The following is a 57,175-nucleotide window of genomic DNA, read 5'->3' as shown; positions in this document are numbered from 1 at the left end:
CGTCATCCAGCTGATGCACTCGGGCCGGATCTCCCACCCCGACAACACCCCCCACGGGCGGCAGCCGGTGGCACCCTCGGCGATCAGGCCCAAGAGCCTCTTCTTCACCGCGGCCGGGCCCAGCGAGCTTCCGGTGCCCCGCGAACTGTCCATCGACGAAGTCACCGCGACGGTCCACGACTTCCGCCACGCCGCCGCATCCTCCATCGCCGCGGGCGCCGACGGCGTCGAGATCCACGGAGCCAACGGCTACCTGGTCCACCAGTTCCTCTCCACCAACGCCAACGAGCGCACCGACCGCTACGGCGGCTCCATCGAGAACCGCATCCGCTTCGCCGTGGAGGTCGTCACTGCCGTGGCCGACGAGATCGGCGCAGGCCGCACCGGCATCCGGATCTCTCCCGGCAACCCTCTCAACCTCGGCGACATCACGGAGAGCGACGCCCACGAGCTGTACCCGGCCCTCCTGCGAGCCCTCGCCCCGCTCAACCTCGCCTACCTCCACATCAGCCACGGCGCCGACGAGGAACTCCTGCACACCCTGCGGAAGTTGTGGCCGAGCACCCTCGTGCTCAACCGAGGCGGCGCCGACATCCCCACACGCGCCAAGGACATCGAGGACGGCCTGGCCGACGTCATAGCCGTCGGCATTCCTGCACTCGCCAACCCCGACCTGGTCGAGCGCATCCGAGCCGGCGCCCCCCTCAACACCCCCAAGCCCGAGGGATTTTACGGCGGCGGCGCAGCCGGTTACACGGACTACCCGACCTACACCGCCTCTTGACACCAGAGGCAGCCCGCTCGGACACGAGATGGATGCGGGCGCTTCGGTGGCCCGGATCACAAGCCGACAACACATCTGGAACGGACTTCTGATGCCTACTCACACTGATGTCCCCGTCTACCGCGCCGACCTGTACTCGCCCGCGGCCATCCGCGACACCCACACCCACTATGCGGCGCTGCGCGCTCTTGGTCCCGTGGTGTGGCTGAGCAAGCAGAAGGCCTACGCCCTGCCGCGCTACGCGGAGTGCAAGGCGGTCCTCCTGGACGACGAGACCTTCATCTCCGGCGAGGGCGTCGCCCTCAACCCCCTCACCAACCGCGGGGGACGAGGCACCCTCTTCAGCGACGGCGAGGAACACGCCCGCTACCGTGGCCAGGTCGCCCACCGGCTCACTCCCAGGGCTCTGCGCGCGATAACGGACACGGTGGAGGAGCAGGCCGCCGCTGTCGTCGAGGCCGCTGTCGCCGACCACCACGTCGACGGCGTCGAGCTTGCCACGGCCCTGCCCATGTCCGTCGTTCCCGACTACATCGGCTGGCCCAAGGAGGGCCGCGAGAACCTGCTGCGCTGGGCCGGTGCCGCCTTCGACGGCATGGGTCCGGTGAACCGCCAGTTCGTGCGGACCCTTCCCTTGGGTCTAGGCATGATGCGCTACGCCCGCCGTGTGGTCCGCGACCGGTCCGTACTGGAGGGGAGCATGGGCCACGACCTGCTGTGCGCGGCCGACGAGGGCAAGGTCATGCCCGCCGAGTGCGTCACGATGATGGTGGACTATCTGGCGCCGTCGCTGGACACCACGATCAGTGCCATCTCCAATGCCCTGCATCTGTTCGCCACCCATCCCGAGCAGTGGCGTCTGCTGAAGGCGGATCCGGGGCTCATCCCCAATGCGGTCAACGAGGTGGTGCGCTACGAGTCCCCGATCCGGGCCTTCTCGCGCAGTGTCGCCCGCGACACGGAACTGGCGGGCACCGCGTTGTCCAAGGGTTCCCGGGTGCTGGTGGTCTACGGTTCCGCCAACCGTGATCAGCTGGAGTGGGACGACCCGGACACCTTCGACGTGCGTCGAGACGCGGCCCGCCAGCTCGGCTTCGGCCAGGGTGCCCACGGCTGTGCCGGGCAGGGGCTGGCGCGCATGGAGACCTCTGCGATGCTTCGCGCCCTGGTCGCCCGCGTCGACCGCATCGAGCCGGCCGGGACGCCCGAATGGCTGGTGAACAACGTCGTCCACCGTTACGAGCGCCTGCCGCTGACGCTCATCCCCGCCTAGACGACCGCCGGTTGTCCGGTCAGAACCCCTCGTTGCCGAACCCCTCGTTGAAGGACAGTTCCATGCAGATCTCCGTCGATTACGCCCGCTGTGAAGGCCACGGCCTGTGCGCGGACCAAGCCCCCGATGTGTTCGGTCTGGACGACGATGCCGAACTCATCTACCGCTTCGACGGTGCCGAGGTGCCCGACGAGCACCGGTCGGCGGCCCGGGCGGCCGTGACCGTGTGTCCCGTGGCCGCACTGCGGGTGCTGCCGTGACAGCGCGTGCGGTGCTCATCGTCGGCGAGTCGCTCGCCGGGACGAGCGCCGCACGAGAGCTGCGGGCCCTGGGACACACCGGCCCGGTCACGATCATCGGCGCCGAACGGCATGGCGCCTACTCCCGCCCCCCGCTGTCCAAAAGTGTTCTCAAGGACGCCGACGCCGACGACACCATCGGCCAGGACCTCGACGGACTCGGCATCGACATCGTCCGTTCGCCGGCCATCGGGGCCGACACGAGCCGCCGTACCGTCACCACCGCGGACGGGCGTGTGTTCGGCTACGACGCGCTGATCATCGCCACCGGGGCGGAGGCCCGCCGGCTCGCCGGACCGGGCCGGCGAGGCGAACTCGTTCTGCGCACCCTGGATGATGCCCTGCTGCTGCGCGGCCGCCTGCACGCGGCTGCCTCCGCGATCGTCGTCGGAGCGGGCTTTCTGGGCATGGAGGTGGCCAGCGCGTGCGCCGCGCGTGGCATTCCGGTCACGGTCGTGGACGTGGAGCGGCCGCTGGAGCGGATCCTGGGCGGCTACCTGTCCGCCGCGATCACCGCACGCGCCGAGGCCTACGGCATCCGCTGCGTGCGGACCTCCGGCTTCGCCGCGCTGGCGGGCGACCCCGTGTCCGGCGTGAGTCTGCCCGATGGCACCGGGCTCACCGCGGACCTCGTGGTGACCTGCGCGGGGGAGACACCCTGCACCGGCTGGTTGGCGGGCACGGGCCTGGCCGACGACCTGGGTGTCGGCGTCGACGGTTTCTGCGCCACCGGCGTGCCGGGTGTGTTCGCCGCTGGTGACGTCACCTACCTGCGCGCCGACGGCAGTGGTCCTGACCGGCGTGCGCCGTTCTGGTCCAACGCCCTCGCCCAGGCCAAGGTCGCCGCAGCCTCCGCCCTCGGTCTTGCGCCCGCGGGAGCGCCGTACGACGACTACTTCTGGACCGAGGTCGCCGGCCTCGCCCTCAAAGTCGTCGGCCCGCTGCCGCTCACCGGCGAACCCACCACCCTCAAGGGCAGGTTGGAGGACGGGCGTGCCCTGCTCACCTGGAAACATCCCGACGGAACGTCGACCGTCGTCGCCTACGGCATACGCAAACCGATCAAGGCACTCCGAACCCTGGCCAACGCCGCTCAGACGCAATGAGTTCACCAAGCCTCACCGTGGAGACGTTCGGTTCGGCTGCAAAGGCCACCGCATCCGGGGATCGTTGCCCGGATGCGGTGGCCTCTTTTGGACCGGGGCCTACTCCTCCTTGTGGCTGAGCAGTATGTCGACGCTTTCCTGACTGCCGCTCAGTGTGATCGGGGTGGCAACCGGCGGGTAGCCACTGGCGAGCACGGTGTACTCCTGGCTGGAGAGGTCGGTGAAGGAGTAACTCCCGTCGATACTGGTCGTGCGAGTCCCGACGACGTTGCCGGCGGGGTCGATCAGGGTGACCCGGGCGTCGTCCAGGGCGCGCCCGTCCGGGGTGTGGACCGTGCCGTGCAGGGTCGCCGCGACGGACAGTCCGATGTCCAGGCGGGTCGCCTCGGCGGAGACCGTGGCGGGTACGGCGGCCGGGCGGTGACCGGGTGCGCTGACGCTGAGCGTGTAGTCGCCGGGCAGCAGCTCGGTAAGCCGGTAGTCGCCGTCGGTTCCGGCTGTGGTGGAGGCCGTCACGTCCCCATGCTGGTCGGTGGCCACCACCAGGGCTCCGGAGAGGGCCTCGCCGTCCCCACCGCGCACCGTGCCCGCCACGCCGCCCCTGCTGGGGAGCAGTACGAGGTCGTGGGAGACCGGTGCCCCGTTCAAGGTCAGGGTGACGACCTGGGGCTGGTGACCGGGCGCCGAGCCGATGAGAACCAGGCTGCCGTGCTCGGCGGTCTCCACCGTGTACGAGCCGTCCTCACGGGAGGTGGCGCGGGCCACCTGGCGGCCCGCCGTGTCCAGCAGGGTGATCGCGGTGCGTGGCACGGGTGTGCCTGCGCTGTCCCGCGCCTGTCCGTGGATGGCGGCCGCACCGCCCCCGCCCGTGTTGAGGGTCCCGGTGGCCGCAAGCGTGGCCTTGGTGGCGGTCCGCCCGACGGTATCTTCCTCAGGCGCGGTCCTGGTCCGGGAATCCTCCGCGGCCACGCTCGCGCTCTTCTTCTTACTGCGGAACATCAGCACTGTGACGATCAGGGCGACGGCGAAGAAGGCGGCCGACCACCAGTAGGCGACGGCATAGCTGTGCAGCGCCGCCTTCGCCTGGACCAACGGGTCGGTCGGGTGGTCCTTGGCGTAGTTGGTGGCGGCGCTGGCGGCCAGGGTGTTGAGCAGCGCGGTGCTGATCGCACCGCCCACCTGCTGCGTGGTGTTGACGGCCGCTGAGGCCACGCCCTGGTCTTCCTCCCGCACACCCAGGGTGGCGTAGTCCATCGCCGCGGGAATGATCAAACCGATACCCGCGCCCAGCAGCAGGATCGGCGGCAGCACGTGTGCCGCGTAGCTGCTGTGCAGATCCAGGCGGGTCAGCCAGGCAAGGCCGCCCGCGGCCAGCAGCGCGCCGAAGGGCACCACCACTTTGGGGCCGATCTTCGGAAGCAGCCAGTTGGTCGTCAGCTGCGACCCCACCATCAGCGCGCCCACCATCGGCAGGAAGGCCACGCCGTTCTTCACCGGCGAGTAGCCCAGTGTCGACTGCAGGTAGTAGGTGAGGAAGAGGAAGACGCCGAACATCCCGGCCGACGCGATGAACAGGGCCGACAGGGCGCCGGCGCGGTCGCGGTCGGCCAGGATGCGCAGCGGCAGCACGGGGTGCTTCGCCCGGGTCTGCCAGAGGAAGAACGCCAGCAGCAGGACGACACCTGCGGCGAGGAAGCCCCAGGTCATCCAGTTGTCCCAGTCGTGTGTCTCCGCGTTGGCGAAGCCGTAGACGATACCGAAGAGACCACCGGAGACCAGCACCACTCCGGGGATGTCCAGCTGAGGCCTTTCGGCGGGGACGGAGCGGTGGATGAAGAGAATCGCACCGATCAGCGCGGGAACCGCGATGACGTCGTTGACGAACAGCGTCCAGCGCCAGTTCAGGTACTCGGTGAGCAGGCCGCCGAGGACCAAGCCCAGGGCGGCGCCGGAGCCGGCGATGGCGCCGTATATGCCGAACGCCCTGGCACGTTCCTTGACGTCGGTGAACGTCGAGGTGAGCAGGGAGAGTGACGCCGGGGCGAGCAGGGCGGCGAACAGCCCCTGCACCGCGCGCGCGACCACCAGCATGGTGAAGCTGTTGGCCGCGCCGCCGACCGCCGAGGCGGCGGCGAAGCCGACCATTCCGATGATGAAGGTCGTCTTGCGGCCGAAGAGGTCGGCGAGCCGGCCGCCCAGCAGCAGGAGGCTGCCGAATGCCAGGGAGTAGGCGGTGACGATCCACTGCCGCCCGTTGTTGTCGAACGCCAGGGCTTTCTGGGCGGACGGCAGTGCGATGTTCACGATCGTGGAGTCGAGCACCACCATGAGCTGGGCGAGGCTGACCACGGCCAGCGCCCACCATCGGTGCTTCGCTTGCGCGGGGATCTGGTCTGACGGCCCGGTCTGGGCTGTGTCGACCGAGGTGGATGACAAGGTGGGGACCTCCCCCTCAGGGGTTCGGATGGCTCGGTTGTCTGTGTGCACCGATGGGACGACGATGTCCGAACGGCGCGTCGGAATACGGGAGTTGGCGGCGATCAAAGGCAGTGAGGGCCGCTCTCGGGTGCGGGGGAACGGAGTGCTCCGAGAGCGGTGGCCGTCGGGTCGCCGCTGTGGGGCGCCGTGGGGCGCCGTGACGCGGTAGGCGTACACCCGCCATCGAAACGAAACTACTTCGTTTCGATCGATCCTAGGTTTACTCCCAGCGAAATGCAACCGTTTCGATGCCGGGATCCAGTGGGCCGGGCCCGTGGTGACCGCGCGTGTACCGGAGCTCCGCCCGAGTGAGGGCAGGCCTTGGGCTGCCAGGGGGCGAGGATCCGCTGGCCGGCGGAGTCGCGAGCCCTTCTCCGTCGCGTCACATCGAGGACGTCGAGGCCTGACAGGCGGTCGACGCGTCTGCGGAAGTGCCGTGCCCTGGCTTCGGGCCGACCGTCAGGACAGGGGTGCCGGATGTTCGAGGGCGGGCAGCAGCACGGCGTCCACGAACGACTTCAGATACTCCGCATCGGCCTGGCAGCCCTCCATCATGGGGCGGGCGAGCGCGACGGCGAACATCAGGTGATGAGAGAAAGTGTGGCCCGGCGTACGGCTGGAGATCTCCCCCCGGTCCATGGCGCGCTGCAGGGCACGGTCCAGAACTCCCTTGGCCGGATCGGCGAGTTGCTCGCGCATGATCCTTGCCAGCTCCGGCTGCCCGAGGGCGGCGTGCGCCATTGCCGCCATCAGTTCGTGCTCGGTGGGTGCGATGCTCGCGAGTCGGTCGGCGAGTGCGTGCAAATCTCCGCGCAGGGTGCCGGTGTCGATGTCGGGATCCGCGTCGGGGTGCGGCTGCTGGTGTCGGAGGGCGGCAACGACCAGTGCGGGCTTGCCCTGCCACTTCCGATACAGCGTGGCGGTGCTGCACTTGGCGCGGACAGCCACCTCCTGCATGCTCAGCGCCTCGTAACCGACTTCCCGTAGCAACTGGACAACAGCCGCGTAGATCTCGCCCTCCCGCTCAGGGGTCAGGCGGGATCGTCTGCCCGACGCAGGATCCGGACGCGCAGACATCAATCTCCTCAGCGGACGAAGCACTTCGTTTCGATGGTACGGGCCCGACAGTATGTGACCTCGCTCCACGCAGTGACCGACGAGGCCAGGGCGGACGGGCCGTCACGGATGCGAGTGGCGTTCCGGAACTCCCGCTTGCCGCAGTCGCGTGAGGTCGGCTCCCAGCCGGGTCTCGGGAGGTCTGGGACTCAGGGCTGGAGCGGTGCGGGGCGGGCGAGGGCGGGAAGCAGAACGGCGTCCACGAAGCCCACCATGTGTTCCTCGTCGGCAGGCTGTCCGTCCAGCATGGGGCGGATCAGACCGGCAGCGACGATCACGCTGGAGCAGAAACGGCGAGCCGGGTTCTCGGTCGAAATCTCGCCGCGCGCGACGGCTCGGTCCAGGATCCGGTCCAAGAGTTCGTGCACCGGCTTGGCGAACTGATCCCGCATCGCCCTGTCCAGCTCGCGGTCTTTGAGCGCGGCGTGGGCCAGCGCTGCCATCAGCTCGTGCTCCGACGGGGTGACCCGGACCGCGCGGCGCACCATCTCATGGAGATCCCCCCGCAGGGTGCCGGTGTCCGCGTCCAGGTCCGGTCCCGGATGTGACTGCTCGTGCCGCAGGGCGGCAGCCACCAGTCCGGCTTTGTCCTGCCATTGTCGCCACAGCGTGGCGGTGCTGCACTTGGCCCGGGTAGCGACCTCCTGCGTGGTCAGCGCCTCGTAACCCACCTCGCGCAGGAGTTGGACGACGGTCGCGTACAGCTCGCCCTCCCGCTCCGGGCTGAGACGAGTCCGTTTGCCGGGCCGCTCTGCGACGTTGGTGGGCATGACCTTCTCCATGGAAAAGAAATGACTTCGTTTCGATACTAGGGAGGCGGTCGGCGAAAGGCAACGTATCCCGGGGGCGGGGCAGCCGCTCGCCAGCAGTGGAAGGACGTAGCACCCGAGGACCCCGGGCCACCGACGCTGGACATTCCGGCCGGGCCTCCCGGGCTATGACTTGGCTCTGACCAGCCCGGCGTCGTACGCCGTGATCACGGCCTGGATGCGGTCACGGGCGCCGATCTTGGCGAGGACACGGCCGACGTGTTTCTTGACGGTGGATTCGGTGAGGACGAGCCGTTGGGCGATCTCCGTGTTCGTCCAGCCGTGGCCGATGGCGATCAGGACCTCGCGTTCGCGGTCGCTGAGGGTCTGCAGCCGGGGGGCCTCGGGGGCGGCGTCGGCCGGTGCGAGGACCTGGTGGGCGTAGGCGTCGAGGAGACGGCGGGTCAGGCGGGGGGCCACGACGGCGTCGCCGGTGGCGACCGCGTGGATGCCGGCGACGAGTTCTTCGGGGCGGGCGTCCTTGAGCAGGAAGCCGCTGGCGCCCGCGCGCAGGCCGTCGTAGGCGTACTCGTCGAGGTCGAAGGTGGTGACGATGAGGACGCGCGTGCGGCCGCCGGCGGCGATGATGCGGCGGGTGGCCTCGATGCCGTCCATGCCGGGCATGCGGATGTCCATGAGGACGACGTCGGGGCGGAGTTCGGCGGCCATCCGGACGGCCTCGGCGCCGTGCTCGGCCTCGCCGACCGGGTCCAGGCCCGGGGTGCCCTCCAGGAGCATGCGCACGCCCATGCGCTGGAGGGGCTGGTCGTCGGCGATCAGCACGGTGGTCATGGGTGGTGTTCTCCCGGTGCTTCCATTGCGGACGATGTGGGTGCGGAGGGTGCGTCGAGTACGACGTCCACAACCCAGCCGTGTCCGGTGTCACGAGGTCCGATGATGACGGTGCCGCCGTACATGGCGGCACGCTGGCGGATGCCGACCAGGCCGTGCCCGGCGTCGTGGTCCTGTGCTGCCGGCTTCGGTGGCGGGGGAGCCCCTGGCGGTGCGCCGGTGTCGGCGACCCTGATCCGTACCTCTCCTTCTGCGACGGCGAGGGTAACGTCGGCGGAAGTGCCGATCCCCACGTGCTTGAGGGTGTTGGTCAGCGACTCCTGCACGACGCGGTACGCGGTGAGCTGTACGCCGCTGCCCAGTGCGGCGAGGTCTCCCGTCGTCCGGTAGGCCACGCGCAGGCCGGCGGCGCGCACCCGCTCCAGCAGGGGGTCCAGATCTGCGATGCCGGGCTGCGGGCTGAGCATCCTCTCGTCGTCCCGCTCCTCGCGCAGAACGCCCAGCACCCGGCGCAGTTCGCTCATGGCCTGGCGGCCGGTGTCGCCGAGGATGCGCAGGGCGTCGGCGGACTGCTCGTGCCTGTTGGCGGCGAGGGTCGCGGCGCCGTCGGCGAGACTGACCATGACCGAGAGATTGTGGCCGACGATGTCGTGCATCTCGCGGGCGACCCGGGAGCGCTCGGCGGCCGCGGTGAGTTGGACGTGCTGGTCCTGCTCGATCTCGAGCTGTCTGGCGCGGTCCTCCAGAGCCGCCAGGTACATCTGTCGGATACGGAGCGTCAAACCGACGGCGATGGCCGCCGTCACCGTGCCCAGCAGGAAGAAGGCGCCGATGAGCGGATGCTCCGTCGGGACCAGGACGAAGACGGCCAGCACCGCCTGGCCCACGGTCAGAGCGGCGGCCCAGCCCAGCATCCGCAACGAACCGATGCGGGCCAGGGTGTAGAGGGCGATGAGCGCGCTGACGTCCGCCGGCACTCTGATCCCCTGTGACCACTGGACCAGGGACACCGACGCGATCACGAAGTAGGTGGCGGCCGGGGCCCTGCGGCGCCACCACAGCGGAACCACGAGGGCGGCGACGAAGGCGAGCACGGCGCCGGACCCCAGCTGGGCACGCGCGTCCGCGTCACCGAAAGGGGAGTCGCCGTTACCCCGGAGCAGGTCGGGCAGACTGATCACGACGACGGCCAGCACCACCGCCGTGTCGAACACCCACGGATACCGGCGGTCCAGCCGCTGTCGGCGGCCCTGGTCACGCAGCAGACGGCCCAGGAGCGGGTGCGCCCACGCGGCGTCGAATCCGAGGGACGGCGGGTCTGCCGCCGTCCCCCGGGGAGTCCCCCCGGGGGCTGCGGCGCGGTGCGGACTCATGGCGACCATTGTCCTCGTGCCCAGGTCAGGCGTCGGACTTGACGAGGCGGTAGGCCGCGCCGGCGAGTGTCAGCGCCACCCAGCCGGCGAAGACGGCGAGCCCCGCTCCGGGCGACAGGGAGTCCGAGGACTGGTGCAGGGCGTACACCGCCGAGCCCGCGTTGCCGGGGAAGTAGGGATTGATGGTGTCGTAGAGCGAGTCGGGCAGCAGTGTGGCCAGGCCGGGGAGGATGAGCAGGGTGCCGACGAGGACCGCGATGGCTCCGGCGGAGGAGCGGAGCAGCATGCCCAGTGCCACGCCGAACACGGCCACCAGGGCCAGATAGACGCCGGCGCCCGCAAGGCTGCGCAGCACTCCGTCGTCGCCCAGGGACAGGGCGATCTTCTCGCCGTCCAGACCCGGGGACCCCAGCAGGAACGCGGCCAGGGCGCCGATCGAGGTGAGGACCAGGGCGATCGGCCCGATCACGGCGGCCTTCGACCACAGGACCGGCAGCCGTCGCGGCACCGCGGCGAGCGTGGAGCGGATCATTCCGGTGCTGTACTCGCCCGCGGCCAGCAGCACCCCGAGCACCCCCACGGCCAGCGACGCGAACGTCACACCGGTCAGGGCCAGGCTCACCGCATCGCTGTCGCCGCTGCCCGCGCCGGGCGGCCCGCCGGTCGCGGTGGCGTCAGGACTGTAGGTGTAGGAAGCGATCGCCCCGAAGAGGACCAGTAGGAACACGGCCACGCCCAGGGTGATCCAACTGGAGCGCAGGGACCAGAACTTGGCCCACTCCGAGCGCAGCACTCGTCGGCCGGTCACCTTGTACGGCGAGGCGGAGGTGTGGGGATCGGGCGCCGCGGAGAGGTTGGTGTGTCTGCCGGGACGCTGAATGCGGCGGAGTGCGGTGGTCGGCATCAGGCGGCCTTTCGTTCGGTGTCGGCCGGAGCGCTCTGGTACTCGACGACATCGCGGGTGAGTTCCATGAACGCCGCCTCCAACGAGACGGACTGCGGGGTGAGTTCGTGCAGGGCCACCCCGTGCTGGGCGGCGATCGCCCCGATCTCCCGGGCGTCGCGCCCGGCCACCAGCAGGTCCTCGGCGGAGGAGGACGTGACGGTGACATCGGGACCGGCCAGCAGTGAGCGCAACTTCGTGGCCTCGGCGGTGGCGACCTTCACACCGCCGCCACCGGCCTCCCGGGTGAAGTCGTCGACCGTGGTGTCGGCGAGCAGCCGGCCGCGCCCGATGATCACCAGGTGGTCGGCGATCAGTGCGGTCTCGCTCATCAGGTGCGAGGAGAGCATCACGGCGCGTCCCTCATCGGCCAGCCCGCGCAGGAGATTGCGGACCCACAACACGCCCTCGGGATCGAGGCCGTTGACCGGTTCGTCGAGCATGACGATCGCCGGGTCGCCGAGCAGGGCCGAGGCGATGCCGAGGCGCTGGCCCATGCCGAGCGAGAAGGCGCCCACCCGCTTGCCGGCCACGCTGGTCAGTCCGGCCAGCTCGATGACCTCGTCCACCCGACGGCGCGGAATGCCGTGGGTGTGCGCGAGCGCCATCAGGTGGTTGAACGCGCTGCGCCCGGGGTGGACGGACTTGGCCTCCAGCAGGGTGCCGATCTCGTGCAGGGGTGCGGCGTGGCGGGAGTAGGAGCGGCCGGCGACGGTGACCGAGCCCTTGGTGGGGGAGTCCAGGCCGACGATCATGCGCATGGTCGTGGACTTGCCCGCGCCGTTGGGACCGAGGAAGCCGGTCACCTCGCCGGGCCTGACATGGAAGCTCAGGTGGTCGACGACCGTCTTGTCGCCGTACCGCTTCGTCAGCTCACGTGCTTCGATCATGGGAGTGGGCCTTTCCTGCCTCGAACTCGTCCGCGGACGTACCGCGGTGTCTGCGTTCGAAGCTATGGGCGCGACAGGCCCGATCTCTGGGACCACGGGGGAATCTTCGGCGCCCGAGTGGTACCCCGGTACCGCTGGGACTGGTCGCGCCGACAGCTCTCAGTGAGGACCCGGCGGACGCTCGGCGGAGTCCCAGCCTGCCGTCGAGGAGTTCTCCACTGCGGCCGCGCCCAGCGGTCGACGTCTCAGTCATCCCTGACGGACCCCGGCGGAAGGCCTGCGAGTGATGTGCCGGGCTCACTGCCCGCCGGCCCTCCGGACTCCTCGGGCAATGCGCTTCTGGCCTGTTCGACGCCGTCGAGGAGCAGGTCGAGGCCGAACCGGAACTCCTCGTACAGGGGTACGGACGTCAGGTCGTCGGCCGCGGCCGACGTGGCCGGATACGCGGCCGGGTCCAGGGAGTGGTAGTAGGCCCGCAGGTGCACCTGATCGTCAGGACGTGGTGTCCCGGGGCCGTGCTGCTGGATGGCCAGGCCGATCACGTAGTGCCCCAGTGCGGTGTAGGTGCGGCCGGCCAGGCCGGTTGGAAACCCATGGCTCAGCAGCAGTCGGATGAGCCGTTCCCGGACGCGCAGGCCGTTGGGGCCGACGTGGACCTGGGCCGCCAGCAGAGGCAGCGCGTGGGGGTGCCGACGCAGTGATGCGTAGAAGGAGTCCGCGGCCACGGTCGCGGCTTCCCGCCAGGACAGGCCGTCCATCTGCTCGGCCGGGACGCGTATGTCGCCCAGGATTCTGTCCGCCACGAGGACGAGGAGTTCTTCCTTGCTTCTCAGGTGACGGTAGAGCGTCGCCGTGCCCGATTCGAGGGCGTCGGCGAGCATGCGCAGACTCAGCGTCTTGACCCCGACCTCGTCGATGAGTCTCAGAGCCGTGTCGACGATCCGGTCGACGTCCATCGGTGGGCGCCCACGCCGGTATGAGGGAGCGGGCGTCCGCCGTGCCCACCAGGCAGGACTGCCCGGAACCGGCGGTGCCTCCGAAGCCATGCAACGACCCCCTTCAGCCGCAGTCCTGACTTGCCAGTGTCAGGAGGATTCATATTTATGGCGTCATCGTAGCCGTAATTGGGTCGGTGTGGGCTTCGGACCTCGACGTGATGGTGCGTTGCCCGTCGGGGATGTGGGCGGACATGCGGTGGCCGACCGTGTCTTTTGGTGGCGGCGGATTCGGCTACCGACGCGGTTCGGGGTCTCCGGGCCCTCCGGCGTCAGGAGGTCGCTGCTGTTCGGAGCCTTGTGTCAGGTGGCCTCATGACGAGCTGGCGACTGGACGGATCTGCCCGGTGGCGGTGGTCCCGAAGTTATGGCTACACTGTATCCGTAAGGTGGTCGTCGGTACACGCCGACGTCCGATTGCCGGTCTTCGGCGTCCGCTCACCAACCGGTAGCGATGCGGGAACCGCAGTGGATTTCCCAACCAAGGAGAGCAGTGATGAAGGCAGCAGTCGTGACAACGGCAGGCGCAGCACCCGAGTACCAGGACTTTTCCGACCCGCAGGGCGGCCAGGGTCTGCAGATCGTAGACCTGGTCGCCTCCGCGATCCACCCCATCGTGCGTCACAAGGCCTCCGGCGAGCACTACAGCAGCGACGGGCAGTTCCCGCTGGTGCCGGGCGTGGACGCGGTGGCCCGCACCGCCGACGGCGCGCTGGTGTACACCGGCGAGATCGAGGCGCCCTGGGGCACGTTCGCCGAGCGGATGGCGGTCGCCATGACCCTCCCGCTGCCTGACGGCGCCGACCCGGTCGCGGTGGCGGCGGGCGTCAACCCGGGAATGTCGTCCTGGATGCCGCTGACCGCCCATGCGGACGAGCACGGCACCCCGGACACCGTGATGATCATCGGGGTGACCGGAGCGGCCGGCGGCCTCGCCGTCCAGAACGCCCAGGCACTCGGTGTACGACGCGTGATCGGCGTGGGCCGCGGCGTCGACGACCTCAAGCGCGTGGCCGGGCTCGGTGCCGAGACCGTCGAAATCGTCGGCGACAACGCCGCGGACGCGGCGGCCATCGGCGCGGCCCTCGACGGCAAGGCTCCGGACCTCGTTCTGGACTTCCTGTGGGGCGGCGCGGCCGAGTCCGCGTTCCAGGCCCTCGCGGCCGTACCCGGCAACAGCGCCACCAGCTACGTGGAGATCGGCTCCGCCGCCGGCGAACAGGCCGCCGTACCCGCCTCGTTGCTGCGCAGCCGCCCCTTCCGCCTCAGCGGCAGCGGCATCGGCTCCTTCGACATGCGCCGCTACTTCAGCCAGGTCGCCGTCTACGTACAGCTCATCACCGACGGCAAGGTGGAGGTGAACGCCCAGGCCTACCCGCTGTCCCGAATCAGCGAGGCGTGGGCGGCCCCCGCAGGACCCCGCCCGGTTCTGGTCGCCGACTGACGTGGATCGACCACAGCATCGCCCGGAGCCTGCCGGATCTCCGAACGGCTGAGTGACGCCCCGACTGGTCCCGCCGGACTCGTTGGACACCCGGGTGATGCCCCTCGGACGCGTGGCCCGGTCGGACATCTGTGGCGTCAGGAACCTGACCAGAGTGGACGACCGCATCGGGGTGATCGAGGCGAGTGCCGGTCATGTGCGCCGGACGCTGCCCTGCGTCCCGCAGGTCGACACGCGCAGTCGTGCCTGACGCCGCCGTACTGGTCCCGCGGCGCCCGTCTGCCGCCGACAGGACGGGACCACGCTGCGCCATGCCCGCCCGACACCGATGCCCAAACCCCGGGAACGCCTCATGATCCTGTCCATTGTGCTTACCTGTCTCCTCGCCTTGATCTTCTCGGTGCTGGGCACGGCCGGGGCTCTGGCTCTGCCGAAAATGCGCGAGAAAGCCGCGGAGACCGGTTTCTCCGTCGCGGCATACCGCCGCATAGGAGTGCTGCAGATGGCGGGCGCCGTCGGCGTGGCACTCGGCCCGGCCGTACCGCTGCTCGGCGGCCTCGCCGGCGCGGGGCTGTTGCTGTTGCTCGCCGGTGCCGCGGTCGTGCACCTGCGCAAGGGTGACGGGATGGCCGAACTGACCCCCGCGACGGTCTGTGCGGTACTGGTCGCCGCCTATCTCGCGGTTCTCTTCAACTAGGCAGATTCTCACGGTGCTTGGACGGTGCCGCGGAGCCGGATGACGATCGCGGTACGGTCGGAGTACCTGCGCGGATCTGGTCGCGCCTGTCGTATCAGTTGGCCGCGGCGCGAAACTGCTTTTGCGTGTCCCCGCACCGCTCGATTGCGTTGCGACGGCGGTGGCGGCTCCCGGCGAAGGCCAGGGGCCCGGCCACCGGAGAGGCGCGTGCGGTGGGCCCGTTGGTCGTCGGGCAGCGCGAGGGCGACCTTGATGCCGCGCCGTCGCATGTGGGCGCGGTTGTCGCGATTTTCGCGGCTGGAGTACGTCTTGTCGCCGCGCACCCGGTCCGGTCGGCAACGCGGGCGGCCCGGTCCGCAACGCCTCATGTGTAAGCCGTCCAGGAACGTGGCGTACAGCGGGCTGTCACGCCGGTGACCGGGTGAGGTCAGTCAGGTCGGCGGGCGGGCCCGGTCGCCATAGGGCAGATGGACCTCGTTGGTCAGCCCGCCCCGCGAGCGGCCCAACGCCTCACCGTCGGCGAGCAGACGCGGATCGTCATACGGTTCCATCCGCCGCCGAGGCGACGAGGTGCAGCGGCAGTGCGGTGGTGACCTCGAAGCCGCCCGCGGCTCTGGGGCCGGCCCGGAGTTCGCCGCCCACCGAGTGGGCCCGTTCCCGCATGCCTATGAGGCCGAAGCCACTGCCTGAGCTGGATCCGGCGGTGACCGGGACGGTCGCGGCTGCCTCGTTCGTGACCGTGATGCGCAGGCAGGCATGCGCGTAGTCGAGCCGTATGTGAGCGGCTTTCGGCACCGCGTGCTTGATGACGTTGGTGAGGGCTTCCTGCACGATCCGGAACGCGGTCAGGTCCACTCCCGGTGAGAGAGGCCGGGGCTCCCCTTCGGTGGTGACCGTGACGTCGGTTCCGGCGGACTCGCACGCGGCGATCAGCTCAGGCAGCCGGTGGAGCCCGGGAGCCGGTTCGAGAGGTGCTGAGTCGGAGTCGCCGTCACGGCGCAGGACTCCGACCGTGGCCCTGAGCTCACGCAGTGCCGAGGCGGTGGTGCCGGTGAGCTCGGCGAGAACCTTCCCCGACTCCTCTGGACGGGTGTGGGCGTAGCGTTCGGCCGCCCGGGCCTGCAGGTTGGCCAGGACCATGTGGTGGGCGACGACATCGTGCAGTTCGCGGGCGATGCGCATGCGCTCCTCGACGACACGGTGGCGTGCTTCCTCCTCGCGGGTGCGCTCGGCGTGTTCGGCACGCGCGCGCACGGCCTCCAGATAGGCCCCCTGGAGCCGGGCAGCGTTTCCCCACGCGAGCGGCAGCAGTAGCCAGAGCAGGGGACCGGCCGCGTGGAGACCGTCGGGATCGGTGATCACGGACGTGCAGATCAGTGCCGCCACGGTGGTGAAACCGTAGGCGTGCGTGGTCCTGGAGTCGGTTTGCGCGGCCAGCCGGTACAGACCGGCCATGACGGGTCCCAGGAGCAGAGGGGTGAGGTCATCTCCCAGGACGAGGGTGGCGACGGTGCTGGCCGCCGCGCCGACGAGGGCGGCACGCGGGTGCCGACGACTTGCCAGCAGGGCCAGACAGGAGAGCGCGGCCAGAACGTCGGCGGGCCACTCGGCGGTCGGCGGCGTACCGTCCTGGGGCCGGAGCATGTCGCCGAGCTCGACGCACAGCCACAGCACCAGGGCCGTCAGCACGTCGATGGCACGGCGTCCATGCTTCGTGCCGCGCGTCAGGCTGGTGATCAACGGACTTCCTGCGGGCGGTTCACGGCTCTCCGATCGGGTGGGGCAGCCGCCTGTGGGCTTCGGCACGGTCGGCTCGGGTAGGGCGGATGGATCAGGCGCGGGACCCGGCGGGGGCTGTCTGTGGCTTGGTCGTCCGGCCCCGGCAGCCACCAGGCCCGGTCACCCGGCAAGGCGAGGACGTCATCCGCTGCCGGCAACCGCCGGAGTCGGTGTGGACGGCAACAGTGTAATGGATACGATGTTGCCGTAATGCGCACTGTCAAAGCCACCCCGATTTCCGCAAGCGAGGGGACGCCTCAGGGCGCATGGCGTACGCCAGATGGCGAGCCTGCTCGTGTGGCGAGGGTTCCGTCCGGGCGGCAGTGCCGAGGTGTCCTACTCCTGCGGCACTTCGGCCCCAGGCGTACGTCGTCGTCTACAGGGGCGCCCTTCGGCCCCTGTGGCCGAGCGAGGATGGGTGCGCGGTGGCCTCCCGCCGCGCCAACGCGTCTCGCTGCGGTCAGTCACCGTCCCGCAGTCGACCGAGTCCGTCGAGGACGAGCTCCAGACCGAAGGTGAACTCGTCCTCCAGTGGCACCGGAAGCCAGTCGGCCACCGCCGCGGTGGCGGGAAACAGGGACGGATCGGCGGCTCGGAAGACGGTGGTCGCCTGGGCGTCGCTGCCCGGCTGTCCCGCGTCGTGAGGTCCTCGAAGCTGGATCGCGAAGCCGAGCACGTAGCGGGACAGGGTTGCGTAGGCGTGCGCCGCCACCCGCGGCGGGAATCCGTCGGCGAGCAGGAAGGCGATGCAGCGCTCCCGTACGGCCATCGCGTTCGGGCCTACGGGGATCCGCTCGACAAGCAGGGGTGCCACGTTCCCGTGCCGGCTCAGGGCGTCGAACATGGCTTGCACCACTGTGCGGCATGCTTCCCGCCAGCCCATGCCCCCGAGTTCGTCTGCCGGGATCTCGACCGCGCCGAACAGGCGGTCCACGACATGGGCCACGAGAGCCGCGCGGTTGTCGAAGTGCCGGTAGAGCGTCGCCGTGCCGGAACCCAGGCGCTGGGCGAGCGTCCGCATCGACAGGGCCTCGGCCCCCTCCTCGTCGACGATCTGGACGGCCGCGGCGACGATCCGTTCGAGCGGGATGGGTGGACGGCCGGGAGAGCGCCGCGCCGACGACCCGCCTTCTCGCACCTGATCTCGTGATGTTGCCACGGTGAAAGTATGCCTGCTTGACCAAGGGCACCGTAACGGAATCACTGTGACCGTTATGCGGGCGTGGTGGACGACGCGGCCGTCTCGCGCGAGGACATGCGGGTCAGGCGTGCCGTCCTCAATGCTCCTCGCGCCCCGCGCAGTCCTCTTGACTTCTGGACCGATTTTGGTAACGATGTAGCCGTTATAGGCTGGCCCGTCGGAGACGGCCCATCCGCCCTCGTCCTGCGCGGATCGTCCGCGGGCGTTCGGCACGCAGCCCGGGACATACCCGGTGCGATCCAACGCGTCCATGCCAATGCCGGCCACTGCCCTCCGCGGGAGCGGCCCGACCCGGTCGGCGTGGCACTGAACGACTCCTCCAGACACTCGAAGGAAAGACGCCCCGATGAAGTACTTCGTAATGCCGGACGAGGATCTCCAGCTCGACGCGCATGCCCGGCAGACGCTGCGCGGCAGCTTCGCCCAGCTCTCCGACGGGTTCACGCACTACGAGTTGGGCGGTCCCGAGACCGGCCAGCTCGCCGTCCTGGTGCCGGGAATGACCATTCCGCTGTTCTACTGGGACGGTATGGCGTCGAAGCTGCACGCGCGGGGCATTCGGACACTGGCCTTCAGCGCGTACGGACGCGGCTACTCCGACCGCACTCAAGGCCGCTACGACGAGGCGATGTTCGTACGCCAGCTCCGCGAACTGCTCTCGTTCCTCGGCATCGACCCGCCGGTGAACCTCGTGGGGACGTCGATGGGGGCGCTGGGCGCGATGACCTACCTCCTCGACCGCCCCGACTCGGTCCGGACCCTCACGCTCATCGGTCCCGCGGGTCTGTCCACCGACACCGCGCTCCAGCAGCGTGCGCTGAGGTCCGACCGGATCGCCTCGTTCGCCGCACGGCGCTTCGGGCGCAAGATCCTGCTCGGTCATCTCGGGCGCAACGTCTTCGATCCCGCCCTCGTCGAGCCCCTGACTGCCATGATCTCGGACTGCTACCGGTTCGAGGGTTCGATGTACTCCTTCTTCTCCACTCTGCAGAACTACCCGATCTCCGGCCGCGAGGACCTCTACCGGCGGGCCGGCAGCCTCGGCATCCCGACCCTGCTGGCGTGGGCAACCGAGGACCGGATCACCCCCATCAGCGGGATGGACCGAGCGCGTGACCTGGTCCGGCCGAGGCATACCGAGATCATCGAGGGTTGTGGGCACATGGCTCCGTACGAGCGGCCCGGGGAAACCGCAGAGCTGGTGTCCTCCTTGATCACCGCCAGGAGCGATCGCATCGACTCATGACCGCAGAGGTCGAAATATCCCCCGTCGCCGATGATGACGAGCAACGGCTAGGCCAGCGACGAGGTCCCGTACCCACCCGGCATTCCGTCGACGAAGAGTCCGAGTCGTCCACTCCAGCTCTGTGGTCCCGCCCTCGTCCTTGAACGCCCGGCGATCGGCACGCTGACCGCAACGCACACCCGGGGCCGACCGTGCAACGCCCCCGGGCTGAGGGCCTCCGGGCCCAGATACGGAGAACTGCTGTGAGCCTGCTGATCGTGATCGCCCTCTACGCCCTGCGCATCCTGCGACGACCACTCGACGGACGACTGAAGAAGCGCTACTTCGGCCCCATCGTCGTCGCGGTGCTGGCTGTCGACCTGGGCCTGGTCTGGAACGAAGGCCGGCCCACCGGGGTCGACGGAATCTACTTCCTCGGCGACCTGGCCGGACTGATGGCGGTCTACATGATGACGCTCAGCCTGGTACTCGCCACCCGCATCCAATGGCTGGAACCCTGGTTCGGCGGGCTGGACCGCATGTATCTGTGGCACAAGAGATACTCGCTGTGGGCGATCGCGCTGATCGCGTTCCACATCGTTTCGACGCAGTGGGACGGCGGTCGCGTGGACCCCGGGGAATCGAACTCGATCGCGACGGGGCTCGCGCTCGGCATCGTCTCCGCCGTCGCACTGGGCCTGCTGGTACTCATCTCGCTGCCGAAGGTGAGCAGCATCATCCGACTGCCGTACGAGCGGTGGCTGTTCATCCACCGGTTCATCGGAGTGCTGGTGGGCATGTCGGTGCTGCACGGCTGGCTTCTCGATCCGGTGCTCGCTTCGTCCGGCCTGGCCGACAGCGCGTACCCGGTCATCGCGACGGTCGGGCTGATCTCCTACGTGTACGCCGAACTCGTGCGCCGGCGACAGGAACCGTCGGCGCACTACACGATCCGTTCCGTCTCCCGACCGGGTGAGGGCATCGTGGACGTCACACTCCACCCGGCCGACTCGACGACGCCTCTGCCGATCGCCGGTGGCCAGTTCGTCTACCTGAAGGTCGGCGGCGAACACGCCTGGTACGAGCACCCGTTCAGCGTCGCCGGTGTCAACGGCGACGGAGCCGTGCGCCTCACCATCCGCGCACTCGGCGACGCCACCCGCGATCTCCACGCCGACCTGCGCACCGGGACGCCGGCCACCCTCAGCGGGCCCTACGGCATGTTCGATCACACCCTCGGCGGGGCCCGTCAGATCTGGATCGGCGCGGGAATCGGGATCGCCCCCTTCCTGGGGTGGCTCGACCGCACGGACGCACCGCTCCCGAGCACGGACCTCTACTACTGCACGTCGAGCCCTGACCAGGCGCCGTTCCTGAGTGAGCTCTCCGCGGCCGCGGAGAGCGCCCCCGCCCTGCGGTTGCACCCGGTGTTCAGCTCGACCGACGGTCGCCTGACGGCGGCCCGCGTCCTCGGCGAGGTCGGACCGATCGGCCCCGACGTCCACATCTTCCTGTGTGGACCGGACCGGATGCTGAGCACACTGATCCGCGATCTGCGCCGCTCGGGCATATCGAGAGACCACCTGCACACCGAACACTTCGCGTTCCGCTGATGAACTCGTAGAACCCGGTGCCCCCGCGCCGAGGCGCTCTCAAAAAACATCAAGGGCCCGCTGCCGCTGTGGCAGGGGCCGGCATACCCCAGCACAGGGCGGCCTCCTGACGACCCGTCACCGGCGGACCGCAGCAGGATGTCGTGAACGTGCACAACGGATTTCGACGATGAGTCAATGGAGGCTGGTCATGGCCAATCTGGCGGAGTTCCTGGTGCGGACGGCGGCCCGGCAGCCGGAGCACCCCGCGCTGCGGCTGGGGACGAACATCACCACCTACGCGGAGCTGGACGAGCGCAGCGCCCGTGCGGCGGCGCTGCTGCGGGCCGAAGGCGTACGGCCGGGAGACCGCGTCGCCCTGATGCTGCCGAACGTCCCGGAGTTCGTGGTGCTCTACTACGGTGCGCTCCGCGCCGGGGCGATAGTGGTGCCCATGAACCCGCTGCTGAAGGAGCGGGAGACCGCGTACCACCTCACCGACTCCGGCGCCGTGCTGCTCTTCGAATGGCACCAGGCGCCGGGGGAGGGCGGGCAGGGCGCGGCCGGTGCCGGGGTGCGGCACATGGCCGTGGAGTCCTCGTCCTTCGCGGCCCTGCTGGCGGGGCACGAGCCGCTGACGGAGGTGGCGCGGACGGCGGGCGACGACGTGGCCGTCCTGCTGTACACCTCCGGCACCACCGGAAAGCCCAAGGGCGCCGCGCTCACCCACGGCGGGCTGCGGCACAACACCGAGGTCAACGGAGTCCACGTCCAGCGGATGACGTCGGAGGACGTGGTGGTGGGGTGTCTGCCGCTGTTCCACATCTTCGGCCAGATCTGCTCGATGAGCGTGGCCGTCCGCAGTGGTGCCTCGCTCACGCTGATCCCGCGGTTCGACCCGCAGACCGTACTGGACGCGGTCACCCGCGACCGGGCGACGGTGTTCGGGGGCGTGCCGACCATGTACGCGGCCTTGCTGCACCACCCGACGCAGGCTGATGTGTCGGCGCTGCGGATGTGCGTCTCCGGCGGCGCGTCACTGCCGGTGGAAGTCCTGCGCGGTTTCGAGGAGCGCTTCGGCTGCCCGGTGCTGGAGGGCTTCGGCATGTCCGAGACGAGTCCGGTGGTGACGTTCAACCACCTCGACCGGCCCCGCAAAGCAGGGTCCATCGGCACCCCGATCCAGGACGTGGAGGTCCGGCTGCTGGACGAGAAGGGCCAGGATGTGAGCGCCGACGAGATCGGCGAGCTGGCCGTGCGCGGCCCCAACCTGATGAAGGGCTACTGGAATCGTCCCGAGGAGACCGCGGTCGCGATCCCGGACGGCTGGCTGCGCACCGGCGACCTGGCCCGGCGGGACGAGGACGGCTACTTCTACATCGTGGACCGGAAGAAGGACATGATCATCCGTGGCGGCTACAACGTCTACCCGCGCGAGATCGAGGAGGTCCTCCACGAGCACCCGGCTGTCGCCCTCGCCGCGGTGCTGGGCGTACCCCATCAGCAGCTCGGCGAGGAGGTCGCCGCCGCGGTCGTACTGCGCCCGGGTGCGCAGGCCACACCTGAGGAGCTGCGGCAGTACGTCAAGGACCGGGTGGCGGCGTACAAGTACCCCCGGGCTGTGTGGCTCATGGACAGGCTGCCGATGGGACCGAGCGGCAAGGTGCTCAAGCGGGAGATCAGCGCGCCCGCAGTGTGAGCACGTCGGCCGGCTCGGGCGGCAACGGCGGCCCGCTGCCGCCCGAGCGGGCCGACCGGATCGACGCCTGCTCAGTGACTGGTGTCCCGTTCCAGCTCCAGGCCCGTTGCGGTGGTGAACTCGATGTGGCGGAAAGCGGGCCCGGAGTCTCCCGGACAAGTGACGCTGCCGAGCCACCCGAGGAAGAACGCCGCAGGTATGGAGACCAGCCCCGGGACCTGAAACGGATACCAGTTGAAGTGCGCTGTGGGAAACAGCGCGAAGGACGTCCCTGACACGGTGCCCGAGAACAGCGTCAGGATCGTGCACAGCAGCAGTCCTCCGTAGACGGACCACAGCAGCCCTCTGCGACGGAACCTGCGCCAGAACAGGGAGTAGACCAGCGCCGGAAAGATGCAGGAAGCCGCGGCGCTGAGCGAGAAGGTGGTCAGGAAATCGGTCGGATACCCGTGTGTGACCGCTGACAGCGACAGGCCCCCAACCCCCACGGCGACGGCGGCGACACGTACGGTCCGGGTTCCTGCCCCGGGGGCCTTCACGCGTCTGCCTCGCGCGCGGACACCGTGCGTCAGTGATACGGCGGCAGCGAAGGTCACACTGGCCACGGTCGTGAGCACAGTGAGAAAGATGACGCATCCCATGAGGATGATCAGCGCCGTACGTGCTGGTGAGCCTTCATCGAGCACATGCGAGGCCAACAAGATCAGTGACGACTGCCCGGAGGCGTCGGCTGCGATGCCCGCACCTCCCACCACGGCTGCCGAAGCGAAGCCCGCCGTGATGAGGAGCAGCAGGAAGATGCTGAACAGACCCACGGCGATACTCACGGAACGTCGCGCGGACCGGCCCGTCCGGGACGCGTTGAGGCGCAGCAACATGTGAGGCATGGTGGCTGCGCCCAAGATCACGGCGACATGCGTGCCCACCGTGTTGAGCGGCCCGAACGTATGCGCGTACTGCCAGAGCCCCGGGCTCAGGTATCGGTCCGGTGCCACGCTGTTCTTCACCGCGGTCGAGAGCAGGTCTCCCGGGTCCCACGCGAACAGTCTGAGGCTGAGCAACGAAAGCAGCGCGAGGGTCACCAGGACGAGTGGCACCTTGGCTATGTGCATGAAGCTGGTAGCCCTCAGGCCTCCGAGGGAGGCGAAGCATGCCACGAGGCTGCCCATCAGCACCGTGCAGACGACCTCCACACCTGTCCTCGGCAGTCCGATCAGCAGGGCGGTGCTGACGCCGGCGGCGCGCAACTGGACCATGAGGACGGGAACGGTGATGGCCAGCGTCACAAGGTCGGCGGCCATGCGAGGTTCGGGCCCTGACACGCGCAGGGAGAAGATGTCGGCGAGCGTGTAACGGCCGCTGTTGCGTACCTTCTGCGCAAGGAGCAGCAGGACACCGAGGGCCAGCAGACTGTCGACGGCGATGGTGAACCCGTCGTAGCCGACCAGAGCGATCAGTCCGGAGGTCCCCAACAGGGTGATCACCGAGATGTGCTCCCCGGCCAGGGCGAATCCGTTGAACACCGCGGAGAGAGACCGATCGGCGACGTAGAGACTCTCCGGTGTCTCGTCCTGTCCGGCAGCGAGCATGAAAAGCCACAGGAGAGACACTCCGATGAACCCCAGGAAGGCAACGAGCAACGGGCCTCTGGCGGCCGGACCGATGGGGTCCAGTACGCCGGCGCTCAGGATGTGCGCGTTCATCGCTTCACCGCCCGGTCCTGTCGCGGGTACCCGATTGCCCGTTCCGGGGTAGGTCGGCGACCAGTGACTGTTCGATGGGGTCGCACGAGCGAGTGCAGCGCCTCTCGTACAGCCAGGCGGTGGCGACGAAGAGGCAGCACTGCAGGATGCCCCCTACCAACCCCAGGGTGAGTGGCCCGTAGACGGGCGCCGCGGGAAGGTCCGTGTACGAGGCCAGCATGATGCCCGCGACGAGCGGAACCGCGTTGACGGCGAGGAAGGAGCGCTGGGCGCGATGTGCGTGTCGGCGCAGTTCGTCACCGCGTTGCAGCAGGGAGACGCGGACGTGGTGCGGCACGGGCCGGCGATCGGATGGAGGAGAGGCCGAGGAGGGGTGCATGACAACCTTTGGGCGGCGAGGTAGGAAAGCGAGCTGGACGCGTCGCTTCCGAGCACATCGGGGACGCAGCGGGGCGGCGTGCCGCAGCGGCGTTCGTCACGGGGTGCGGGACGCGCCGCTCGCGACGGCTTCACCCCGGGCGGGGGCGTAGGGCATCAGGTGGGAGGCCGCGAACGCCGGGAAGGGTGGGGCGCGGCTCCGAGGCGCCGCCCCCTGCCCGGACAGGTTGGTGATGAAATCATCATCGCTGATGTCATTTTCTGTCAATGGCTTGTGGGTGCGGGCTTGCAACCCTCGACATCTCGCGTGGGTTGCCGTGCGATGGACGAACCAGGCGCCTCTCGCGACCGAGTCCGCACCGACGCCCGCGTGACGTGATCGGTGCGGAGGCCCTCAGGGGCCGGACCTGCTCGGGTGTCTCCGGCCGCCCCGGCGCTGACGGCCGATCACAGCGTTCTGCTCCTGTGGCGCGGTAGCGTCCGCTGACGGTCCTCGCTTCGGTGACCTGTGCGTCCCCGGCAGCGCTGCTGTTCGGAGTGACCACCATGGGCAACGCCGGGCGGCCAGCCGCGCCGGTCGGCGTGGGCCGCTTCGGCAGCTCCGCTCAACTGGCCCTCGCCGGCGCCGCGAAGCTCGCGCAGCGGTCGGCGAGGTCACCGTCCTCGCGGACGGGTCGATGGCGGACTTCACGCGCACCGAAGTGGAGACGTTGCTGTCGGTGGACGGTGACCTCACAGAAGACTCCCCGCTCCATCTCGTCGCGCGCCCACAAACCGGTTCTAACGTCGGCTCACCTCGCACCGACTTCAGGAAGGGCGCTGAGCCATGGCCCCCAGACGCATCGCCGTACTAGCCGACTCGGACACGAGGTGGAGGTGGGGCGCGTCGGTGGCCCGGGAGATCGCGCCCGGCCACGCCCTCGTCGTCGGTGACCCGTTCTCGGGGATCATCCAGCGGCTGCTGCCGCTGTCACGGGCCCGGGACAGCGTCCGGGTCGACGACGGCATGGCGACCCTGGAACTCTCCCGGCAACTCCTCGTCGGCCGGCCCCTCGTCCGCTGGCATCGCACGGCCGGGCGCGCCCTGGCTGCCGCGGCCCGTGCCGCCCGCCGGATGACGTCGGGCGGCGGGCGGCGCCTGGAGGTGTTCTCCTGCCTCACGGCGGGCCTGCGCCTGCCACCGGGCGCGATCGCCTCCAGCAACACCTACTCCTGGTCCCGGCAACGCTTCGGTCCACCCATGGTCCGGCCCGGTAACCGACATGATCGGTACGTCACTGGCGGAGACGGGACTGATCGACCCGGCCCGGTACGTCGACGAGGTCGCCCTGCTCGCCCACCGCTGGAACGCCGAGCGCTACTACGCCCACCGCAGGGAGTCCCCGGAGAAGCTCCGCATGATCGCCGAACAGTCGAAGATCGAGATCGTACGGCCCGAACTCCCCCTGGAGCCTGAGCTGTTGACCGGACCGGTGGCCGAGAGCCTGCTCAGCCTGCCGTCCACCGTGCTGCACACCCTGCCGTTCGTGCTGGCCGGGACCGGGGTGCGGATCACTATGTGTGCGGACGTCACCACCTGGCTGGAGCCGGATACGTCCGCGCGGGCGGTGGCGTTCCTGGAAGAGGTGATCCACGCCTGACCCGCGGCCCGCGCCGGCAGGGTCAAGTGTCGCGTGGTCGGCCCGGTTGCTCCGCGTGGTGCTTCTCGAACAGGGCAGCGGCGCGTCGCAGGACCCGCGCCCGCTCGACGTACGGCAGCGCCGCCCACGCGAGCCGGGCCTGCTGTGCGTGCCCTGCGGGCACGGTCCAGATCCGCAGGCGTGGCCGCGCCGACGCGGCTCGGTAGGATGTCCGGGTTAGCAGGATGCATGTCTTGCTTGACAGGACAGGCTCTTGAGAGTGTGGAGTCGTGATCCGTCGCGCTGCAGCCGCCCTCGCATGTCGCGCAGGAGCGGCCGGACCGTGCTGCGCGTCGACCGCGTCGTCGCACTTATTGCAGTAAACGCAGTATTTGCATGATGTGCAAAAAACACTACGGTGGTGGTCGCGGGCACGGAGCCTCACGCCCATCCGGCGGCAGTCCCGCCGGAGTTGCGGTCGGGCCGACAGAAGGCGCCAACCTTCTGCGTCGACCCCGGGATGGACTCGGCCCCGTCTCTCGCTGATCCAAGGAGAAGAAGCACATGTGGGACACGGACAACATGTTTCTCAACGGCCCGTTCGCGCCATGGCGCGAGGAAGGTGAGGCATTCGACCTGGAGATCGAGGGCGAACTGCCCCGCGAGCTCAACGGCGTCCTGTACCGGACCGGTTCGAACCAGCACTACCGACCGCCCAACCCGGACCGCTACCACTGGTTCGAAGGCACCGGCATGATCCACGCGGTCTTCATCCGCGACGGACGTGCCACCTACCGCAACCGTTACGTCCGCACCGACGCCCTGAAGCTGGAGATGCAGGAAGGAGGGCCGGTGCTGGGAGGCATGATGACCGGCGGCGACCTCGCGGGTCTGCCCGAGGGTGCGCCGCTGTTCAGGGACCCCGCCAACACCCACGTCACCCTCTTCAACGACCGGCTGCTGGTCTTCTCCGCCGACCTGCCGCACGAGCTTCGGCCCGACACCCTGGAGACCGTGGGCAGGTACGACTTCCACGGCGCCCTCACCAGCCCGGGACCCGGTCCACTGGGCCTCACGCCGCACTTCAGGATCGATCCGGGCAACGGTGACCTGCTCTTCTTCGTGTCCATGGGCAACGACATGACCTGGTACCGGGCCGACCGGTCCGGCAAGCTGTGCGACGTCCACCACTTCGACATGGGTGTCCCGAGCTGGATCCACGACTACGTGGTCACCCCTGACTACGCGATCTTCCTGATCTACCCGATGTTCTTCCGGATAGAGAACGCCGTGACGGGACTGCCGCCCCTGATCTGGGACACGGACACGCTCGAAACCTGCCGCTTCGCGGTGCTGAACCGACACACCGGCGCGGTCCAGTGGATCGACACCCCCGACGCCTTCGCCCCGACCCATTTCTTCAACGCCTACCAGGACGGCTCGAAGGTCATTGTCGACGGGGAGCGCGTCCCCACGATGGGCACGCTCCTGCAGGACATCGAATCGTCGGTGTCAGCCAAAGAAGACATGAAGGCCGGCACCGTATGGCGGTGGGAACTGGACCTCGAACGCGGCGTGGTCGGAGGCGGTGCGGTCACCGACGTCGGGTCCGGGTTCCCGCGGATCAACGACCAACTCGCCGGCCTGCGCCACAACTTCGGATACTTCGCCAGCAACCGGGGCCTGAACGAGTGGATCACCGACGGCGTCGCCAAGGTCGACTTCACCAGCGGGAACACCGAGGTGCAGTCGCTCGACGGTGCGGTCACCTCGCCCAACGAGCCGGTGTTCGTGCCGCGCGAGGGCGCCACCGCCGAGGACGACGGCTGGGTCCTGACGATCTGGTGGGATCCGGCCACCGACCGCAGCGAGGTGATCGTCCAGGACGCCCAGGACTTCACCGCGGCCCCGGTCGCGCGGATCAAGCTCAATCACCGGGTGCCCCTGGGCTTCCACGGAAGCTGGTCCTCCGCCGCCGAACTGGACGCCGCACTCCGCCGGGACTGACCGGCCGACGTCCTGCCCCAGGGGGCTTTCCCGGCAGGGGCAGGACGCCTCCGACCGCGACACACCTCTTCACCGTGACCCGGTGCCGTGCCGTAGCCGGTCCTACTTCGTCCGTTCGCCGTCTGGAGACCCGACCATGTCGTCCGGCACCGTCACACTCTCGATAGGCCGCCGTCTGATTCCGCTCGGATTCGTTCTCGTGGCCGCACTGAGTTACCAGATCGTCGTGTTCCCCAACTTCCTGCAGTCCCTGCTCGTCGAACGCGGCTGGGACCTGTCACCGGGCGGTGCGGGTCTCGTCGGGAGCATGATCTTCCCGGGGATGCTGGCCGGCGCCATCGCCTCTGTACCGCTGGCCCGGCGTCTCGGGCGTCGACGGGCGACGCTCGCATCAGTCCTGTGGCTCACCCTCTGGTCCGGGGTCTGCGCGGTCGCCGCCGCCCCTTGGCAATTGGGGCTCCTCAGGATGCTCACGGGGATCGGCGTGGGCGTTGGCGTTCCGCTGACCCTGGGCCTCGCCCAGGACATCACCAAGAGATACAAGATCGCACTCGGAATTGTGTCCTTCGGAATGCCGGTCGCGGGACTCGTCACCCAAAACGTCATGGGCGCGCTGGCCGTCGAGGATGCCTGGCGACTCATGACGGCGGTGGGAGCGGGCGTGGGGCTCATCGCCCTCGCCCTGTCCCTCTGGCTACTGCCACGCGGCACCGACATGTCCGTACTGGCTCCTGTTCGGGCGGGACGCCGCGGGCCGAGTCGGCGCATCGCCGTGTGGATGGGCATCGGCCTGGTCGGAGCGAACCTGATCGCCTGGTGGGGCCTTACCGGACTCACGTCCGCTGACCTCCGCTTCAACGCAGTGCTGAACGCGGGCGCGATCGTAGCGATCTTCGCCGTGACGGGCGTGGCGATCCACCGGGGCCAGAAACTCACCTCGCTCTCGCGGACCGTACGGGCCACGCTGGCGTTCGTGCTGATCAACCCACCTACCGCGGTGGTGACCGTGATCATGCTGGTGAACGTCGCCGCCGGCCAGAGTGCCGGGTTCGTCCTGACGATGTTCGGTGTGGTGATCGCCGACTGCTTCTGTCGGGCGCTCACGCTCAGCGTGGCGCCGCGTGTCTTCGAATCACTTCCCCGTCCCCCTGCCCAGAAGGCCGGACCCACCGCACCGGTGCCGCAGCCGTTGCACCCCGGCGCCGACAGGTGACGGCGAGACCACTACGAACCCACTTCCGCAGCCGGCCGAGGAGTATCTACAGCGGTGGCCACTGAACCCGGCCTTGTCAGGCACTCCGCCGGGAACACGACGACGAGGTGCGAGACGGCAGCTTTCGTGACTGCCACGGCATCTGTCCCCAAGCACGCACCACCCGACGACCAGGCCCGGCTCCCCCGACGCAAACCGCACGGGGGAGCCGGCCCTGGTCGTCGGGGGTCAGCCGCCCACGGTGATTAGCCGGTCGCTGATCTCCTGCGCCGTCTCCCGAACCTTCTGGGCGATTTCCGCTTCGGCCTCGGGGAACACTCGGGAGGCCAGGGCCGCGACGCTCACCGCAGCGACCACCTGCTGATGCTCGTCGCGGACGGGAGCGGCGATACCCATCACGTCGGGGTCGAGCTCACCACGGGTCACCGAGTAGCCGGCGCGCTGGATATGACCCAGCCGCTTCATGAGGGTGTCGACGTCCGTGAGGGTGGCGGGGGTGAAACGGTGCAGGTCTGCGGCTTCCAGTAGGCGCCGAGCCTCCTCCGCGGGGATCCAGGCCAGCAGGACGAACGCCGCCGCCCCCGCATTGAGGGGGAGTGTGCTGCCCCGCTCGTAGGAGATGCGCACGGCACCCGTTCCGGCCTCCGCCCGGTCGACGCACACGACGAGCTCCCCGGTCCGCCGTGTCAGCAGCACCGTCTCGTGCACGTCTTCGGCGAGCGCGGCCATCGCCGGAAGCGCGACCTCCGAGAGGCCGTAGCTGCGTCGAGCCAGCCGGGCGATCTCCAGGACGCGCAGGCCGAGACGGAAGCCGCCGCCCGGAGCCTCCTCAAGGAACCGGCTGCTCACCAGGCTCTGCACATAGCGGTAGGCGGTTGAACGGGCTACGCCGAGCCGCTCGGCGACGGCAGCGCCGGAGACGACGAGCTGGGCATCCGTGAACATGAGGAGGATGTCCAGGGCTCGGTCGGCCGTGGAGTTGCGCTCACGGTAGCTAGGGGACGTGGATCCTGACATGCGAGACACCTTACCCGCCGGAGGCCGCGCTGCGCCCAGGATTCACAGCCGTTCTCTGACCACGGTGTTGCGCAGTTCGCCGATCCCCTCGACCGAGGTGACGAGTTCCTGTCCCGGCCTGAGGAAGACCTTGGGATCCCGGCCGGCGCCCACACCTCCCGGGGTGCCCGTGGCGATCAGGTCGCCGGGCAGCAGCGTGATGATGGTGCTGACGTACGCGATGATCGAGGCGACGTCGAAGAGGAGGTCCGCCGTGTTGGACTTCTGCATGGTGTGACCGTCGACGCTGCAACCGATCGTCAACCCCGAGGCGCCACGCGGCAGTTCGTCCGGGGTGACGAGCGAAGGCCCTACCGGGGTGGTGGCTTCGAATGTCTTCCCTGACAGGAACTCGCGAGTGCGGTGCTGCCAGTCCCGGACGGTGACGTCGTTGACGACGGTGTACCCGCCGACGTACGCCAGAGCCTTGTCGGCGCTCACATGACGTGCGCGGTGTCCGATCACGACCCCGAGTTCCGCCTCCCAGTCGAGGTCGTCGCTGACCAGCGGCAGGAGCACGTCGTCGTGCGCGCCGACGAGAGAGCCGTCGTACTTGGCGAAAAGGGTGGGGTGGGCCGGCGTCAGGCGGCCCATCTCCTTGATGTGCGTGGCGTAATTGAGTCCCAGGCACACGATCTTGTTCGGGTGGGGGACGACGGGGGCGAACGAGGCGGTGCTCAGAGGTACGCGCCCACCGTCCACGGCGGTTGCGCGCTCCGGCCAGTCGTCGCCGCTCGACAGAAGCGCGCCGACGTCGGAGTAGGGCAGCAGCACGAGTTCGTCTCCCTCCTGGCGGGCGGCGGCCGTGCCGCGCTCGTCGTGCAGGCGGACGGTGCTGAGCCTCATAGGGGCGGCCTTCCTCGGATCTCGGAAACACTCGTGGTGCGGCGGACGGTGACGGGGCGCCCGGCTTCGGCCGCCTGCTGACCGGCGTGCTCATGACCGAGCCGTTCGGGGTGTTGTCCCGCCGCCGGAACACAGCCCTCAGCGCTCGGGCAGGGTGCGAACCGGTGCAGGCTGTTCGCGACGCGGTCGATCCGGTCGGGCTCGAACACGGCGGCGATCAGCCGGTCAGGGCGCACGAGCACGAAACGGGCGGTGAGTCCGGAGAAAGCGGCGTCGAGCCGGCCGTCGGCGTCGGCGACGCTGATGCGCCCGGGGTGGTCACGAGGAAAGCGGTCGTCGAGGACCACGTCCACGCGGATGCCGGCAGGCAGGCCGGAGCGTGCGGCGGCGGCCCAGTCCGCGTGCGGAGAGGAAGACGGTGCCCATCTCCTCGTCCTCGTCGGTCACCGACAGACCCATGACCCGGGTGTAGAAGTCGCGCATCGTGTCGAGGTCGTCAACCCAGAAGCCGGCGTGACCGAGACCTGTGATCGCCATGATCTGTCCCTCTTTTCAGGATTACAGTTTCAATTTATAGGACGTTAGGCAAGTGGTGACCTGGCCGTCAACTGACGACAACGAGGAGGCTCCTGCGCAGGACGCGGCGGAGGTTCAGCCGGAGACGTGACGGAACGGACCTGGCACAGGCCTGTTCCGGATCCGTCGCCGCCCGGGTGCGCTCGGCCGCATGCCATCGGGAGGCATGCGGCCGACCAGACGATCACCCTCGCTTCATCGGCGAGCCGTGGAAGACGCGCAGAGACGCAGGCCCGTCGAGTGGCGTCAGGCGAGGGTGGTCGTCTTGTCGTCGTCCTGCGCCGACCGCGGGACGGCCGGCAGGTCGGCGCCGGTGTCCGCGTTGGTGAGGGCGAGTTCCTTCTGCGGGAGGAGGAAGGCCAGCACGCAGCCGATGGCCAACAAGGCGGCCACGTACCCGAAGATCGGGGTCAACGCCTGCTGGTAGGCATCGATCACGGAGGCCTGGAGCCGTTCCGGAAGCGAGTGCACCAGCGACGGCGTCAGGGAGTTGGTGTCACCCAGGCCGCGGACGGAGCTGCTCGTCAGTCGCGTGGAGAGCTGGTCCGTGAGCCGTTGGGCGAAGGCAGCTCCGACGACCGCCGTGCCGATCGTCGCACCGATCTCGCGGAAGAAGTTGTTGGAGGACGTGGCGGTGCCGACCTCACTGGTAGGGAACGCGTTCTGAACGGCCAGGACCAGGTTCTGCATGACCAGGCCGATGCCGGCACCGAGCAGGAAGGTGTATCCGGAGACCAGTGCCACCGGAGTGTCGACGTCCATCGCGGACAGCAGTACGGCGGTGATGGTCACCAGCAGCGAGCCGATGATCGGGTAGATCTTGTAGCGGCCGGTACGGGTGATCATCATCGCGGAGGGGATGGAGGTGGCCGTGAGGCCGATGACCATGGGGAGCAGCAGCAGCCCGGACTCGGTCGCGGAGACGCCGTACACCATCTGCAGGTAGGTGGGCAGATAGGCGACGACGACGAACATCCCGACGCCCACCACGATCAGGCCTGTCAGCGTGGCGATGTTGAAGATCCGGCTGCGGAACAGCCACAGCGGGACGATCGGCTCCGCGGCACGGCTCTGCGAGAGGAAGAACAGGAACCAGGTGACGACGGCGCCGACGGCCAGAGCGAGGACCAACGGGTCCGTCCAGCCGTACGCGTTGCCGCCCCAGTTCGCCACCAGCACCGTGGCGGCGACGGCGAGGGCCATCAGGGCGATGCCGAGGTAGTCGATGGTGACCTTGACGGACCTGCGCCGTGTGCGCAGCGCGAAGGCGCTCACCGCCAGGGCGGCGGCGCCCACCGGCAGATTGATCCAGAAGCACCACCGCCAGGACACGGCGTCGGTGAACCAGCCGCCGAGAAGCGGCCCCGCCACGGCGGAGACGCCGAACACCGCGCCGATCGGGGCCATGAACCGCGCACGCTCCCGCGGCGGCACGAGTTCGGCGACGATCGCCTGCGAGGTGATCATCAGGCCGCCGCCGCCCAGCCCCTGAACGGCCCGCCCGATGATCAGCATGGTCATGCTGTTCGCGGCTCCGGCGCACGCCGATCCGGCGATGAAGATGCCTATCCCGCTGAGCAGGAGGGTTTTGCGGCCGATCAGGTCCCCGAAGCGGCCGTACAGGGGCATGCCGATCGTGGCGGCCATGATGTAGGCGGTGGTGACCCACGCCATGTGGTTCAGTCCGTGCAGCTCACCGACGATGGTCGGGAGGGCGGTGGAGACGATCGTCTGGTCGAGCGAGGCGAGCAGCATGGTCGTCATCAGACTGGCGAACAGCAGGCCGAATCGCTGGGGCAGGGCAGGGGAGTCAGGCTGTTCCGCCTGCGCAGTGGGGGAGAGGTCGGTCATCAAACGCTCCACAGGGTGTGTCGTGGTGGCGGACGCGCGGGCGACCCACGAGAAACCAATGCCGGGGTCAGGGGCCGAGGAGGGTGTGCAGCAGAGTCGTCACGCGCTCCACGTACGGCATCGGGTTGTCGTCCTGGTCCTTGGGGTCGTCGGCCACCCAGCTCTCCATGGCCGTTCTGAGGGCGGTCATCGCCAGCGCGGCGATCAGGCGTGGTGCCTCGTCCTCCGGCCGTTCCCCCGTGCGTGCCGCCACGATGTCGACGAGGGACTGCTCGAACTCTGCGAAGCTCGCCAGCATCGCGGCCAGCACGGGCGGGTGCTCGCGGGCCAGCGAGAAGGTGGTGGAGAACTCGTCGCGCTGGGGTGGCTGCTCGGCCATGTCCCGCAGGAGTAGCGCGGTGAGGTCTGCCAGGACCTCGCGGGGGTGCGCGGGACCGGCGGCGGCGAATGCCTCGGTGTCCTCGTCCAGCAGCTTCGGCGGCGCCTGGACGACGGCCGCCTCCTTGTTCGGGAAGTAGTTGAAGAAAGTCCGATGAGAGACGTCGGCCTCGGTGGTGATCATCTCTACGGTCACCTTGTCGAAGCCGTGTTCTCTCGCCAGCCGCAGTGCGGCGGCCCGGATCTCGAGCCGGGTCTCACGGCGCCTGCGCTCGCGCAGTCCTTCTTTCCTACGAGTCATGTACTCTATAATTGCAGTCTGTGCATGTTTTCTCAATGTGCATATTTTGCAGAATGTGCATCAAGTCTGAGAGCGGGTCTCGTGAGCCGGATTCCGTGATGTCGACTGAGGAACCGAGCTGTTCGGCTGCAGTACGAACCGCGCGCTTCCGATTCCCTGGAGGAAGCAGCATGCACCTGGGTGTGGCCACAGGACTACAGCATCACGCAGAGCTCGAGCGGTGGACGCTCTCCGATGAACTGGGTCTGGACCCGGTCCGGATCCATGAACGCCACTTCACCCGACACTCCCTCGCGATCACCGGATTCCGGCACGACACGGCGCGCACGCACTTCTCGGAGCTCGCCACCGTCGGAGGACTGCGATGACGACCTCCGGACCGGACCATGTGAGCGGGCTCGACGTGGCGGTGTTCCGGGCGGAAGCGGTCGCGCCCGAAACAGCCAGGTTCAACCAGCAACTTCGCGAGCGGCTGAAGGACCTGCCTGGTCCCGAGGCGGGCGGCGGCGGCCTTCCCCTGCCTCCCGCAGAGCCTTCGCAGCGAGCGCGCACCATCCGGATAGCGGGACGTGACGGCCACGAACTGGCTCTGCGGGTCATCGCGCCGGATCACCCCGAGGGCGTCTACCTGCACTTCCACGGCGGCGGTTTCGTCGGAGGCAGCGCGGCGCAGTCGGATCAGGTGCTGGAGCGGATCACGCGGAACACGGGCCTCGCCTGCATCGACGTGGACTACCGGCTGGCGCCCACGCACCCTCACCCGGCGGCATGGGACGACGCCGAGTCCGCGGCGATCTGGCTGATCGAGAATGCCCGGTCCGAGTTCGGAACCGATGCGCTGGCGATCGGTGGCGAGTCTGCGGGCGCGACACTCGCTGCCTCCGTCCTGGTCCGACTGCGGGAACGGCGAGGGTCCACCGGGTTCCAGGCGGCGAACCTGGTCTTCGGGACCTTCGACCTCTCGATGACCCCGAGCCAGCTGCTGCTCGGCGCGGACGCGGTCCCGGTCTCGACCGACATCATCCGAGCGTGTACCGAGGCGGTCGCGCCCCGGAACGAACAACGCCAGGACTCCGGTCTGTCGCCCCTGTACGCGGATCTGCGGCATCTCCCGGAGGCCCTGTTCACCGTAGGCACCCTGGATCCGTTCCTGGACGACTCGCTGTTCATGCACGTCCGCTGGGTCGCGGCCGGCAACCCGGCCGAACTGGCTGTCTACCCCGGCGGCACGCATGCCTTCACATCGTTCCCGATCCCCCTCGCGGACCAGGCGAACGATCGCATCGACGCCTTCCTCCGGCGCGTCGGGCGAGGACGCCCCGCCGGTCAGGACAGGGCGTCCTCGTCCGTCGCGACGTCCTAGGGCTCCACGGGCAGTGCGTCGCCGAACTCGGGCGCGGCCGACTTCCGGCTCCGGAGTTCACGGAAGGCGGCCCACAGGACGGCCGACAGGGCCAGTGCCATCAGGGCGGCGTAGATCTTCTGCTCGCCGTTCGTGTAGTCCGACGCAGCTGACGCGATGCGACCGCTCATGCCTCCCGCACCGTTGGTCGCGTCCCCGGTGCCACCAGGAGGCCAGGCACCAGCACCTGCACCGGCTCCGCCACCGTTGGGGGGAAAGCCACCACCGACCCCGGATCCGCCACCGGGCAAGCCACCCGCACCCGGGCCGCCCCCGGTGAACGCGCCGACCGAGCCCATGTCGCCCTGCGTCGACAGGTATTGCCAGTACGCGCCGAAGGACGCAGTCTGCACCAGCACCGGCACGTACCACAGCCGACGAGGCAGATGGAATGCCACGAGGACGCTGAACACGTCCGCGAGGTAGAAGTAGCGCTCGTGCATCGCCGGCAGCAGGTACGGCACGATGATGACCGAGGCCGCCGCCAGCAACACCAGCCGGTTCTGGGTCAGTTCGGGTTGCCGCCAACCGACGCGCAACGGTTTCCGCCCGGTGCGCCGCAGCACGACCCACGCCGTCAGAGCGAGCACCGTCAGGCCGGTGAGACCGATGGCCGCTGTCCGCAGGGTGCCGGCATCGCCGCCCGCCGTGACGAACTGGTAGAGGTTGGGCGCGCCGAGGGTCAGGGACTGGTAGCTGTCCGTCTGCCGGGCGTAGATGGTCAGCAGGTCACCGGGCGACGCCCCGACCAGCAGCGCCGGAATGTCGAGAGCCAGGTACACCGCCGGTATGGCCAGGAGCGACCGCCACGGCAGCCACCGGCACAGGGCCAGGACGAGCAGGAACGGGAAGATGAAGACCGCCTGGAGCTTGACGGACACGGCCAGCCCGAAGAACACGCAGGCCCACCACGGGCGTCGGCGTACGACGAAGTAGAACCCGCCGACCGCCAGAGAGCTGTAGATCGAGTCGGCCTGCGCCCACCATCCGCTGTTCGTGGCCACGGTCGGCAGGAACAGCACAGCAGCCGCGGCCGCGAATGGCTGCCACGACCGCCTCTCGTAGCGCTCGGCCACGATGCGGTGGACGAAGAACGCCAACAGCAGGTCGAACGCGATCGAGATCGCCTTGACCCCTGCGAGCACCGGGACCGGCAGATAGGTCAGTATCGCCAGCAGATAGAGGTACGGGACGTTGTAGTCGGCGAAGCTGGTGTTCGAGAGAGCGCTGAACCCGCCGTTGGTGTCGATGTACGCGTACCAGCGGCTCACGAAGAGTTCGTAATCACCCGACTGATACCGGTACATCGTGGCGCGTACCGCCACTGCGACGATCACGATCGTCGCGCCGAGGGCGATCCTGCCGCCCCGTTTGTCGAACAGGCTGGTCCGCGGACTCTTCAGTTCACTGCGGACCGGGTCCGCTCGCTGGGACGTAGCGGAGGCGTCAAGCATGTGGGGGAGTGCCCTTCGCGGGTATTTCAAGTGGTGAGACTTGGACACCGCGAAGCTAGCCACCAAAAACGAGAGCAACGCGAGAGTTGCCCCAAGGCTGTGCAAATCTGCCCCGCGACGAGGCCACGAGAGCCTCGAACCAGTCCCAGCCGGACCGCGCCGGGGCCTGTCCCGGGCGTGACGTTGCCGGACGACATGCCGGGCCTCGAGGCGGAGTATGGAAGTGCCGGCGGGGGAGCTGTGCACCCCCGCCGGCCCACTCGCTCGCCGCGTCTTAGACGGCGTCGAGAGCGGCGTCGAGCTCGGCGGCGTCCGACCAACTGCCGTGGAATCCCAGGGGGACACGATGGTTCAGCTTGATCCGGGCGACAGGGACGGCCGTGAAGTCCTGCGCCTCCTGAACGACGACCTCGCTGCGGTCGGTGGCCGCGTCCCACCAGATCGACAGCAGCCAGCCGTCGTCCTCGGTCGTGGCCCCTGGGCGGGGCACGAACTGGGGCTCGCTGGGCGACGTCAGTGAACCGCCGAGTGTCTGCATCGATGTGTCACCCGTGAGGTAGTCGTGCTTGGCCAGGCCGTCGGTGAACCAGTTGCCGGCTCCCCGTGTGGTGGCGTAGTAGCCGTACCGGTGGGACAGGCCGGTCCGTTGCTCGTTGATCTGGGGGAACTCACCGAGCACGTCGGTGACCTGACCGTCTTTCACCGTCCGGGTCGCGCGGTCGAGCTCCCAGCGCCAGGGGGTGGAGACCACGTTTGTGAACCAGTGGTTCCGGTCCCCGCCCGGCGGCGGTGACTCCAACTCCTCGGGGGTGAGGCCGAAGCGGTCGACGCGGTGCCCGTCGATGACGATCCTGGTGCCGTCCTGGTAGGCGTCAGGAAGTGGGTCGGGGCGAAGGCGTCGGGCGCCTCGATCCAGTGGACCTCCCCGGTCCGGCGGTGCAATTCCGATGATTGCCTATGACGACGTCGAGGACGCCCTGGCCCGGGCCAACGGCACCCGGTACGGGCTCAACGGCTCGGTGTGGGGTACGGACCCGGAGCGGGCCGCGGCGCTCGCGGCCCGCCTGGAGTGCGGCACGTCCTGGGTCAACGCACACGCCGTACCGACCCCGGGCGTGCCGATGGGCGGGCACAAGTGGAGCGGGCTGGGTGTGGAGAACCGACTGGCCGGCCTGCTGTCGTTCACGGAGACCAAGGTGCTGCACGTCGTACGCGGCAGCTGAGCGGCAAGCGGGCCACGGGCTGCTGGGCGCGCGTCGCGTCTGCTCAGCAGTCGTGATCCGACGTGCCGTCGGCCTACGGTCTCGACTCAGGTCCGAGGTGGAGACGCGCACGTCGCCATCGGTCCACGGCGGTCACGACCGACGAACGCCAGCCGGCCAACAGGCGATGACCTCCGCCACCTCCATCGGATCCGCGGCCCGGCGCAAGGGGAGTGACCGTGCGCCCGTAGGCACTGTTCCGGTCGAGGCCCGCCCGCCCGCGTCCGGGTCTGCCCGGACAGACCACGCCGAGGACGAGGACCAGCCGCAGGACCCGATGGGGTCCCACGTCCGATCGGTCGGGGAGCACGTCCACGAGGCCGTGGTCGCAGGACTGCGGACGAAACGGCCGGCGTGCCGTCAGGGAGCCCGGTGGGTGACAGCCCGGCCGGCGGGCTTGGCGGTGCGCTTCACCGGGTGTGCGGCGGGTCGTGCGAGGGCGCGGCGCGCTGAGCGCAGTGTCTGCAGGCGGCTGCCGCCGTACGCGCACAGCGCGGCCAGCACGAATCCGGTGAGCCCGGAAAGGCGGACGGATGAGCCGAGTTCAGCCGTCATGCCGCCCATCTCGCTGCCCATGGCGCTCATGCCGACTCGCACGGATGCCTGCACCACCAGGCACAACAGCACCGCCGAGGCAGCGACCGCGCACCCCGTACGAAGAGCGAGTTCCATGTGGCGGCCCAACAGTGCGTCGGCCTCCTCACGTGCCGAACGTGCCGGAGTACGCGCCGCGATCAGGTACCCCGCGAAAGTCAGGAGGAACAACAGGGTGACCAGGCTGATCAGCCAGAACGGCAGCCCGGCTCCGGACCAGTCGCCGACGGCAAGGGAGCGGTCCGTACCGCTGCCTCCCAGAAGCGCTCCGACCCCACCCGCCGCGTCCGCTCCGGCGCCGAACGCGCTGCCGGATTCTGCACCGAGCGCCCCCGTCATGCCGCTGCCCGCACCCTGCTGCTGCAGGACGGCCTGCCAGGAGGAGCCGAGTCCGGAGGTGAGCGCTACGGCCACCAGGTTGGGGCCGGCCAGTAGCAGCGCGCCCGCCGCCTTGGCCACCTGAGGCGGGCCGATCAGCGCAGCCCCTCCGGCCAGGGCCCCCAAGGCCAGGGGGAAGCAGCACAGTGCGGTGAAGATCCCGGCGAGCGCGGAGGTGACGGGGTGCCACTTCAGGCGTATGCGGCTGAGAGCAAGAGGACGAGGCAACGTCGTACGCCGGGCCGCCAGGCAGCCGATTCCGACGACCAGAACCACCCACAGAACCGCGAAGAGCACGGTGGACACGACATCGGCCCGGAAAATCACCGAGGTCAGGCCGCCCCCGGGCATGCCGCCGACTCCGGCGCCCGAGCCTCCGGCCCCCGCTCCCATCCCCTGCGCCAAGCCCTTCGGTACACGCACGGTGCCGTGGGCGACCACCGCCGCGGCCGTGAAGAGGGCCAGGGTTGCGGCCAGTGCCCCGCCGCATCGGGCCCACAGCTGGTCCGGCGTCGGGCGTCCCCGGCGGCGCAGGGGCCGGAAGAAGCCGACCGCGAGGATCATCGTTCCCACAAACGTCAGGGCCAGCGGCAGCGCCGACACCTGGCCTCCGATGTCGAGGGTGAGACCACCACCGGACGAGCCGCCCAGCGCTCCCGCCTCACCTCCGCCGCTGCCGACGGCCGAACCGGAGGCGAGGCTGACGCGGCCGCCGACGGCCATGCTCACCAGCGCGGGCACGATGCGGGACAACGGGACGCTGTCCTGGGCGCCAAGAGCGAGCGTGGCGGTGACGCCGCAGGCCGACATCACTCCCACGGCGGTGGCGACGGCGAGCCCGCCCTCGACGGCGTGGTGCCCGGCTCTGCCGGACGGTCGGAGTGTCGGAGGAGTCGAAGCGGGCATCAGTCGACTCCCCAGGAAACGGGAGACCAGCTCGTGGCCATGGCAAACGGCTCCTGACGGGTCAGTGCTCATGGAGGCGCCGCAGGACAGCCCTCGGGCAGGAGAGCGAGGCGGTACCGGAGTGGCGCAGAGCCTGACAGGCGATGCCGACTGTTTCCCGGGAGATCCGTGGGAGATGGCTGAGAGACGGAAGGCGCGCGGTGACGTGGAACCGTCCAGGTGCAGCGGACGGGGAAGGCAGCGGGGCACCGCCCTGGGACGTCCGACACCTTGCGTTCACTTGAGGTCGGGCGGTTCCAGGCTTCTCACGCCGTACGAGATCGATACGTCCGCGCGGGAGCCGCAGGCCGGAAGACGTACCGGTTGACGCGAGGCGATAATAGTGACAACACTGTAACCGTAAAACCCTCCGACATGCGACACGACACAGGAGACGATGCGCAGTGCTGCTCCCCCTTACCTCGGAGCCGTTCACGGCCCCCAGCGACCGCGACATGCTCCCGTCGGAGCGGCGGGAGTTCGTGCGAACGCACCGCACGTGCGTCTTCGGCCATCGTCGGCGGCATGACGGTCCGGCCATGTCGGTCGTGTACTACGTCCCCACTGACGACGACGAATTGCTCGTGTCGACCATGGCCGGACGCGGCAAGGGGCGCGTCGTCCAACGTGACGGCAAGGTCGGCATCTGCGTCCTTGACGAGCGTTGGCCCTTCACCTATCTGCAGGTGTACGCGGACGCGGTGATCGAACGGGACCGCGACCTCGTGATCGACGTCATGATGGCGGTGGGCGGCCGGATGTCGGGAAAGGCGCTGGGCGACGAGGCCCGGCCGTTCGTCGAAGCCATGGCCGAGCAGGAGGACCGGGTCGTCATCCGCTGCCGGCCCTACGCCACGTTCGCCAGCCCGCCGCGCCATCTGCGGAGCAATGATCAGGAGGAGAAGATCTCCCACTGGTTGTCGGGCGGGGTGCCGTGGGACGCGGCGGACCCGGTGTGACGGCTCGGGGTGCGGGGGCGGGGGCGGGGGCGGCCGGCCGGGAACGGCGACTCCCTGCGGAGGCCCCGTGGAGCAGGCTGTGAATATCTGACTCTCTGTCAGTTCTCGCTTTCCTCCCTCAGGGATCCCAGGCACGTGGGTGAGAGTCGTGACCAGTTCGCGATCAAGGCAAATGGAGCCGCTCCCGTGTCCCTTCTCCTCTGAGGAAGCCATGCCACCCACCCCCCACAGCACGGCTCTCACCCACGACCTCAGCCGGACCGTCGCCTTCCAGCCCCCGAGCGGGCCCGCGCGCGCCGACTCCGGCACCGCGACCGTGGAGATCGTCGTCCCCGTCTACAACGAGGAACGCGCCCTGCCCGGCTGCCTGCGTACCCTGCACACCCGGCTGGCCGAAGGGTTTCCGTTCCCCTGGCGCATCACCGTCGCCGACAACGCCAGCACGGACGCCACGCTTGCCGTCGCCCACCGACTGGCGGAGGAACTGCCCGGCGTCGACGTCGTCCACCTGGAACGCAAGGGCCGGGGCCTCGCCCTGCGCATCGTGTGGGGGTGCAGCGACGCGGACGTGGTGGCCTACATGGACGTGGACCTGTCCACCGGCCTCGACGGACTGCTGCCGCTCGTCGCCCCGCTGGCCACCGGGCACTCGGACCTCGCGATCGGCAGCCGGCTGGCGCCGGGTGCCCGTACCGTGCGCGGGCCGCGCCGCGAACTCATATCGCGCTGCTACAACGGGATCATCCGGCTCACCCACGGCGTGCGTTTCACCGACGCCCAGTGCGGATTCAAGGCCGCCCGTACAGAGGTGCTCCGGCCCCTGCTGGCAGTGACTCAGGACGACGCCTGGTTCTTCGACACCGAACTGCTGCTGCTCGCCGAGCACAACGGGCTGCGCGTCCACGAGGTGCCGGTCGACTGGGTGGAGGACGTCGACACCCGGGTCGACGTGGTGAGCACGGCCACCGACGACCTCAAGGGGTTGTGGCGGATGGCGCGACTGAAGGCGTCCGGCGCTGCCCGGGTCGAACTGCCCCGCCGCCCCGCCCCGGCGGCCGAGCACCCGGACGCCGTCCTCGCGTCGCCCACCAGGCGTGGCGTGCTGTCCTGGGAGGTGGGCTGTTTCCTCGCGATCGGCATCGTCTCCACCCTCGGGCAGGCGCTGCTCTACTGGCTGCTGCGCGGCTGGTGGCAGCCGGCGATCGCCAACCTGGTGTCACTGCTGGTGCTGACGGTGCTGAACACCGAGGCGAACCGCCGGCTCACGTTCCGGCACGCGGACGCCCGGCCCGCACGGGCCCACCTGGGCGCGGGCGCCCTGTTCGTGCTCGGCTACCTGGTCACCTCCGGCGCGGTGCTGTGGTTCAGGCAGTCCGATCCGGGCGCCTCAGCGGCCGCCGAGACCGTGGTGCTGGCCGTCGCGTCCGTCGCCGTCACCGCCGTCCGCTTCGCCGTGCTGCGGCTGGCCGTCTTCCGCAGCACCCCCGCCTCCTCGCCCGAGCGCCACCACCACCACTCCTGACGAGAGCTGATCTCCTTCCATGAACGAGTCCTACCGGACCCTGTCCGTCGCGCAGACGCCCAGTGGTCCCTCGGATGCCCCCACCCGCTCCCTGCCCGCCTGGGCGGCACCGGCCGCGCTCGGTGCGACCCTGCTGCTGGCGACCGTGCTGTACGGCTGGGCGCTCGGTTCGTTGGACTGGGGCAACGCCTACTACTCCGCGGCCGTGAAGTCGATGGGGAAGAGCTGGACCAACTTCCTCTTCGGTGCCTACGACCCCGCCGGAGTCGTCACCGTCGACAAGCCGCCCGCCGCGCTGTGGCCCCAGGTCGTCAGCAGCAAGATCTTCGGGCTGCACGGATGGGCGCTGATCCTCCCGCAGGTGATCGAGGGCGTGGCCGGTGTCTTCGTACTGCACCGCACCGTGCGCCGCTGGGCGGGGGAGGGGGCCGCACTGCTCGCGGCCCTGGTGTTCACCCTCACTCCCATCACCGTGGCCATCAACAGGGACAACAACCCCGACACGCTGCTCGTCCTGATGCTGCTGTCGGCGGCGTACGCGCTCACCCGCGCCCTGCAGGCCGAGGGCCGGGTGGCGACCTGGTGGCTGTGTGCGAGCGGATTCCTTGTCGGGTGCGGGTTCATGACCAAGATGCTTGCCGCCTGGATGGTGGTCCCCTCGTTCGCCCTGGCGTGGCTCGTGGCGGGAAGCGGTGCCTTGGCCCCTCGGGTCGGGCGGTTGCTGGGTGCGGGAGCCGTCATGGCGGCGTCCTCGTTGTGGTGGGTCGCGATGGTGGCGCTGTGGCCGGGGGACCGGCCGTACATCGGCGGCAGCGAGGACGGGTCGGCCTGGGACCTGGTGGTCGGTTACAACGGGCTGGGCCGGGTCTTCGGCTCCAGCGGGAGCTCGTCGCAGGGGATGTCCGGCATGGCCGGGGGCTTCGGCGGCGAGGCCGGTCTCGGGCGCATGTTCAACTCTCAGATCGGCGGACAGATCAGCTGGCTGCTGCCGGCCTGCGCCGTGGCCCTGGCTCTCGCGGTGGCATGCGCGGTGCTGCGCCGCCGTGGGGGGTTGGACCCGTCCGGGGTGCTGCCCGCCTCCGGGTGGCTGCTGTGGGGGTCCTGGCTGATCGTGTGCGCGGTGGTGTTCTCCACGCAGAAGGGCATCTTCCACCCGTACTACACCACCCAGTTGGCCCCGGCGATCGCCGCGCTGTGCGGTGGGATGCTCGCAGCCCTGATCCGTGTCCACCGGGCGGGCCTGTCGTGGGCTCCCTGGGTCGGAGCGGCAGCAGTGACGGTGACGGTCGTCTGGTCGGTGGTGCTCATCCGCCGTACGCCGGACTGGAACGGGTGGCTGATCTGGCCCGTGCTGCTGATCGGCTGCGCGGCGATCGCGCTCCTGCTGGCCCGGCGCGGTGGACGGCTTCTCCTGGCCGGGGCGGTTGCCGCGGTGGTGTCGATGCTGGTGGTACCGGGGGCGTGGGCGGCGAGCTCGCCGGCCTCTTCGAGCTCGTCCAGGGAGGGCTCCAACCCGACAGCGGGCCCGAAAACCTCTTCGATGTTCGGCGGCGGCATGCCGAGCCAGGGCTCCGGCGGGGGCCAGGGGTTGTCGGGCATGCCCTCCGGGATGCCGACGGACATGCAAGGCTTCCCCGGCGGGGACACCGGCTCGGGACAGGGCGGGATGCCTTCCGGAATGCCGTCCGTAATGCCGTCTGGGATGCCGTCCGGAATGCCCGGTGCCGGTCAGGGCGGTTTGCCTTCCGGTGGCTCCAGCGGCATGCCCGGTGCGTCCGGTGGTTCCGGCTCGTCGTCCGGCGGTCAGGAGATGCCCTCCTTCCCGGGTGGCTCCGCCGATCTCAAACGCGCCTCCGGCGGCTCCGACGGCGCGACGCTCACCTCCGACCAGCGCAAGATGCTCGCCTACGCCGTGAAGCACGCACCGAAGGCGCGGATCAAGCTCGCTGTGGCAGGCGGGTCGGGGTCCAGCGCGACCAGCGCTTTCATCCTGAACAGTGACGAGACGGTGATCGGCATGGGTGGCTTCTTGAACTCCGACGACGCTCCGTCGGTCGCCCAGCTCAAGAAGTGGACCAGGGACGGGGAGCTGCGGTACGTCCTCGGAACGGACAACTCCGGCGGTACGGCGATGATGCTGCCGAACATGTCGACGGGGCCGGCCAAGCAGCGCTCGGACTGGATCTCCAAGAACTGCACCAAGGTCTCCGCCTCGGCGTACGGAGGCAGTACGACGTCGCAGCAGAAGACGGGCATCGCGGCGCTCTTCGGAGACACCGTGCTCTACGACTGCGCCGGTCGATGAACAGCGACAGGACGGACCGCGCAGCACGATGAACGAGCAGCCCCAGGGCAGGCCGCGGTACAGGCTCCTCGTGGTCGAGGACGAACCCAGTATCCGCACACTGCTGGAGTCCACGCTCCGTCTCACCGGATACGAGGTGAGCGGAGCGGAGAACGGCCAGTCGGCCCTCGTCGAGATCGAACGGCGCAAACCGCACCTGGTGCTGCTCGATGTGATGCTCCCCGACCTGGACGGCTTCGAGGTCACGCAGCGGCTGCGGGCGGCCGGGAACGGCGTGCCCGTGCTGTTCCTGACCGCCCGCACCGACGTCGACGACCGGATCAAGGGGCTGAGCTCCGGCGGCGACGACTACGTGACGAAGCCCTTCCACATCGAGGAGGTGCTTCTGCGCATCGAGGCCATCCTGCGCCGCACGGCCGAACAGGGGGCGCAACCGCTCCTTCCGGAGAGCGTGCTGCGCTACGCCGACCTCGAACTCGACGAGGGAGCGCACGAGGTGCACCGCGCCGGGCACTACGTTCCGCTGTCGCCGACCGAGTTCAAGCTGCTGGCCTATCTGATGGCAAGCTCGGGTCAGGTGCTGAGCAAGACGCAGATCCTCGATCACGTGTGGAGCTACGACTTCTCCGGGGACGCGCGCATCGTCGAGACGTACGTCAGATACGTGCGCAGGAAGATCGACTGCTTCGAACCGCCGCTCATCCATACCGTGCGTGGCGTCGGCTACTGCCTGCGGCTGCCGCGCGGGGCGGCGGACCAGTGAGACGGTCCCTGCCCCGCCCGCCCGGATCCCTGCGCCGGCGCCTGGTCCTGGGTGCCACCGTGCTGGCCACGGTCGCCGTGCTCGTCTCCCAGGTCATCGGTTACGGGGTGCTGCGCTCCTGGCTGATGGACCGCGTCGACCAGCAGCTCACCGACTTCCACCCGCCTGACCCCGCCTACTTCGACGCCGCCAGAGGGGGCATGCCCGGCGAGCGGCTCGGCTTTCTGCCGTCCGATTTCCGGGTCTATTTCTACGATGCCTCCGGCCGCCGGATGGACACGTCGCTCGGTGCGGATGACAGGCCAGGGCCGAGGATCGCGGATTCCATGCCGCGGCTGGGGCTGCGGGACGGCCATCCGCAGACGGTGGACGCTGTCAGCGGCGACAGCCGATGGAGGGTGCTGCCGAGTTCCGGGCCGGACGGCATGCACGCCGTCGTCGCCCTGCCGCTGGACACGGTCGACGGCGCCACCTCCAAACTCCTGTGGCTCAATGCCGTGCTGCTGACCGTCGCCGTCGCCGCCCTGCTCGCGCTGGGCCGCTGGGTCGTGCGGCTCGGCCTGCTCCCGCTGACTCGCATGGAGCACACGGCTGAGCGGATCAGCGCGGGGCAACTCGATCTACGGCTCCCGGACACCGACGCACGCACCGAGATCGGGCGGCTCAGTGGGGTGCTGAACTCCATGCTGGAGAGACTGCAGCAGGCGCTTCGCGAACGGGAGGCCTCCGAGGCGCGCATGAGGCGCTTCGTCGCCGACGCCGGCCACGAACTGCGCACCCCGCTCACCGCCATCCAGGGCTACGCACAGCTCGCACTGCGCCGAGCGCGTCTGTCGGCCGACGAGGAGAGCGAGGCCCATCAGCTCATCGCGCAGAACGCCGAGCGCATGGGCCTCCTCATCAACGACCTCCAACTTCTCGCTCAACTCGACCGGGAACCGTCGTACGAGAGCGCCCCGGTGGACCTGCTCTCCCTCGCGGCGGACGCCGTGCGGACCGCCGCCCTGCACGGGACGAGCCACCCGGTCGACCTCGGGCCGCTGCCGGACCCGGCGGGCAACGACGAACTGGTGGTGGCCGAGGCCACCGGCGATCCTCACCGGCTGAGACAGATCGTCGAGAACCTGCTCTCCAACGCACGCCTGCACACCCCGTCCGGCACCCCCGTCCATGTCAGGGTGGGCGCGACCGGAGTCAGCGCGGACACCTGCGGAGCCGACCGTCCGGGACGCACCAGTGCGTCACCACCGCTGCCTCACGGCACACCCGTGGGCGTCCTCGAAGTCGCGGACGAGGGGCCCGGACTCGCCGCCCGGAACGCCAAGCACGTCTTCGAGCGCTTCTACCGTGCCGACCCCTCCCGCTCCCGCTCCCACGGCGGCAGCGGTCTGGGCCTCGCCATCGCCGCCGCCATCGCCGAGGGCCACGGCGGTCGCCTGGAGCTCGACACCGAGCCGGGGAAGGGGTGCACGTTCCGTCTCGTGCTGCCCGCACGGCCTCCGGACGGGCGGACCGATGGCGCATCCCGCTGAGATCCATGCCGACCCCGGCGTCCACACCGACAACACCGCGTCGATGCGGTGGGAATGAGGAGCCGCATGCCCTACCAGTGGAAAGTCGCCCCCGAGGACCTGTTCGTGGAGCGGTACCGGCAGATGGTGAACAGCGGTCTGCCGGTCGAGGATGTCGAGGCGGTCCGATCGGCGGTCGCCGAGATGTGGCCCGAGCGGCCGGGCGGCTGGGTGTACGAGTGGTCGCGACTGGCCGCCGGATACGCCGAGCGTCGTCAGCACCGACTCGCGGCGCTCGCCTACGGCTGGGCGAAGTTCCCCACCCTGGCCGACGACGCCAAACACACGGCGCTGGAGCGGCAGCTGGAGCAGTACGTCCTCGCCGCCCCCGGGTTCGAGGCAGCGTTCGAGCGCCGCATCGTCGACGTGCCCTGCGGGGAGGGTGTCATCACTCTCCCCGTACACCTGCTCACCCCGCGCGGCTGGTCCGGCGATACCCCGGTCCTGCTCGCCAGCGGGGGAGTGGACACGTGGAAAATGGACTTCCACGGGCTGTTCGAGATGGTCGCCCTGCGCACCGGCATGGGTGTGCTCGCCTTCGACATCCCCGGCACCGGTGAGTGCGCCGGTCCCATGAACTCGGAGGTCGGCGCCGATATCGTGCGCGCACTGGCCGCCGAGGCGCGAGCGCTGGGCAATGGGCGCGTCCTGCATCTGGGCATGTCCATGGGCGGACACTTCTCGGCCCGCTCGGGCCTGGCAGGTGACGTGGACGCGGCGATCGTCATCGGCGGCCCCGTCGAGACGGCATTCGCCCGGGGCCGGGGGTTCGCGCACGGCATGGACGGCATCGTCGGCAACGCGCTGGGGTTCGACCACGAACCGGCCCCCGACGAACTGGCCGAGAACTGGCCGTACTTCGTCCTGCGTCCGCTGCTCGACCTCGACACCAACGTCCCGATGCTCGTGATCAACGGAGCTGACGACGTCCACGTCCCCCAGCAGGACACCCTCGTCTTCGACGGCCGCCGGGACACGGAAGTCCACCTGCTTCCGGACACCGGACACTGTGCCGTTTCCAAGATGCCCCAGGTGCTCCAGGTGATGTTCGAATGGATTGACCGCCGCCGGCTGTCGACCGTCCGCAGCTGATCCGCGACGCCTTCGGCCGGCCTTGGAGAACCACCCCGCGACCGCTCTCGTCCTCGACGATCAGGTGTGGGGGCGTCGGCCACGTCGTGTTCGAGGAGGCCCTTCCAGACGAACTCGCCACGGCGGGTAATGGGCGAGAAGACCTACACCGGAAGGCCTCCCAGGGAGACACCGAGACACTGCACCCATCGCCGGTAGTGCGCTGCCCACGCTCATGGGCGAGGGGTGATCCGTGTCTGGAGCCCGTCGTGCACTGCCCGCAGTCCGAAGACGAGACTCGTGTGGGACCTCGCCGTGACGCAGGCACCGATTACGAATGCCTGGATGGTCTCCTTTGCGTGCCCGGCGTCAGGGTCGGTGAACCCGGCCGCCGAGCAGAGCGCGAGCAAGTGGTTGTCGTGGCGCGCGCGACCCGGGCCGTACGGGGCGTGGACGGACGTGGCGGACACGAGCCACGAGTGCCGCTGGAACATTGCGTGCATTTCCTGAGCCATGGTGGTCGATGCCTCCCGCCACTCGGCCCCTTCCAGGTCGGGCAGCCGCAGTTCCGCCCAGACCGCGTCGGAGGCCAGCCACAGGAGCTCGTGCTTGCTCCTGACGTGCCAGTAGATCGCTGCAGCGGTGGAGCCGAGAAGTTCACCGAGGCGTCGCATGCTCAGACCGCCGATGCCCGCGGTGTCGAGAAGGCCGATGGCGGCGCGGACGATCTGCTCCTGGCCCAGAGCCTGGCGCTCGGGGCGACCGCCCGCACCACCCTGGACGACATCCTGCCGTTCACCGTTCACGTCGGCTCCTGCGCACGGCCACCAGCGCGCTCGCAGCCAGCAGGGCCACCGCCACGTTGAAGCCGATCCCGGCTGCCCGAAGCCCCACGACGTCGGCCGCCACGCCGACGCCCACCACTGGCGCTGAGATGGCGACGTAGACCACGATGAAGTACGTGGAGGCAACCTCCGCCCGCTGGCCAGGGGGCGCTTCGGCGTTGATCGCTGCCAAGCCCGCGCGAAAGCTCACTCCCTGCCCCAGCCCGGCTGCCACGGCGGCGCCCAGCAGGAGTACCAGCGATCCGACGGCGAGGCTCGCGATCAGTAGGGCCATGCCTGCCATCAGCAGACTGCACCCGACGGGCAGGGCTGCTCGGCCCAGTGGTCGTACGAGGGTGATCTGGCCGATGGCCGAGGCGGCGAACACCGCGCAGACCACGGCGCCCGACAGCGCGGGATCATGCAGGTGGAGCAGCCGACCGAGGAACGATGGTGCGACCGCCGTGAACAGCCCGAGCACCGCGAAGCCCGCGAATCCGGCGATGGAGGCCTGCAGGAAGGTGGCACGCACCTGCTCGGGCACCCTCGGGCGGGTCATGCGAAGCCGCGGCCGCCCGGTGACCTCGACCGGTTCCGGCATCAGCCATACGCCGGCCGTGACCACGGCGAGCATGCCGAGGTGCACCTCGAACGGTAACCGCAGGGGATCCGGGGCGAGTTGGGCGAGCAGTCCGGACAGCAGCGGTCCCGCGCCGAGGCCGCCCATGTTCGCCACCGTGGCGACCAGGGTGGCGCGTTCCCCCGCGCCCTCGTCGGCCAGGTCGACCAGTGTGGCGGTCGCGGTGCCGGTGAAGATGCCCGCGGACAGGCCTGAGAGGACACGTCCGGCGATCAGCAGGGGCAGGCTGTCCGCGCTCAGGAACACCAGTCCGCTGAGTACGGCGCAGGCGAGGCCGGGCAGCAGTATGCGCCGCCGTCCGAGGACGTCCGAGACCCGTCCGAACAGCACCAGCGCGGTCAGGACGCCCACCGCGTACGCGGCGAAGATCACTGTGCTCATGAGGGTCGAGAACCCGAGGCGGTGCTGGTACAGCGGGTACAGCGGGGTCGGTAGGGTGGTGCCCAGCATGGTCACGGCGAAGGCCACGGCCACCAGCCGGAACGCCGTACCTCGCGGTACGGAGGGTCGGCGCGGACGTTCGTCGAGGCGTGGCTGTTCGGGGGGTGCGGGGAGCCGGCTACGAGGTCTCACGCCGTGTCCATCGCACGGAGGAGCCGTTCGCCCGACTCCTGGAGCCGGTCCTTGATCTTGTCGAGGCCGGGATGGAGCAGGGCGTGGTCGCGCTTGCGCCAGCGGCCGGCCACCATCACCGCTTCGATGTTGGCGATGTCGGCGTGCAGGACCGCGGCGACCGGGTTGTGGGCGGGCCAGAGGTTGAGGGCACGGGTGTCGACGGCGACCAGGTCGGCCTGCATGCCCGCCTCGATGTGGCCGACCCGATCGGCGAGGCCGAGCGCCTTCGCTCCCTCGACGGTGGCCCATGCCAGCGCCTGCTTGGCGGTGACCGACGGCGCGGTGGCATGTGTGCCGGTGCTCTGCCGGTGGCGGGCGTGGTCGAGGCCGCGCTGGTGGGCGAGGGCGACGCGGGCGGCGGTGAGGACCTGGCCGGGTACGACGGTGTCGACGTCGGTGCCGAGCGAGGGGGCCGCACCGTGGCGCAGCAGGGCGCCGGTGACGGGGGTGCCGTGGCCCTGGCCGAGTTCGTTCTCCGGTGTGCTGGTGAAGGTGACGCCGGACTCGACGAGCCTCTTGACCCAGTCGTCGGGCAGGTCGGAGCCGTGCACCACGTTGGTGCGGGGGCCGAGGAGTCCGGCGTCGCGTACGGCGTCCCAGCCTGGCGCGAGGTCCCCGCCGCTCTGGTGGAGGGAGGTGACGAGACCGCGTTCGGCCGCGGCTCTGAAGTCGGCCACCGCGGTGTCGGGGGAGGAGTACTGCGGTCCCTGGACGGCCATGCCGAGCGTGAGGAGGGGGTGATCGCCGGCGGGTCCGTTCAGCAGGCGGTCGATCTCGGCGAGCGGATGGGGGAGGGCCGGGTCCCGGTAGGGGGTGCCGTGCAGGAAGACGGCCCGGATGCCGACCTGTACGAGCCCTTCGACGGCGGCGTCGGCGTGCTCGGGCGTCACGCTGTTGTGGCACCAGTCGCCGAGGGTGGTGGTACCGCAGTTGAGCTGGGTCAGCGCGCCGGCGAGATTGCTGACGTACATGTCGTCGGGCCGGTAGTGCCGGACGGCGCCCCCGTGCAGGCGGGTGAGGTATTCCATGAGCGTCCAGTCGGCGCCCACGGCACGCAGCCCGGTCTGCCAGGTGTGCAGGTGGGCGTTGACCAGGCCGGGGATGATCACGCGTCCGGTGAGGTCGACGGATTCGGCGTCGGGTGCGTCCAGGTCCTGGCCGATCACGGCGATGCGGTCGCCGTCGATGAGGATGTCGGCACGTTCGGCGTCGGGGCGGCCGGGCGCCATGGTGACGACCCGCGCGCCGCGCAGCAGTATGCGGTTCATGCGATGCCCTTCATGCCGGGAGGCTCCTGACACGGTGCCGCCCCTGCGGAGGGCGTCACGGCCTGGATGGCGGTGCGGGTGATCGTGAGGATGTCCTCGGTCGCGATGTGGCCGATGTAGCTGTCGGGGCGCACAAGCAGCAGGGTGTCCTGGGTGAGGCCGTGGACCGAGCCGAGTGTTCCCGCGGTGTCCGTGAGGACGTGGTCGGCGCGCTCGGCGGCGGAGCCGACAGCGATCCGCTGCAACTGCGCGCCGGACGCGGGCCATTCGAGCTGGTCGAGGGCGTGGACGGCTCGCCGGCCGTGGGCGAGCGCGGTGAAGTGCGGTCCGCGCAGGACGTCGAACAACCTGACGTGCTTGCCGTCGCCGCCGGTCAGCACGGCGTCCGGCGCTCGGTCGCCGACGCGCAGGGTCGTGGTGCGGTCGCTGTGGGCGGGGGCGAGGGGGCCGCCGAAGTAGGTGAGGGCGAGCTGCTGTTCGTCCTTGCCGCGCTTGAGGCTCGACGGGTCGAGCTTGGTCATGCCGTCGTAGTTCTTCGTGGACAGTCCGAGCACCTCGGCCGCGATCGGCCTCCGTTCGGCCTCGTAGGTGTCCAGCAGCGCGGGGTCGGCGCCGGCCAGGACCTGGGCGAGCTTCCAGCCGAGGTTGTAGGCGTCCTGGATACCGGTGTTCAGTCCCTGGGCGCCGGCCGGGGTGTGCACGTGTGCGGCGTCGCCTGCGATGAAGACGCGCCCTTGGCGGTAACTCTCGGCGAGGCGGATGTTGGGCCGGAACACCGATGTCCACCGGATGTCGCTCAGCGTGATGCGCTTGTTGCCGGTGATCGAGCGGATCCGTTCGTTGAGCCGCGCCTCGTCGAGCTCGGGCTCCTCGTGGGCCGCCAGCCGGATCATCCACTGGAAGATGTCGCTGTGGGGCAGCGGACAGGCGCCGGCGGACTTGCCTCCGCGTCGGGGCCACATGTGCCACCGGTCACGGGACAGGCCCGAGGTGACGGCGTCCACGATGACTATCCGGTCCTGTTCGTCCGTCGACCCGGTGAAGCCGATGCCGAGTTGGGTGCGGATGGTGCTCGAACCGCCGTCGGCGCCGACGACGTAGCGGGCTGTGATCTCCTCGGTGCCGTCGGGGCCGACCACCTTGGCGGTGACGTGGTCTGCGTCCTGGGTCAGTGCGACGAGTTCCGTCGCGAACTCGACGTGGTGGCCGAGCTGTTCGAGGCGGTCGTGCAGAGCGCGGTCGGTGCTGTGCTGGGGGATCAGCCACGTGTTGGGGTACGGGACGTCCGTGCTCGGCTGCCGGTTGCGTATCATCCGCCACGGAACCGTCAGCGGGCCGAAATGGATGCCGAGCAGCGGATAGGTGCTGCCGCTCGCGAGGACCGAGTCGAGTGCTCCGAGGTCCTCCAGCACCTCCAGGGTGCGGGGCTGGACGCCCTTGGCCCGTGAACCGCCGAAGGCGTGGTCCGACTTGTTGACGACACGGATGTCCAGGCCGCGGCGGGCGAGGTCGATCGCCAGGGTGGTCCCGGTCGGACCGGCGCCGATGACCAGGACGTCGAGGGGCTTGTGCTGGTTCATGAGTCCTGCCTTTTCGCGTGGGCCGCCGTGAACGAGGCGATGTGCTCGGCGACTTCGCGGGGTCGTTCGTAGGGGGCCATGTGGCCGCAGTCGATGACGTGGCACTGCTGCGGCTTCAACAGAGCTCGCGCGGTGTCGAGTTGGTCGATGGGCGTGACGTTGTCGTCGGCGCCCCAGAGCAGCAGCGTCGGGATGCCCAGTTCGCCCGCGCGCTCGAACAGCTCGGTGCGGCCGGACAACGGCACATGCTGGAGCGTGTCGAAGAACGCGTACAGCGAGCCTTCGTAGCGGTAGGCGTCGAGAACCATCGCGGTCAGCTCTGCCTGGCGCTGGGGATCACGCACGTTGTGGCCCAGGTGTCCCTCCAGCAGCCGGCGCCCGAACCGCCGCGCGATGACCCCGGTCAGCAGGTCACTGGTGAACAGCCGGTGCGTCGGTACCTTCTTGGGGATGAGCCCCGCGGGTCCCGCGATGGTCAGGGTCGTCAGGGACTCCCGGTACCGCGCGGCGTACCGCATCGCGACGAGGCCGCCGATGGAGGTGCCGACGAGGTGTAGCGGCTGCGTGATGCCCAGCTTTTCCTTGAGCTCGAAGAGCTGGCGGACGAAGAGCGTCTCGTCGTACGTCGCCCGCACCCGGTCCGAGTAGCCGCGCCCGTACGCGCTGCACGCCAGGGTGCGCAGCCCCCGGGCCTGCAGTTCCGCCGCCAAGCGGTCCCAGTAGAAGAGCGGAACCGTGAGACTGCCGGCCAGCAGGACGACGTCGCCGTCCTCTGGTCCTGCCAGCTCGTAGTGGGTGACACCGTCGGACAGCTCGACGAAGCTGCCGCGCAGGCTCTGCCGCGAGACAGGGTCGAGACGGCGGTCCTCGCCGGTCGATACGAAGTACTTCACGGTCGGCCTCCTTGCCGCTGCTGGGTGCCGTCGGAGTGGGAGGCGAGGAACGTGGCGATGGCGTCGCCGACCCAGTGCGGGTCCTCTTCCGGCAGCAGATGGCCGCCTTCCGGATGGACCAGCTCCTGGGCGCCGGGGATGTCCCGGGCGAAGTGCTGGCCGTCGATGCCCGCGCTGCGCAGCACCAGGGTCGGCACCGTGATGCGGGCGATGTCCGCGCTGCGGTCGGGCTGGTCGGTGTTGACGAAGTCGACGAAGGCCGACCGGTTCCCGGGCCGGCTCATCAGCTGGTACGACCGCTCCACCATCTGCGCCATCGACTCTTCGGTGATGCGGGGGTTCGGGCCGACGGCCGAGCGCAGGTTCCGTTCGATCACGCGGCGCGGCATCGCCCGGCGCAGGAGAGGGCGCAACAGTGGGTTGCGGGCCAGCCGCATGCCTGTCGGGAGTGACTTCTCCGGGTAACCGGTGGCGTTGACGAGCACCAAGGCGCTGACCCGCTCCGGACGGTCCACCGTGAGGTTCCACGCGATGTTGCCGCCCAGCGAGTTGCCCACCACGACACTTCGGCGCACGCCCAGGACGTCCAGGAACCGGGCGACCGTGGCCGCGTACGTGGGCACGCGGTAGTTGCGGTCGGCGCGCGGCCCGGTGAGACCCCACCCCGGCAGATCGGGGCGGATGACGTCGTAGGACGCCGACAGCAGGGCCGCCACGCCCTCGAAGTGGTGCAGGGACGAGGCGCTGCCGTGCAGCAGCACGACCGTCGGTCCGTGTCCGGCGCGTTTGTAGTGGACCCGCAGACCATCGACGTCCACGAACAGTGAGTCGGATTGGGATTCAGACCAGATACTCATAACGGTTACAGTGTTGCCGATACGGTCTCCTGTCAAGCCGGTGGCCACTTCCTGGCGCCGGGATCATGCAGTCGTGTCCGAGGAGACGGGTGATGAACCACCTCGCCTAGGCTCACCTGACGTCCGCCGAAGCGCTCAGCGCGGATTCGCGCCGAAAGGTCTCCACCTGTTCGCGAACAGGGAGATGAGGTCATCGGTGGCATCGCGACACGAGTCGGTGGTGCGCCAGGCGACGTGGCCGTCCGGTCTGACCAGAACGGCTCCCTGCTCACCCACCTCGTAGAGGTCCAGGAGGCTTCGCTGATCGCCGGGGGCCGGGGCGACCAGGCCGACCACCCGGAAGGGAAGAACGGTCTCGACCCGGAGGTCCCGCAGCGCTTGTGTCCATGCCAGGGCGTCCGCGGTGACGAGCGTGAGGCCGTTGTGCAGGAGGAGGTCGTGGATCGGGTGGGGGCTCCCCTCGTGCAGGACCATGGCGTGGGGGAGGCGGGCGCCGGGCCAGGTCGTGGGACGGTAGCTGACGACGCCCTCGCCTTCGAGTGGCTGCGTGCCTGACTCACGGCAGATGAGGGGACCGTCGTAGGCGTAGCCGAACTCCAGCCCGGTGGAGGCGAAGTGCTCCAGCTGCGCCGGGATCCTGGAGGCGATTTCCGTACGGAGCCGGCGCGCCCCGGAGCTGTCGCCCTGAAGGGATCGGGTGCGGCGCAGCTGCAGGCGGGTCACGAGGTCCGCGGTCGCGGCGATCAGCCGTCCCGGTACCCGTGAGAGCAGGGGGTGGCCGACGGCTTCGGTGGCCGCGCGAAGAGCCCGGTTGGTGATGCCGAGCGGCTTGGTCACCTCGTCGAGGCGGAAGTGGTTGGCGACGCTCTGCTCGGCGAACCGTTCGACGACGGGCCGGCGTTCTGTCTCGTAGGTGTCGAGGAGAGAGTCGTTCGCGGAGCCGTCGAGCACCGCGGCGATCTTCCAGGCGAGGTTGTGGGCGTCCTGGACACCACTGTTGAGGCCGAATCCGCCGGTGTGCGGGAAGCGGTGTGCGGCATCACCGGCGAGGAACAGCCGGCCCTGGCGGAAGGCGTCGGCCGTGTCGGAGGTCATGGTCCAGGTACCGGTCGAGCGGATCCCGACGGGGACGTCCGGTCCCAGGACCTTGGGGAGGATGCGCTCCCAGTAGGCCCGGCTGTCGCGCGCGATCCGCTGTTCCGGGTGGAGGTAGGCGGTCATGAGTACGTAGTCGCCGTCCGCGTGGGCGATCAGGACGCCGCAGAGGTTCGGTTCGTAGATCCAGGTGAGCAGGGGTGTGCCCGTGCCCTCCGGGTGGAGGCCGGGGGCGTTGAAGAAGACGCTGCCCATGTTGGCCAGCACCCTGCCCCGCATACGGATCCCGGCGCTCTCGCGGACGGCACTGTTGGCGCCGTCGGCGGCTATGACGAATCTCGCGGTCACATCCTCCGTGTCACGGACCGTGACGCCGCGCCGGAAGTCCACGAGGGGTTCCCGTTCCAGGGCCTTCCACAGCACGGGCATCAGGAGGTGCTGCCCGATGTGGGAGATCAGGAACGGGCTGTGGGTGCGTACGCGCGCGAGCTGTGCGGAGTCTTCGATGAGGTCGATCTCGCCCAGGGGCTCGTCGGCGAGCCGACAGTTCCAGCGGATGATGTTGACGGTCTCGACCGGTGGGGCCAGCGCCGCGATCTCCTGTGCTAGCTTCGGTGACGCGTGGTGCCAGATCTCGAAGGAGCGCGCGTTGACGACGTGTGCCGCGGGGTGCAGCAGGGGGGTCGTTCGCCGTTCGAGGACGGTGCTGGGTATGCCGTGGCGGGCGAGCAGGAGGGCGAGGGTGCAACCTGTG

Annotated in this window: 51 protein-coding genes (2 of these 51 cut by a window edge); 21 read left to right on the top strand and 30 right to left on the bottom strand. The window is 69.5% G+C overall.

Features of this window, described 5'->3' with window-relative positions; all coding sequences use genetic code 11:
- From ACFYRX_RS07495 to ACFYRX_RS07480, 4 genes are all read left to right on the top strand, one after another.
- On the top strand, positions 1–784 hold the 3' portion of the coding sequence (locus ACFYRX_RS07495; protein WP_389097373.1) for an alkene reductase. Its footprint begins 287 nt before the window's first position; 784 of the gene's 1,071 nt are visible here — the last part of the coding sequence; the start codon falls outside the window, past its left edge; the stop codon is at positions 782–784.
- Positions 785–875: 91 nt separating this feature from the next.
- Positions 876–2,057, top strand: a complete 1,182-nt coding sequence (locus ACFYRX_RS07490) for a cytochrome P450 (protein WP_389097372.1) — start codon at positions 876–878, stop codon at positions 2,055–2,057.
- A 62-nt stretch (positions 2,058–2,119) separates the two neighbouring features.
- On the top strand, positions 2,120–2,317 hold the full coding sequence (locus ACFYRX_RS07485; protein ID WP_389097371.1) for a ferredoxin: 198 nt from the start codon (positions 2,120–2,122) through the stop codon (positions 2,315–2,317).
- Positions 2,314–3,462 (top strand): NAD(P)/FAD-dependent oxidoreductase, encoded by a 1,149-nt coding sequence (locus ACFYRX_RS07480; protein ID WP_389097370.1) that lies wholly within the window; start codon positions 2,314–2,316, stop codon positions 3,460–3,462. Before ACFYRX_RS07485 ends, ACFYRX_RS07480 begins: the two co-directional genes overlap by 4 nt.
- A 99-nt stretch (positions 3,463–3,561) precedes the next feature.
- Here ACFYRX_RS07480 and ACFYRX_RS07475 read toward each other — a convergent pair whose 3' ends face one another.
- From ACFYRX_RS07475 to ACFYRX_RS07440, 8 genes are all read right to left on the bottom strand, one after another.
- Positions 3,562–5,898 (bottom strand): MFS transporter, encoded by a 2,337-nt coding sequence (locus ACFYRX_RS07475; protein ID WP_389097369.1) that lies wholly within the window; start codon positions 5,896–5,898, stop codon positions 3,562–3,564.
- Between the two features lie 501 nt (positions 5,899–6,399).
- Positions 6,400–7,017 (bottom strand): TetR/AcrR family transcriptional regulator, encoded by a 618-nt coding sequence (locus ACFYRX_RS07470; RefSeq protein ID WP_389097368.1) that lies wholly within the window; start codon positions 7,015–7,017, stop codon positions 6,400–6,402.
- 188 nt (positions 7,018–7,205) lie between these two features.
- On the bottom strand, positions 7,206–7,826 hold the full coding sequence (locus tag ACFYRX_RS07465; RefSeq protein ID WP_389097367.1) for a TetR/AcrR family transcriptional regulator: 621 nt from the start codon (positions 7,824–7,826) through the stop codon (positions 7,206–7,208).
- A 165-nt stretch (positions 7,827–7,991) separates the two neighbouring features.
- Positions 7,992–8,657, bottom strand: a complete 666-nt coding sequence (locus ACFYRX_RS07460; protein ID WP_389097366.1) for a response regulator — start codon at positions 8,655–8,657, stop codon at positions 7,992–7,994.
- Positions 8,654–10,030: a sensor histidine kinase gene (locus ACFYRX_RS07455; RefSeq protein WP_389097365.1), complete on the bottom strand. Its 1,377-nt coding sequence runs from the start codon at positions 10,028–10,030 to the stop codon at positions 8,654–8,656. The genes ACFYRX_RS07460 and ACFYRX_RS07455 overlap by 4 nt, the downstream gene beginning before the upstream one ends.
- Before the next feature lie 25 nt (positions 10,031–10,055).
- Positions 10,056–10,934 (bottom strand): ABC transporter permease, encoded by an 879-nt coding sequence (locus tag ACFYRX_RS07450; protein WP_389097364.1) that lies wholly within the window; start codon positions 10,932–10,934, stop codon positions 10,056–10,058.
- Positions 10,934–11,863, bottom strand: coding sequence for an ABC transporter ATP-binding protein (locus ACFYRX_RS07445; RefSeq protein ID WP_389097363.1), 930 nt, complete (start codon positions 11,861–11,863; stop codon positions 10,934–10,936). The genes ACFYRX_RS07450 and ACFYRX_RS07445 overlap by 1 nt, the downstream gene beginning before the upstream one ends.
- Before the next feature lie 245 nt (positions 11,864–12,108).
- The gene (locus ACFYRX_RS07440; RefSeq protein ID WP_389097362.1) at positions 12,109–12,819 is read right to left on the bottom strand and encodes a TetR/AcrR family transcriptional regulator; all 711 of its coding nucleotides are present in this window, start codon (positions 12,817–12,819) and stop codon (positions 12,109–12,111) included.
- A gap of 535 nt (positions 12,820–13,354) precedes the next feature.
- On the opposite strand from ACFYRX_RS07440, the gene ACFYRX_RS07435 reads away from it, so the two are divergent.
- Together ACFYRX_RS07435 and ACFYRX_RS07430 are read left to right on the top strand one after the other, a co-directional pair.
- Positions 13,355–14,302, top strand: coding sequence for a zinc-binding alcohol dehydrogenase family protein (locus ACFYRX_RS07435; RefSeq protein WP_389097361.1), 948 nt, complete (start codon positions 13,355–13,357; stop codon positions 14,300–14,302).
- Between the two features lie 352 nt (positions 14,303–14,654).
- The gene (locus tag ACFYRX_RS07430; RefSeq protein WP_389097360.1) at positions 14,655–14,999 is read left to right on the top strand and encodes a DoxX family protein; all 345 of its coding nucleotides are present in this window, start codon (positions 14,655–14,657) and stop codon (positions 14,997–14,999) included.
- Positions 15,000–15,536: 537 nt separating this feature from the next.
- Here the strand turns inward: ACFYRX_RS07430 and ACFYRX_RS07425 are convergent.
- Positions 15,537–16,739: a sensor histidine kinase gene (locus tag ACFYRX_RS07425; protein WP_389097359.1), complete on the bottom strand. Its 1,203-nt coding sequence runs from the start codon at positions 16,737–16,739 to the stop codon at positions 15,537–15,539.
- 499 nt (positions 16,740–17,238) lie between these two features.
- Positions 17,239–17,868: a TetR/AcrR family transcriptional regulator gene (locus tag ACFYRX_RS07420; RefSeq protein ID WP_389097582.1), complete on the bottom strand. Its 630-nt coding sequence runs from the start codon at positions 17,866–17,868 to the stop codon at positions 17,239–17,241.
- 457 nt (positions 17,869–18,325) lie between these two features.
- Here ACFYRX_RS07420 and ACFYRX_RS07415 point away from each other — a divergent pair, with 457 nt between their 5' ends.
- The 3 genes from ACFYRX_RS07415 (at position 18,326) to ACFYRX_RS07405 (ending at position 22,495) form a co-directional block, all read left to right on the top strand.
- Positions 18,326–19,225 (top strand): alpha/beta fold hydrolase, encoded by a 900-nt coding sequence (locus tag ACFYRX_RS07415; RefSeq protein ID WP_389097358.1) that lies wholly within the window; start codon positions 18,326–18,328, stop codon positions 19,223–19,225.
- 242 nt (positions 19,226–19,467) lie between these two features.
- Complete coding sequence (locus ACFYRX_RS07410; protein ID WP_389097357.1) at positions 19,468–20,817, top strand: ferric reductase-like transmembrane domain-containing protein; 1,350 nt, start codon at positions 19,468–19,470, stop codon at positions 20,815–20,817.
- Positions 20,818–21,007: 190 nt separating this feature from the next.
- Positions 21,008–22,495, top strand: a complete 1,488-nt coding sequence (locus tag ACFYRX_RS07405; RefSeq protein WP_389097356.1) for a long-chain fatty acid--CoA ligase — start codon at positions 21,008–21,010, stop codon at positions 22,493–22,495.
- 71 nt (positions 22,496–22,566) lie between these two features.
- Here ACFYRX_RS07405 and ACFYRX_RS07400 read toward each other — a convergent pair whose 3' ends face one another.
- From ACFYRX_RS07400 to ACFYRX_RS07390, 3 genes are all read right to left on the bottom strand, one after another.
- The gene (locus tag ACFYRX_RS07400; RefSeq protein WP_389097355.1) at positions 22,567–24,198 is read right to left on the bottom strand and encodes a transporter; all 1,632 of its coding nucleotides are present in this window, start codon (positions 24,196–24,198) and stop codon (positions 22,567–22,569) included.
- Between the two features lie 4 nt (positions 24,199–24,202).
- Positions 24,203–24,535: a DUF485 domain-containing protein gene (locus tag ACFYRX_RS07395; RefSeq protein ID WP_389097354.1), complete on the bottom strand. Its 333-nt coding sequence runs from the start codon at positions 24,533–24,535 to the stop codon at positions 24,203–24,205.
- Between the two features lie 848 nt (positions 24,536–25,383).
- Positions 25,384–25,584, bottom strand: coding sequence for a hypothetical protein (locus ACFYRX_RS07390; protein WP_389097353.1), 201 nt, complete (start codon positions 25,582–25,584; stop codon positions 25,384–25,386).
- A 254-nt stretch (positions 25,585–25,838) separates the two neighbouring features.
- Between ACFYRX_RS07390 and ACFYRX_RS07385 the strand changes: the two genes are divergently transcribed.
- Positions 25,839–26,216: a hypothetical protein gene (locus tag ACFYRX_RS07385; RefSeq protein ID WP_389097352.1), complete on the top strand. Its 378-nt coding sequence runs from the start codon at positions 25,839–25,841 to the stop codon at positions 26,214–26,216.
- Between the two features lie 22 nt (positions 26,217–26,238).
- On the opposite strand, the gene ACFYRX_RS07380 is transcribed toward ACFYRX_RS07385, so the two are convergent.
- A complete protein-coding gene (locus tag ACFYRX_RS07380) occupies positions 26,239–26,379 on the bottom strand; it encodes a hypothetical protein (protein WP_389097351.1) in 141 nt (46 codons plus the stop codon).
- Between the two features lie 380 nt (positions 26,380–26,759).
- On the opposite strand from ACFYRX_RS07380, the gene ACFYRX_RS07375 reads away from it, so the two are divergent.
- Together ACFYRX_RS07375 and ACFYRX_RS07370 are read left to right on the top strand one after the other, a co-directional pair.
- Positions 26,760–28,202: a carotenoid oxygenase family protein gene (locus tag ACFYRX_RS07375; RefSeq protein WP_389097350.1), complete on the top strand. Its 1,443-nt coding sequence runs from the start codon at positions 26,760–26,762 to the stop codon at positions 28,200–28,202.
- Positions 28,203–28,338: 136 nt separating this feature from the next.
- Positions 28,339–29,415 carry an MFS transporter gene (locus ACFYRX_RS07370; RefSeq protein WP_389097349.1) on the top strand — a complete coding sequence of 359 codons (1,077 nt, stop codon included), beginning with the start codon at positions 28,339–28,341 and terminating at the stop codon, positions 29,413–29,415.
- A gap of 228 nt (positions 29,416–29,643) precedes the next feature.
- Here the strand turns inward: ACFYRX_RS07370 and ACFYRX_RS07365 are convergent, their stop codons facing one another.
- The 6 genes from ACFYRX_RS07365 to ACFYRX_RS07340 form a co-directional block, all read right to left on the bottom strand.
- Complete coding sequence (locus ACFYRX_RS07365; RefSeq protein ID WP_389097348.1) at positions 29,644–30,432, bottom strand: IclR family transcriptional regulator; 789 nt, start codon at positions 30,430–30,432, stop codon at positions 29,644–29,646.
- Between the two features lie 42 nt (positions 30,433–30,474).
- Positions 30,475–31,317, bottom strand: a complete 843-nt coding sequence (locus ACFYRX_RS07360; RefSeq protein ID WP_389097347.1) for a fumarylacetoacetate hydrolase family protein — start codon at positions 31,315–31,317, stop codon at positions 30,475–30,477.
- Positions 31,314–31,664, bottom strand: a complete 351-nt coding sequence (locus ACFYRX_RS07355) for a hypothetical protein (protein ID WP_389097346.1) — start codon at positions 31,662–31,664, stop codon at positions 31,314–31,316. The genes ACFYRX_RS07360 and ACFYRX_RS07355 overlap by 4 nt, the downstream gene beginning before the upstream one ends.
- Positions 31,636–31,854 (bottom strand): VOC family protein, encoded by a 219-nt coding sequence (locus tag ACFYRX_RS07350; protein ID WP_389097345.1) that lies wholly within the window; start codon positions 31,852–31,854, stop codon positions 31,636–31,638. The genes ACFYRX_RS07355 and ACFYRX_RS07350 overlap by 29 nt, the downstream gene beginning before the upstream one ends.
- Positions 31,855–32,139: 285 nt before the next feature.
- The gene (locus ACFYRX_RS07345; protein ID WP_389097344.1) at positions 32,140–33,756 is read right to left on the bottom strand and encodes an MDR family MFS transporter; all 1,617 of its coding nucleotides are present in this window, start codon (positions 33,754–33,756) and stop codon (positions 32,140–32,142) included.
- Positions 33,757–33,811: 55 nt separating this feature from the next.
- Positions 33,812–34,423 carry a TetR/AcrR family transcriptional regulator gene (locus ACFYRX_RS07340; protein WP_389097343.1) on the bottom strand — a complete coding sequence of 204 codons (612 nt, stop codon included), beginning with the start codon at positions 34,421–34,423 and terminating at the stop codon, positions 33,812–33,814.
- Positions 34,424–34,593: 170 nt separating this feature from the next.
- On the opposite strand from ACFYRX_RS07340, the gene ACFYRX_RS07335 reads away from it, so the two are divergent.
- Positions 34,594–34,791 (top strand): hypothetical protein, encoded by a 198-nt coding sequence (locus ACFYRX_RS07335; protein ID WP_389097342.1) that lies wholly within the window; start codon positions 34,594–34,596, stop codon positions 34,789–34,791.
- The gene (locus ACFYRX_RS07330; protein ID WP_389097341.1) at positions 34,788–35,786 is read left to right on the top strand and encodes an alpha/beta hydrolase; all 999 of its coding nucleotides are present in this window, start codon (positions 34,788–34,790) and stop codon (positions 35,784–35,786) included. Before ACFYRX_RS07335 ends, ACFYRX_RS07330 begins: the two co-directional genes overlap by 4 nt.
- Here the strand turns inward: ACFYRX_RS07330 and ACFYRX_RS07325 are convergent.
- On the bottom strand, positions 35,783–37,279 hold the full coding sequence (locus ACFYRX_RS07325; protein ID WP_389097340.1) for a glycosyltransferase 87 family protein: 1,497 nt from the start codon (positions 37,277–37,279) through the stop codon (positions 35,783–35,785). The genes ACFYRX_RS07330 and ACFYRX_RS07325 overlap by 4 nt on opposite strands.
- Positions 37,280–37,553: 274 nt before the next feature.
- Entirely contained in the window at positions 37,554–38,195 is a 642-nt protein-coding gene (locus ACFYRX_RS07320) for a carotenoid oxygenase family protein (protein ID WP_389097581.1), read from the bottom strand.
- A 31-nt stretch (positions 38,196–38,226) separates the two neighbouring features.
- On the opposite strand from ACFYRX_RS07320, the gene ACFYRX_RS07315 reads away from it, so the two are divergent.
- A complete protein-coding gene (locus ACFYRX_RS07315) occupies positions 38,227–38,502 on the top strand; it encodes an aldehyde dehydrogenase family protein (protein WP_389097339.1) in 276 nt (91 codons plus the stop codon).
- A 399-nt stretch (positions 38,503–38,901) separates the two neighbouring features.
- On the opposite strand, the gene ACFYRX_RS07310 is transcribed toward ACFYRX_RS07315, so the two are convergent.
- A complete protein-coding gene (locus tag ACFYRX_RS07310) occupies positions 38,902–40,419 on the bottom strand; it encodes a streptophobe family protein (RefSeq protein ID WP_389097338.1) in 1,518 nt (505 codons plus the stop codon).
- Positions 40,420–40,913: 494 nt separating this feature from the next.
- On the opposite strand from ACFYRX_RS07310, the gene ACFYRX_RS07305 reads away from it, so the two are divergent.
- From ACFYRX_RS07305 to ACFYRX_RS07280, 6 genes are all read left to right on the top strand, one after another.
- Positions 40,914–41,417 carry a pyridoxamine 5'-phosphate oxidase family protein gene (locus ACFYRX_RS07305; protein ID WP_389097580.1) on the top strand — a complete coding sequence of 168 codons (504 nt, stop codon included), beginning with the start codon at positions 40,914–40,916 and terminating at the stop codon, positions 41,415–41,417.
- A 211-nt stretch (positions 41,418–41,628) separates the two neighbouring features.
- Entirely contained in the window at positions 41,629–42,939 is a 1,311-nt protein-coding gene (locus tag ACFYRX_RS07300) for a glycosyltransferase (protein WP_389097337.1), read from the top strand.
- Positions 42,940–42,958: 19 nt separating this feature from the next.
- A complete protein-coding gene (locus ACFYRX_RS07295; protein WP_389097336.1) occupies positions 42,959–45,244 on the top strand; it encodes an ArnT family glycosyltransferase in 2,286 nt (761 codons plus the stop codon).
- A 28-nt stretch (positions 45,245–45,272) separates the two neighbouring features.
- The gene (locus ACFYRX_RS07290; RefSeq protein WP_389097335.1) at positions 45,273–46,007 is read left to right on the top strand and encodes a response regulator transcription factor; all 735 of its coding nucleotides are present in this window, start codon (positions 45,273–45,275) and stop codon (positions 46,005–46,007) included.
- A complete protein-coding gene (locus ACFYRX_RS07285) occupies positions 46,004–47,539 on the top strand; it encodes a sensor histidine kinase (protein WP_389097334.1) in 1,536 nt (511 codons plus the stop codon). The genes ACFYRX_RS07290 and ACFYRX_RS07285 overlap by 4 nt, the downstream gene beginning before the upstream one ends.
- A gap of 66 nt (positions 47,540–47,605) precedes the next feature.
- On the top strand, positions 47,606–48,670 hold the full coding sequence (locus tag ACFYRX_RS07280; protein WP_389097333.1) for an alpha/beta hydrolase: 1,065 nt from the start codon (positions 47,606–47,608) through the stop codon (positions 48,668–48,670).
- A gap of 212 nt (positions 48,671–48,882) precedes the next feature.
- Here the strand turns inward: ACFYRX_RS07280 and ACFYRX_RS07275 are convergent, their stop codons facing one another.
- From ACFYRX_RS07275 to ACFYRX_RS07245, 7 genes are all read right to left on the bottom strand, one after another.
- Complete coding sequence (locus ACFYRX_RS07275; RefSeq protein ID WP_389097332.1) at positions 48,883–49,455, bottom strand: TetR/AcrR family transcriptional regulator C-terminal domain-containing protein; 573 nt, start codon at positions 49,453–49,455, stop codon at positions 48,883–48,885.
- Positions 49,445–50,686: an MFS transporter gene (locus tag ACFYRX_RS07270; protein WP_389097331.1), complete on the bottom strand. Its 1,242-nt coding sequence runs from the start codon at positions 50,684–50,686 to the stop codon at positions 49,445–49,447. The genes ACFYRX_RS07275 and ACFYRX_RS07270 overlap by 11 nt, the downstream gene beginning before the upstream one ends.
- On the bottom strand, positions 50,683–51,996 hold the full coding sequence (locus ACFYRX_RS07265) for an amidohydrolase family protein (RefSeq protein ID WP_389097330.1): 1,314 nt from the start codon (positions 51,994–51,996) through the stop codon (positions 50,683–50,685). Before ACFYRX_RS07265 ends, ACFYRX_RS07270 begins: the two co-directional genes overlap by 4 nt.
- The gene (locus tag ACFYRX_RS07260; RefSeq protein WP_389097329.1) at positions 51,993–53,576 is read right to left on the bottom strand and encodes an FAD-dependent oxidoreductase; all 1,584 of its coding nucleotides are present in this window, start codon (positions 53,574–53,576) and stop codon (positions 51,993–51,995) included. Before ACFYRX_RS07260 ends, ACFYRX_RS07265 begins: the two co-directional genes overlap by 4 nt.
- Positions 53,573–54,469, bottom strand: a complete 897-nt coding sequence (locus ACFYRX_RS07255) for an alpha/beta fold hydrolase (protein WP_389097328.1) — start codon at positions 54,467–54,469, stop codon at positions 53,573–53,575. Before ACFYRX_RS07255 ends, ACFYRX_RS07260 begins: the two co-directional genes overlap by 4 nt.
- A complete protein-coding gene (locus tag ACFYRX_RS07250) occupies positions 54,466–55,326 on the bottom strand; it encodes an alpha/beta fold hydrolase (protein ID WP_389097327.1) in 861 nt (286 codons plus the stop codon). Before ACFYRX_RS07250 ends, ACFYRX_RS07255 begins: the two co-directional genes overlap by 4 nt.
- A gap of 135 nt (positions 55,327–55,461) precedes the next feature.
- A protein-coding gene (locus tag ACFYRX_RS07245; RefSeq protein WP_389097326.1) for an FAD-dependent monooxygenase crosses the window boundary here: on the bottom strand, positions 55,462–57,175 show its 3' portion. 83 nt of this gene lie beyond the right edge of the window; the window shows 1,714 of its 1,797 coding nt (coding positions 84–1,797); its start codon lies beyond the right edge, outside the window — the gene reads right to left on this strand; it ends in the stop codon at positions 55,462–55,464.

Source organism: Streptomyces sp. NPDC005374 (assembly GCF_042872225.1).
Taxonomy (GTDB): domain Bacteria; phylum Actinomycetota; class Actinomycetes; order Streptomycetales; family Streptomycetaceae; genus Streptomyces.
Note: the sequence above shows the minus strand (reverse complement) of the source record. Positions and strands in the feature narration are given on the sequence as shown.

Excerpts from the sequence above, each read along its gene's own strand:
- ACFYRX_RS07390 (WP_389097353.1), bottom strand. The coding sequence starts at position 25,584 with ATGCCGTCGTCGACCCGGACGCTGTCCCGGGCCCGTGACAGCGGCAGC.
- ACFYRX_RS07465 (WP_389097367.1), bottom strand. The coding sequence starts at position 7,826 with ATGCCCACCAACGTCGCAGAGCGGCCCGGCAAACGGACTCGTCTCAGC.
- ACFYRX_RS07300 (WP_389097337.1), top strand. The coding sequence starts at position 41,629 with ATGCCACCCACCCCCCACAGCACGGCTCTCACCCACGACCTCAGCCGG.
- ACFYRX_RS07485 (WP_389097371.1), top strand. The coding sequence starts at position 2,120 with ATGCAGATCTCCGTCGATTACGCCCGCTGTGAAGGCCACGGCCTGTGC.
- ACFYRX_RS07290 (WP_389097335.1), top strand. The coding sequence starts at position 45,273 with ATGAACGAGCAGCCCCAGGGCAGGCCGCGGTACAGGCTCCTCGTGGTC.
- ACFYRX_RS07440 (WP_389097362.1), bottom strand. The coding sequence starts at position 12,819 with ATGGACGTCGACCGGATCGTCGACACGGCTCTGAGACTCATCGACGAG.
- ACFYRX_RS07445 (WP_389097363.1), bottom strand. The coding sequence starts at position 11,863 with ATGATCGAAGCACGTGAGCTGACGAAGCGGTACGGCGACAAGACGGTC.
- ACFYRX_RS07385 (WP_389097352.1), top strand. The coding sequence starts at position 25,839 with ATGATCGGTACGTCACTGGCGGAGACGGGACTGATCGACCCGGCCCGG.
- ACFYRX_RS07375 (WP_389097350.1), top strand. The coding sequence starts at position 26,760 with ATGTGGGACACGGACAACATGTTTCTCAACGGCCCGTTCGCGCCATGG.
- ACFYRX_RS07295 (WP_389097336.1), top strand. The coding sequence starts at position 42,959 with ATGAACGAGTCCTACCGGACCCTGTCCGTCGCGCAGACGCCCAGTGGT.
- ACFYRX_RS07340 (WP_389097343.1), bottom strand. The coding sequence starts at position 34,423 with ATGACTCGTAGGAAAGAAGGACTGCGCGAGCGCAGGCGCCGTGAGACC.
- ACFYRX_RS07335 (WP_389097342.1), top strand. The coding sequence starts at position 34,594 with ATGCACCTGGGTGTGGCCACAGGACTACAGCATCACGCAGAGCTCGAG.
- ACFYRX_RS07350 (WP_389097345.1), bottom strand. The coding sequence starts at position 31,854 with ATGGCGATCACAGGTCTCGGTCACGCCGGCTTCTGGGTTGACGACCTC.
- ACFYRX_RS07450 (WP_389097364.1), bottom strand. The coding sequence starts at position 10,934 with ATGCCGACCACCGCACTCCGCCGCATTCAGCGTCCCGGCAGACACACC.
- ACFYRX_RS07435 (WP_389097361.1), top strand. The coding sequence starts at position 13,355 with ATGAAGGCAGCAGTCGTGACAACGGCAGGCGCAGCACCCGAGTACCAG.
- ACFYRX_RS07360 (WP_389097347.1), bottom strand. The coding sequence starts at position 31,317 with ATGAGGCTCAGCACCGTCCGCCTGCACGACGAGCGCGGCACGGCCGCC.
- ACFYRX_RS07430 (WP_389097360.1), top strand. The coding sequence starts at position 14,655 with ATGATCCTGTCCATTGTGCTTACCTGTCTCCTCGCCTTGATCTTCTCG.
- ACFYRX_RS07400 (WP_389097355.1), bottom strand. The coding sequence starts at position 24,198 with ATGAACGCGCACATCCTGAGCGCCGGCGTACTGGACCCCATCGGTCCG.
- ACFYRX_RS07455 (WP_389097365.1), bottom strand. The coding sequence starts at position 10,030 with ATGAGTCCGCACCGCGCCGCAGCCCCCGGGGGGACTCCCCGGGGGACG.
- ACFYRX_RS07415 (WP_389097358.1), top strand. The coding sequence starts at position 18,326 with ATGAAGTACTTCGTAATGCCGGACGAGGATCTCCAGCTCGACGCGCAT.
- ACFYRX_RS07260 (WP_389097329.1), bottom strand. The coding sequence starts at position 53,576 with ATGAACCAGCACAAGCCCCTCGACGTCCTGGTCATCGGCGCCGGTCCG.
- ACFYRX_RS07265 (WP_389097330.1), bottom strand. The coding sequence starts at position 51,996 with ATGAACCGCATACTGCTGCGCGGCGCGCGGGTCGTCACCATGGCGCCC.
- ACFYRX_RS07330 (WP_389097341.1), top strand. The coding sequence starts at position 34,788 with ATGACGACCTCCGGACCGGACCATGTGAGCGGGCTCGACGTGGCGGTG.
- ACFYRX_RS07315 (WP_389097339.1), top strand. The coding sequence starts at position 38,227 with ATGATTGCCTATGACGACGTCGAGGACGCCCTGGCCCGGGCCAACGGC.
- ACFYRX_RS07470 (WP_389097368.1), bottom strand. The coding sequence starts at position 7,017 with ATGTCTGCGCGTCCGGATCCTGCGTCGGGCAGACGATCCCGCCTGACC.
- ACFYRX_RS07305 (WP_389097580.1), top strand. The coding sequence starts at position 40,914 with ATGCTCCCGTCGGAGCGGCGGGAGTTCGTGCGAACGCACCGCACGTGC.
- ACFYRX_RS07280 (WP_389097333.1), top strand. The coding sequence starts at position 47,606 with ATGCCCTACCAGTGGAAAGTCGCCCCCGAGGACCTGTTCGTGGAGCGG.
- ACFYRX_RS07370 (WP_389097349.1), top strand. The coding sequence starts at position 28,339 with ATGTCGTCCGGCACCGTCACACTCTCGATAGGCCGCCGTCTGATTCCG.
- ACFYRX_RS07250 (WP_389097327.1), bottom strand. The coding sequence starts at position 55,326 with ATGAGTATCTGGTCTGAATCCCAATCCGACTCACTGTTCGTGGACGTC.
- ACFYRX_RS07325 (WP_389097340.1), bottom strand. The coding sequence starts at position 37,279 with ATGCTTGACGCCTCCGCTACGTCCCAGCGAGCGGACCCGGTCCGCAGT.
- ACFYRX_RS07490 (WP_389097372.1), top strand. The coding sequence starts at position 876 with ATGCCTACTCACACTGATGTCCCCGTCTACCGCGCCGACCTGTACTCG.
- ACFYRX_RS07310 (WP_389097338.1), bottom strand. The coding sequence starts at position 40,419 with ATGCCCGCTTCGACTCCTCCGACACTCCGACCGTCCGGCAGAGCCGGG.
- ACFYRX_RS07405 (WP_389097356.1), top strand. The coding sequence starts at position 21,008 with ATGGCCAATCTGGCGGAGTTCCTGGTGCGGACGGCGGCCCGGCAGCCG.
- ACFYRX_RS07460 (WP_389097366.1), bottom strand. The coding sequence starts at position 8,657 with ATGACCACCGTGCTGATCGCCGACGACCAGCCCCTCCAGCGCATGGGC.
- ACFYRX_RS07365 (WP_389097348.1), bottom strand. The coding sequence starts at position 30,432 with ATGTCAGGATCCACGTCCCCTAGCTACCGTGAGCGCAACTCCACGGCC.